Origin of the sequence: Plantactinospora sp. CA-294935 (assembly GCF_050936445.1) — a bacterium.
In the GTDB taxonomy this organism is placed as follows: Bacteria; Actinomycetota; Actinomycetes; order Mycobacteriales; family Micromonosporaceae; genus Plantactinospora.
Window position 1 is genome coordinate 8840659 of the sequence record NZ_JBNJMU010000001.1, and the last position, 57671, is coordinate 8898329.

The window sequence follows — 57671 nt, forward strand, 5'->3', positions numbered from 1 at the left end:
CAGCCCGGCGCCGTCCTCGGCCACCTCGGTCACCGCCTGGCCGCGCCAGAGCGGTATCCGGTGCCGGCGCAGCGCGGTAAAGTGCCGGGCCGCCTCGGCGAGCTTGCCCGGTGCCCCGGCGACCGCCAGCGGGTGCCGGGACCAGCGGCGCAGCGGCGCCGCCTCGACCACCCCGGCGACCTCGGCACCGGCCGAGGCCAGCCCGGTGGCGGCGACGAGCAGGAACGGGCCGGTACCGGCGACCAGCACCCGCCGCCCCACCAGCACGCCCTGCCCCTTGGCGAGCGCCTGTGCCGCCCCGGCGGTCACCACGCCCGGCAGGTCCCAGCCGGGAAACGGCACCACCCGGTCGTACCCGCCGGGGGCCAGCACCACGACGGGGGCCGCCACGGTGGTCGGGCCGGCCGGGCCGGACAGCCGCAGCGTCGCCCCACCGTCGGCACCGTCGGCGGGTTCGGCCGACCAGACCTGCTGTCCGGAGTGGACGGTGATCCGCGGATGTGTGTCCGCCTGTCGCAGCAGGTCGGCGAAGCGGGCGGGGTGCGGCGCCGGCCGGACGCCGGCCACGGCGGGTTGGCGCAGGTACTGCCCGCCGGGCCGCTGGCCCAGGTCGAGCACGGTGACCTCGGCACCGGCCTCCGCCGCCGCGAGCGCGGCCGCGAGTCCGGCCGGCCCGGCGCCGACCACGGCCAGCCGCACGATGTCGCGGTCGGTCATCGGACTTCCTCCCCGGCGAGCTGCCCGGGCTGGCGACCGGTCTCGACGGTGTCGCCAGGCGCGGCCGGGCGCAGGCAGGCCCGCACACCCGGCTCGCCGTTGCAGACGACCAGGCAGTCGAAGCAGATCCCGATGCCGCAGAAGACGCCGCGCGGCCGGCCGGCGAACCGGGTCCGCCGGGTCGTCCGGCGGCCGGCGGCCAGCAGCGCCGCCGCCAGCGTCTGGCCGGCGCGCACCGGTACGGGTTCGCCGTCGACGACGATGGTGAACCCGGCCGGTACGCCGGCTCGGCCGTCGACGGGCTCAGGCGGTCGCACCGGCGGTCTCCACTTCGGACGAGAACCGGGCCGGGGCGAACGGGTCCAGCGCCAGGTCGGGCCGTTCACCGGTCACCACCTGGGCGACCAGGTGCGCGGTGGCCGGCGCCAGGCCGATGCCGGCACCCTCGTGCCCGTGCGCGTGCACCAGGCCGGGGACGCGCGGATCGGCGCCGATCACCGGCAGATGGTCCGGGGAGAACGGTCGGAAACCGTGGTAGACCCGCATCGCCCGGACCGCCGCCAGCGGCGGGAACAGCCGTACGGCACCCTGTGCCAGCCGGCGTACCGCCTCGGCGTTGTGGCGGCGGTCGAAGTCGACCAGTTCCCGGCTGGCGCCGATCAGGATGGTGCCGGCCGGGGTGCCCTCGACGACCGTCGAGGTCTGCAACGCGGCGTCGCCGCTGGCCACGTTCGCCAGGTAGTCGGCCGAGTAGACCTTGTGCCGCACCAGCGGCGGGACCGGCTCGGTGACCAGGATGAAGCCCCGGCGCGGCGCGACCGGGGTGTCGGCGCCGGCCAGCCCGGCGAGCCGCCCGGCCCAGGCCCCGGCCGCGTTGACCACGTGTCCGGCGGCCACCGGACCGGCGCCGGTCCGCACTCCGACCACCCGGCCGGCGTCCCGGAGCATCGCGACGACCTCGGTACGCAGCCGTACCTCGGCGCCGTGGTCCCGGGCGGCGGCCAGCAGCGCGGCGGCGGCCTTCGCCGGCATGAGCTGCATGTCCTGCGGGTAGAACAGGCCACCGGCCAGTTCCGGGGTGATCGCCGGCTCGCGCTCGCGCACCCCGGCCCGATCCAGCAACTCGACCAGCACCCCCGCCGCCGACTGCGCCCGGGCCGTCTCCCGCAGTCCGGCAAGCCCGGCCGCGCCGTCGGCGCCCGGGCCGACCCCGGTGACCACCAGGCCACCCTTGACCTCCAGCTCGATGTCGCCGTACCGGTCGCCGAGTTCGGCCGCCCAGCGCCGCCAGAGGCCGTTGCTGAACAGCGCCAACTCCAGCTCGGGACCGGGCAGCTTGTCCGAGACCAGCAGGTTGCCCTCGCCGGAACCGGTAGCTCCGGCGACCAGGCCGGCCCGCTCCAGTACGGCGACCGTCAGCCCTCGCCGGGCACAGGCGTACGCGCAGGCCGCGCCGACGATACCGGCGCCGACCACCACCACGTCGAAGCTGCCCGCCATGCCCTTCCCTCCGTAGCCGGCCGGACCACCTCCGCGCACCGGGCGCAGGAGGTGGTCCGGCGGTCCGTTCCGCTACCGGTTCACCCGACAGGTGGCCGTCGCCGTCCGGCTCGGATCGCTCTCCGAACGGGCGGTCAGGGTGACCCGGCCGACCTGGGTCGCGCCGGCGGTCGCGGTGGCCACCGCCTTGACGTTCACGGTCCGGCCGAACCCGGCCGTGGTCAAGGCGTTGGGCAGGGTGACCGTCCAACCCGCGCCGTTGACCGTGGCGGAGAGCCGGTAGACGTCGGCGCGCAGGTACGCCGAGGCGTCCTCCGGGTGCGCCTGCCCACCGGCGACGTACCGGCCGGTGTTGGTGACGGCGAAGGTGCAGGTCGCACCGCCTCCGGTCGGGCTGCCGGTGGGGCTGCCCGCGGAGGCGACCCCGACACCGCGCACCGAGTTGCCAGCCCCGTCCAGGTGCCGGACCCCCAGGGTGTACGACAGCACCCCGTCCGCACCGACCGACCGGTCGAGGACATAGAAGTGCAGGCGGTTGGCGGTGTCGACGTACTCGTACTCGCTGCCGGAGCGGGTGCCGGCGTGGAACAGCGCATCGTTGAGCTGCCGGTAGTCGGCGACCGTCCGCTTCACCGGGGTGCCGTCCGGCTTGTAGTAGTCGACCATGTCGATGTCCTGCGGGTTGGCGTCGACGACCCAGGTGAAGCAGGTGTAGCCGCAGGTGTTGGTCTCGGCGTCCTTGTTCTTGGCCAGCAGTACCCCGTTGTCCGGGGTGAACGAGTCCGCGCCGATCCGCTGCACCGTCTCCAGGCTGTACCAGTTGTAGACCGGGCTGCCCGGACAGAGCGGGTCGGCGAGGATGTCACAGGCCGGGGTGAGGTCCCGGTCCATGCCGATCCGGACACCCTGGATGTCCCGGGCCGCCGGCACCGCCGTGCGCGCCTTCACGGTGACCACCGCGACGCCGCTGGTGCGCAGCGCCTCCCGGGAGAGCCGCAGCACCTGCGCCTCGTCGATGTGCCCGAGCTTGAGCTTGCTGCGCAGCGTCTGCCCGGCCGGCATCGCCGCGCCCTGGGCCGCCGGCACCACCCACCGGTTGTGCGGGCCGCCGGGCCCGTTGAACGAGCCGCGGTCCATCACGTCCCAGGTCCCCGACCCGACCCGCCGGTACGGCGACACGTACGGATTGTTGTTGTTGTCGGCGATCCCGAAGGTGTGCACGATCTCGTGCGTGATGGTGCCGGAACTCTCGCCCTGCCGCATGCTGGACGAGCCCCAGAGCTGGGAGCCGGCCTTCCAGGAGGTCCAGTCGACGTAGCGGGACCGCACCCAGTTCGGCAGGTTCGGGTCCGGCGGACCCCAGGCGTCCGGCACGTCCTCCCTGGTCTGGAACATCATCTCGCCGAACTCCTGCCAGACCGACGTCTCGTCGTAGCCGGCGTAGACCCGCAGCACCAGGTCGAACCGGTCGCGCACGTCGGCGCCCTCGGCCGCCCGCCAGGCCGCGTCCACGTCCGCGTCCAGGTTGCCGTTGCAGGTGGAGCCGGCCGGGCAGCCGGCACCGTTCTGCCCGATGTCGTTGAGCCCGTACTCGAACTGCTTGCGGGGCAGCCGGTACGGGCCGAACGGAGTGAACTCCACCCCGATCCGCCCGTTGGTCTGCTCCATCCAGTACTCGTGCACGGTGTGCCCGTGGTTGAGGGTGCTCGGGGTACCCCAGAAGTCGGCGTAGAACCGGGCCACGTCGGCCCGGGCGACCGGGGCGACCTGCGGGTTGCGGAACGGGTCCGAACCGCGGTTCTGGGTGATCACGAACGACTGGTCGGGATAGTCGGCGGCGACCAGGGCGATCCGGAGCTTGCGCTGGCTCGGCTGCCGGCTCGGGTCGGCCCAGGTGGCACCGGGCACCGCCCGGTAGTCGTCCCAGGTCATCGTCTCCTGGTCCTGCCAGGTCTGCGGGTCGACCGGATCCAGTGCGGCCCTGGTGCCCGGCCCGGCCTGGGCCGGGCCGATCCCGGGTCCGGGCAGCAGGGCGGCCGCGGCGACGACCGCGACGACGGCGGTGAACGCCCTGCGGAGCTGGTCTGTGCGGGTAGCGCGGCGCAACGCATCTCCTTCGGGTCGGGGTGCTCGGCTCGGTGCTCCGGCTGGTCGGTCGGGTCGGGGCGCGGGAGTCGCGCGACGGCACCGGGATGTCGCAAGCCCGGGATGTCGCAAGCACGGTAAGGACATCGACGTTTCCGGGTCTTCGGACAGATGCAGGAAGCCCGCTGGGCGGATCAGGACTTCTGTCGGGACTTGTGCCGTACGCCCCGAACCACTTGCGTACCGGGCCGGTGCCGTCGGAGGGTGAGGACCGGCGGTCCACGTCGGTGCACCGGCGGGGCGGGCCGCCCGCCGGCCACAAGGAGGATCAGCGAAGGCATGCACACGGAGCTGCAACGCATCGTCGACGCGGTGGCGGCCCGGGTGGGCCGGCCGGCGCTGATCGAGGACCGCCGGCAGCGGGTGGTCGTGTACAGCGAGCACACCGGACTGATGGACGACGTACGCCGGACCTCCATCCTGCGCCGGCACACCACGCCCGAGGTCATCTCCTGGTTCCACGACGTCGGCATCATGAAGGCCCGTACCCCGGTCCGCACCCCGGCCTGCCCGGAGCTGGACCTGCTGCCCCGGCTCTGCGTGCCGATCACCCACCACGACCTGCTGCTCGGCTTCGTCTGGTTCATCGACGCCGACGGCGGCATGACCGATGACGACATCGAGACCGTGACCCGGGCGATGTCCGACCTCTCCCTCGCGCTCTACCGGGAGAACCTGCTCGGCGAGCTGGCCTCGCAGCGGGAGGCGGAGGCGGCCCGGGCGCTGCTGGTGGACAGTCCGGAGATCCGCACCGAGGCGGTCCGTTCACTGCTCGCCGAGGGGGTGGTCGCCGCCGACGGGCCGGCCAACGCGATGGTGGCGCAGCTCGTCCCGGCCCGGGGGCAGGTGCTCGACGAGGTGGCCCGGATCGCCCTGGAGCAGGTGCTGGTGGCGACCCGCCGCTGGGTCGGGGTACGCGAGGCACTGCACCTGATCCGGCACGACCAGGGCGTACTGCTGATCTGCGGCGGTCAGGGCGCCGGCCGCCCGACCGCCGAGGCGACCGCCAAGCACCTGAGCGAGGCGCTGCACAAGGCGACCCGGAGCCTGCCCACGGTGGCCCGGGTGGTGGTCGGGATCGGCGAGCCCCGCCCCCGGCTCGCCGACGTGGTGCACGCGTACGACGAGGCGCTCCAGTCGGCCCGGGTGGGTGGGCAGCTCTCCGCGCTCGGCCCGATCATCGCCTGGTCGAACCTGGGCATCTACCGGATGCTCTCCCGGATGAACGGCCAGCACCTCGACGTCGCGGGGGTGCACCCGGGGCTGGAACGGCTGCTGCGCGACGACTCCAACCAGGTGTTGCTGGAAACGCTGGAGGCGTACCTCGACCTGGCCGGGAACGCGCACGCCACGGCCGAGCAGCTACGGCTGCACCGGACCACGCTCTACTACCGACTGCACCGGGTGGAGCAGCTCGCCGAGACCGACCTGAAGGACGGCAACGAACGGCTCTGCCTGCACCTGGCCTTGAAACTCGGCCGGCTCACCGGACACTACCGACCGGCGAACTGAACCCCCGTCCCGCGTCCAGCTCTTGACCCGAGGCGACCTGTGAGCGCTAACATGCTCTGCACCGCCGGATCTTCCGGCCTTCCGCTACGGCAGTTCGATCCGACGCGCCGCCGCTCGACGCAGGGCGGCGCCCGCCCGCCCCCTGACCAGGCGTACCCGATCGCTCGGATCGCGGCGGAGTCCGCTCCGGCCCACCGTCCACAAGGGATCAGAAGTGTCCGGCACCCGGCCCCGGGCGGGACCGTGACGATCGGCAGCACAGAGGAGGCCACCGTGAGCAACCACCTCTCCCGACGGGACGCCCTGCGCCTCGGCGCGCTGGCGGCGACCGCACCTGCCGCTACGGCGGTCGTCCCGGCCGGAGCCGCGGCGGCGTCGCCGGCCGGCGACGGTACCGGTCGCCCCGGTCCGGTCCCCCGGCCCGGCTGGGTCGCGGACAACTGGCTGGTCAGGCCGTTCGCGCTCAACCAGGTGGCGCTGCGCGACGGGATCTTCCAGCAGAAGCGGGACCGGATGCTCAACTACGCGCGGAACTATCCGGGCACCGGAGGCGTCCTGGACGGGCCCGACCGGATGCTCCACCTGTTCCGGGCCAACGCCGGGCTGCCCGCCCCCGGCACCTGGCCCGGCGGCTGGGACACCCCGAACCACCTGCTCCGGGGCCACTTCACCGGGCACTACCTGACGATGCTGGCGCAGTGCTACGCCGACACCGGCGAGGAGATCTTCCGGCAGAAGCTCGACTACCTGGTGACCGAGCTGGGCACGTGCCAGCGCGAGCTGGACCGGCGCAATCCCGGCCGGGTCACCGGCCGGTCCGGGCGGGCCGTCCGGCTCGGCGACCCGCACCCCAACCAGTACGTGCTGATGCCGGCCGGAATCCTCGACGGCGTCACAGACCTCACGGTCGCCACCTGGGTAAACCTGGCGGCCGCCCAGACCGGCGCCCGGATCGTCAGTTTCGGCGCCGGACCGCAGGCCTACCTGTCGCTGACCGCCCGGATCGCGGCCGGCGCCGGTCCGAGGTTCACGATCACGACCGGCGGCAGCGGCGGCGAGCAGCGGGTCGACGCCGGTGTGCCCGTCCCGGTCGGCGAGTGGGCGCACCTGGCGGTCACCCTCGGCACCGGTGATGCCACCGCCCGGATCTACCTCGACGGCACCGAGGTCGGGGCCGGCACCGTGACGCTCGGCCCGGCCAGTCTCGGCCGGACCACCGCCAACTGGATCGGCCGCTCCCCCGCCAACAACGACCCGCTGCTGGCCGCCACCGTGGACGACCTGCGGATCTACGACCGGGTGCTGAGCCCGGAGCAGGTCCGCGCGCTGGCCGCCCCGGACGGGTCGCCGGCCACCTCGGCCGTACCCACCCCGCTGGCCTGGTACCGGTTCGAGGAGGAGGGTGAGACCGCCGTCGACCACTCCGGCAACGGGTACGCCGCCACCATCGTCGGCACCGCCCACCCCGGGTATCTGGCCGCGTTTCCGGAGGGCCAGTTCAGCCGCCTCGAACCGCCGACCTTCCAGCCGAACAGCGGGCCGAACGCCGTCTGGGCGGTCTGGTACACCTGTCACAAGATCATGCGCGGCCTGCTCAACGCGTACCACCTGGCCGGCAACGAGGAGGCGCTGGAGATCGTCCTCCGGATGGGCGACTGGGCGCACAGCCGACTCAGCCGACTCAGCCGGGCCGACCTGGACCGGATGTGGGACATCTACAGCGCCGGTGAGGCCGGCTCGATGAACGAGGTGATGGCCGAACTCTCCGCCCTCGCCCCCGACCGGGAGCGGCGGAAGCGGTACCTCGACACGGCGAAGGCGTTCACCTTCAGCACCCTCTTCGCCGCGTCACTGGCCGAACGGGACGAACTCGGCGGCCGGCACGCCAACCAGTACATGGCGCCGAACATCGGATATCTGCGGATCTTCGAACGGACCGGCGAGCGGGACTACCACCGGGCGGCCCGGAACTTCTGGGCCATGGTGGTGCCGCACCGGATCTTCAGCAACGGCGGCGCCGGGCAGAGCGAGCACTTCCGGGCCCGCGGCATCATCACCTCCGGGTTCACCTCCGCCAACGACCCCCGGCACGCCGAGACCTGCTGCGCGTACAACATGCTCCGGCTGACCCGGAACCTCTTCTTCCACGACCCCGACCCGGCCTACATGGACTACTACGAGAAGGCGCTGCACAACCAGATCCTCAGCTCCCGGCGGGACGTGGACAGCGTCACCAGCACCGAGGTGACGTACCACCAGAACATGTGGCCCGGCCGGTCCCGCCGGATCGGCAACGTCGTGGAATACAGCCGCTACGGCGGCAACGGGAGCTGCTGCAACGGCACCGGCCTGGAGAGCCACACCAAATACCAGGAGTCGATCTACTTCCGTTCGGCCGACGACTCGGCCCTCTACGTCAACCTCTTCATCGCCTCCGTGTTGACCTGGCCGGAGCGGGGCTTCGTGATCAGCCAGGAGACGGCCTATCCGGCCGAGGGCACCAGCACGCTCCGGTTCGACCGTGGACACGGCCGGCTGCGGGTCAAGCTGCGGGTGCCGTCCTGGGCCGGTCCCGACCACACGGTACGGGTCAACGGCGTCCGGCAGCAGGTCAGGGCCGTACCCGGCAGCTACCTGACCCTGGACCGGCGGTGGCGGGAGGGCGACCGGATCGACATCTCGATGCCGCTGCGCTTCCGGGTGGAGAAGGCCCTCGACGACAGGTCGGTGCAGTCGATCATGTATGGCCCGACCCTGATGGTCGTCCGGGACGCCACCCCCAGCTACCGCGAGTTCACGTTCTTCCCCGCCGTCAAGCTGGACGGCGACCTCGGCAGGGCCATCCAGCCCACCGGGACGCCGATGCACTTCACCAGCCACGGCTACCTGCTGGCCCCGTACTACATCTCCGACCCGGTACCCGGGGAGTTCAACGCCTATCACCCGTACGTCCGGCGGGTCGAGCCGGAGGTGGTGTTCGGGTCGGTCCGGACCGGCGTACCCAACGACGCGCTGCGCGACGCCGACGGCGAGACCTTCCTCGACCGGGTCTGGGCGTCGGCGCCGTTCCCCCGGCACGGCGACTTCCTCCGTACCGTCAGGGCCGTCTCGGACGAGTGGCTGGCGGCCGGTCGGCACACCGCCGAGCAACGCCGGGCCATCCTGGTCGCGGCGGCCCGGGCCCGCCCGGCGTTGGCTCCCTGACCCGGCGCTGGTGTCGCAGGTCGGTCACCGCCGGCCGCCGTCGTGGCAGGTCGCCACCTGACGCCGTCACCCGGCGGCGTCGGTCGCCCCGGCTGCGTCGGTCGCCCGGCCGGACGCCTCGGTCTCCGGCGCCGCCAGCCGGCTGGCGTACGAGTCGACCAGCGCCTGACCGGCCGGGTCGTCGGCGCCCAGCGACTCCACCGTCGCCTCGGTCATCCGGTGTAGCAGTTCCGTCCGGGCCGCCCGGACGGTGGCCACGATCTCCACGGCCACCTGAGCGGCCGGCTGCTGCCTGGTCCGCTCGTCCAGCCAGAGGTCGACGAGCATCCCGGACGTGTCGAGCGTCGCCTCGACCAGCCCGTCGGCGCCACGCGTCGTCACCCGCATCCCGGCCAGCCGGCGGGACAGCTCGGCGACCCGCTCCGCACGGTCGGCGAACGAGGCCTGCCAGGCGTCCACCCGGCGCAGGGCCGCGTCGAGTTCCGCCTCGTTGTTCCACATGCCGAAACTCCTCCCGACCCACCGGTCAACACCGACAAGTCTGCCCCGGCACACGTCCATCGGTCCGGCTGCCCCGGTGCACCCGGCGCTCCGGCCGGGCGGACCGCGGGCGCCGGCCGGCGGTACGTCGCCGCCACCGGGACGGCCGGCGCTCGCCGCATCCCGGGGTGGAATCGGCCACCGCGAACCTGCTGCTCGGTCCGCCCGTCGCGGTCGTCGACGCGACCCGTGACTGAGCCTTCTTCAACCTGAACCGCGCGGCGCTCACGCACCGCGCCCGACCTGGCGATCCGCCGGACCGCAGGCGGAGGTGGAGAAGGTTCACTGAACGAGCGTCCGGCACCGGCCGCTCCGGCGGCAGCCGACCCTCGGCGGAGCAGCAGCTCGCGCCGTAGGGCGCGCCGCGCACATCGACCGTCCGTCAGCCGGACGGGCGGCGGCGCGTCTGCCGGGCGGGAACCGCGATGGTCACGGCAGGATGAGACGGTGGTTACCCAAAGGCAAGGTTCCGGTACGTCGGGTCGGACGGTGGCGGCCGGCGCACTGGTCGGTGTCGGGCTGATGGCGGCGGTTGACGAGATCGTCTTCCACCAACTGCTGGGTTGGCACCACTTCTACGACCGGTCCACCCCGGCGGTCGGGTTGTTCTCGGACGGGCTGCTGCACGCCGCCGAGTTGATCGCGCTGGTGGCGGGCTTCTTCCTCCTCGCCGATCTGCGGCGGCACGGCCGGCTGGTCCGAGGTGCGGCATGGTCGGGACTGTTCCTCGGGCTCGGCGGTTTCCAACTCTTCGACGGCGTCGTCGACCACAAACTGCTGCGGGTGCACCAGATCCGGTACGGCGTCGATCTGACCCCGTACGACCTGACCTGGAACGCCGGCGCGGTGGTGCTGCTCGCGGTCGGGATCGTGCTGCTGGTCCGGGCCCGTCGACGGCGCGGATCCGGATGACCGGTGGCCTGGCGCACTCGGCCGTGCCGGCGGGCGGGAGCGGCTGGCTGCCGGTCCTGGCGATGCTCGCCGTCGGGGCCGGTTACCTCGTCGGCGCCGTCCGGGCCCGGCAGACGGCCTCCGGCTGGGGAGGTCGGCGGATCGCGGCCTTCCTCACCGGCATCCTGCTGGTGGCCGTCGCGCTCTGGCCGGGGCTGACCGCCCGGGCCCACCACGACCTCCGGATCCACATGGTGCAGCATTTGCTGGTCGGGATGTACGCGCCACTGCTGCTCGTCTGCGGTAGGCCGGTCACCCTCGTCCTGCGGAGCCTGCCGGCCCGGTCCCGCAGGCCGGTGGCCTCGGTGCTCCGGAGTCGGGCCGCGCACCTGTTCGGACATCCGGCGACCGCCCTGGTCCTGAACACGGTTGGCCTCTACCTGCTCTACCTGACCCCGCTGTACGGGTTCACCCAGGCGAGCCCGGGCCGGCACCTCGCGGTGCAGGTACACCTGCTGCTCGCCGGCTACCTGTTGACCTGGTCGATCGCCGGCCCCGACCCGGCGCCCCGGCGCGCCGGGCTGGCGGTACGCACCGCCGTACTGGTCGTCGCCGCGGGCGCGCACGCGGTGCTGGCGAAACTGCTCTACGCGTACCCGGACCGCTGGCCGCCGGGTGCGGGAGCGCCTACCGACGACATCGAGGACGCCGCCCGGTTGATGTACTACGGCGGCGACGTCGCCGACATGTGTCTGGCCGTGCTCCTCTTCGCCGCCTGGTACCAGCGCCGGGGCCGGCGGGGCCGCGCTCCGGCCCCGCCGGCCACCGCCGGCCGGCGCGCCGCCGAACCGGCATGACCGACGCCGAGTGGGTGGGTTCCGGCCGCAACCGCCGAGGTCTCGCTCGGCGCCGGACCCGGAGGTTTCGGAGCGACGGGGCGGGGAAGGGACAGCGACTACGTCGCGAGATCGGCGACTGCTCCCGCGCGGGCATGCGGGTGCCGGAGGCGGAGGGAGCCGGCGATGACGATCCCACCGTCGCCCCGGGTGTCCCGGCCGGTGATGTACCACCGGTGGAACTGGATCACCTTCATCCACTGGCGGTATCCCCCGGAGGTCATCCAGCCGAAGCTTCCGGCCGGGCTCAGCGTGCAGACCCGGGACGGGGCGGCGTGGGTCGGGCTGACCCCGTTCCTCATGCAGGGTGTCCGGGCGCCCGGAGTTCCGGCGGTGCCCTGGCTCTCCGGGTTCCCCGAGACCAACGTCCGCACCTACGTCCGGGACCGGCGCGGACGCGACGGAATCTGGTTCTTCTCCCTCGACGCCGCAAGGTTGCCAGCCGTGCTGGCCGCCAGGGCCGGTTACGCGTTGCCCTACTACTGGTCCGACATGCGGGTACGGGTCGACGACGCCCTCGTCAGCTACCGGTGCCGGCGCCGCTGGCCCGGCCCGGCCGGGCTGCGCGCCGACGCGGAGGTCCGGCTGGGCCCGCCGCTGGACCGTCCCGAAGACGAGTTGGCCCAGTTCCTGACCGCCCGCTACCGGTTGTTCACGGTCGTCGCCGGTCGGCTCGTCACCGCCGAGGTCGAACATCCACCGTGGCCGCTGCACCGGGCCGAGCTGCGGCACCTGGACCAGAACCTGCTCACCGGGGCCGGCCTGCCGGCGCAGACGGGCGATCCCCTGGTGCACGCATCCCCCGGCGTCCCGGTACGGGTGAGCTGGTGGCACCGCTGAGCGTACCCCGGTCGGCTGGTTGAGCCGATACGGGCGAGCGACGGACCTCCCGGTCACGGGCGAGGCTGGGTACGCCGCCACGACCGCCGGCCGCGACAACCGCCGGTGGCCGTCGAGACAGCGCGGGCAGATGTCCCGCCGTTGTCGCCGTCGGTCAGCACGTCCGTCGAGGCGTCCTCGAAGGTGACGTGCGGAAAGCGCCGGCGCATCCGCCGCGCTGTCCAGGCCGGACGAGGTTCACGGCCGCGCCACCGGGGCCCAGCCGGCCAGGTAGGCGGTGATCTGCTCGTCGGTCCAGCCGTGGCTGGCCCGCAGACCACGGGCGATGGTGGCGAGGTACGCCGGTGCCGGCGGGTTCGGCCGGACGTCCCCGGCCCGCCACGGCGCGGTGAGGGTGAGCACCGGATGCCCGTCGAGGATTCCGGCGCAGACCACCGTCTCGTACCGGCCCGGGCCGGTGCTCGCCCGGCCGGCGGCGACCGCGGCGGCGATCAGGTCCAGCGGACCGCTCGGTAACCGGTGCATCTCCTGCGCGGCGACGTCCGCGAACTGGTCGGCGGAGAGCAGGTACGCCCGCGCCGCGACCACACCGGGCAGCCCCGGGTCGTAGAACGCCATCCCACCGGACCAGGTCCGTGATTCGAGCGCGAAGTGGAGACCGCCGGAGAGCAGCACCGGTCGATCGTCCCGGGGCGGGCTGCTGTCCCGGCACCCGGGATGGTCCCGGCGACCGCCCACCGGCCGGCCGCCACCGAGATAGCAACCGAACCGGTCGGCATCCAGGTTCGACCCGTACGCGGCGTACCAGACCGGGTCGAGGCCGGTTACCGGGTCGCCGGGGCGGCGGCTGATCGGGATCGGGTCGGGTACGGCCATGAGCCATCATCCGCCGCACCGCGTGGTGGGCCGCGAACGGCGACGGCTCGGCACCCACCCGGTGCGCCCGGGCCGACGACGGGGGCATCCCGGTTCGGCGGCCCGGTCGGCCACCCGTCAGTCCCGGGTGAGCAGGTAGGCCCGATCCGGGTCGATCCGGACGTTGACGCTGGTGCCCTCGGCGAGAGCCTCCCGGGGATCGGCGCCGGGGTCGGTCACGGTCAACGTGCCGCTGGTGGTCTCGATCTCGTAGTCCACGGCCGGTCCGTGGAACGTCGAGCGGAGCACCACGCCGATGCCGGTCCCGCCGTCGGTGACCGGTGTCAGCTTCATGGTCTCCGGCCGGGCCATCAGGTAGGTGTTGTCGTCGTTCGCCGGCACCCCCGGGTGGGCCGCCGCGGTCAACCGCTGCCCGAGGGCGTGCACCACGGCCCGGCCGTCGCTGACACTCTCCGGCACCACCTCGATGAAGTTGGCCCGCCCGATGAAGTCCGCGACGAAGACGCTCGCCGGGCGCAGGTAGATCTCACCCGGCGCGGCCACCTGCTCGACCCGTCCCCGGTTCATCACCACGATCCGGTCCGACATGCTCATCGCCTCGTCCTGGTCGTGGGTGACGTAGATGCTGGTGATCCCGAACATCCGCTGGATGCGCCGGATCTCCGCGCGCATCGAGCCCCGCAACTTGGCATCCAGATTGGACAGGGGTTCGTCGAAGAGGAGTACCTTCGGCTGCACGACCAGGGCCCTGGCCAGGGCGACCCGCTGCTGCTGGCCGCCGGAGAGTTCGTGCGGGCTCCGATCCTCCAGACCGACCAGGTTCATACTGGTCAGCGCCATCCGCATGCTGGTGGCGACCTCATCCCGGCTACGTCGCCGCAGCCTGAGCCCGTACGCGATGTTCTCGCCGACCGTGAGGTGCGGAAAGAGCGCGTAGCTCTGGAACACCATCGCCATCGGACGCCGCTGCGGTGGCATCGAGTCGATCACGTTGTCGTCGAGCCGGATCTGTCCGCTGGTGGCGTCCTCGAAGCCTGCGACCATCCGCAGCGTGGTGGTCTTGCCGCACCCGGACGGCCCGAGCAGCGTGATGAACTCGCCTGGGGCGACGTCGAGGCCGACCGCGTCGACGGCGGTGACCATGCCGGTACGGCTGGCGAACGTCTTGGTCAACGCCTCCAGGCGCAGGCGTCCGGTACCGGCACCGGCGGACGCGGCGACGGCCAGGTCGGGCACCACTACGGTCATCGTTTCGGCCTTTCGGTGTCGGTGGCGACGCGGTTCAGGTTGGCGCCCGCGCCGACGACGAGACGGATGAGCGCGAAGGCCGCCAGCACGATGGCGGTCAGCACGGTGCAGTAGGCGAATGCCACCCCGTACCGGCCGGTGCTGGCGGCGCTCAGCACCTGGGAGGTGATGATCTTCGTCTCCGGCGTGACCAGCAGGACGATCGTCGAGATCGAGGTCATGCTGCGGGCGAAGCTGTAGCTCAGGCCGGTCAGCAGCGCCGGCCGGATCAGCGGCAGGGTGACCCGCCGGAAGGTGTGCAGCGGACCCGCTCCGAGGTCCGTCGAGGCCTGCTCGATCTGCGGGTGGATCTGGCTCAGGGCCGCGACCGCGGTGCGCTGGCCGGCGGGGAGGCTCCGGACGACGTACGCGACGACGATCGCCGCCGCCCCGCCGGCGATGGCGCTGCCGCCGACCAGGCTGGGGAAGACCTCGACCGGCCCGAGCCACCGCTCCGGCCGGTACGCGAGCACGAAACCGATGCCCAGCACCGTGCCCGGTACGGCGACCCCGAGCGTGCCGGCGAAGTCCAGCAACCCGGCGGCCCGGCGCAGGTGCCGGACCACGAGCCAGGAGATGACCAGCCCGAAGACCGCCGCGACCGGGGTGGCGATCGCCGCGAACAGGACGGTGTCGAGCACGGCCTCCCGCCCCACCCCGGCGACCACCTCCCGCAGGTACTCCAGGGTCAACGTGTTGTCCACCCCGAAGACCCGGGTCACCGAACCGAGCAGCACCGTGCCGTAGACGCTGACGATGAGGGCCGCGGCCAGCAGCGCGAGACCGAAGATCGGCCACCGTACCCAGTTGTCGATCAGGTGCACGCTGCCCGAGGGCCGCCCGGTGATGGTGGTCCGGACCTTGCGGTTCAGCCAGTACCGCTGCGCGACGTACAACCCGAACGAGGGCACGAGCAGGATGACGCAGTAGACGGCGGCGCTGGTGGTGTCGTACTCGCCGGTGACCGCCAGGTAGGCCCGGCTGGCCAGCACCGTGTGGTCGCCGCCGAGGACGAGCGGGTTGGCCAGGTCGGCGATCGCCTCCACGAAGAGCAGCAGGAATGGCGCCACCAGCCCCGGTGCCAGCAGCGGCAGGATGACCGTGCGCAGGGTCCGCCACCGGCTGGCCCCGAGGTTCATCGCGGCCTCCTCCAGCGCCGGGTCCAACCCGCGGAGCATGCCGAGCAGGCCGAGGTACGCCACCGGGAAGAGCGACAGGGAGAGCACGAAGACCAGTCCGTCGAGCCCGTAGATGTCGTACTCCAGGCCGAGGAGGCCGTTGCTGATCACGCCCCGCCGGCCGTAGAGCACGACGGTCGCGGTGGCGACCGCGAACGGCGGGCTGACGATCGGCACCAGCGCCACCACGTGCAGGATCCGTTTGCCCGGCACGGCGAGGCGGGTCTGGACGAAGGCGAAGAGGAAGCCGAGCGCCGTCCCGCAGAACCCGACCAGCACGCCCAGGACCAGCGTGTTGCGCAGGATGGTCAGGTCGACCGGGGAGCTGAGGAAGCGTGCGTAGCGCGGCAACGCCTCCGGGCCGAACGCCGCCGCGAGGACGGCGACGAGCGGGACGACGCTGCCGATCGTCACCAGCCCGACGCAGGCGACGAGCAGCAGTCGGATGCCGAGGTCGAGCCGCCGCCGGCGCCGGCGGCGCGGTGGCGCCGCCGGGCCGGGGGCCAACTCCGGTTCGTGGATCATGGTGGTCATGACTTCGGCGCCTGGGCCACTTCAGCGTCGAACCGCCGGTTCAGCGCGGTCTTCGCCGCACCCGCCGCGACCGCGTCGTATTCGATCAGCTTGATCGTGCCGAGGTCCACGACCTTGTCCGAGACCTTCGCGCCCGGGTTGGTCGGGAACTGGTACGACTTCACCGTCGGCCCGATCTCCTGTGCCTCGACGGTCAGCGCCCAGTCGATGAACTTCCGGCCGCTCTCCGGGTTCTTGGCGCCGCGGACCAGCGCCACCCCGCCGGTCTCGTAGCCGGTTCCCTCGGTCGGGAAGGAGACCACCAGGTCGGGGAAGCCCGCTTCCTTGGCAGCCACGCAGTCGTGGGAGAAGATCACCCCGACCGCCACCTCGCCACGGGCCGTCATCTGGGCGGGTGCCGCACCGGACTTGGTGTACTGCAACACGTTCGGGTGCAGCCGGCGCATGTACTCCAGCGCCTTGCCCTGGTCGCCGCCGGCGAGCAGCACCTGGGTCCAGAGCGCCGTGTACGCGGTGCCCGAGGTGGACGGATGGGCGATACCGATGTCCTTGGCGAGCAACGGATCGAGCAGGTCCGCCCAGGAGTCCGGCACCTCGGCCCCGGCCTCTCGGAGCAGTTTCGGGTTGGCACAGAACCCGAGCGCCCCGACGTAGACGCCGGTCCAGAGCCCGGACGCGTCCTTGTACCTGGCCGGGATCGCGCCGGCGTTCGGCGAGACGTACGCCTCCAGCATCCCCTCCGCGGCGCCGGCGGCGTAGCCGTCGGCCGGGCCGCCGTACCAGACGTCGAACTCCGCGTTGCCCTTACCGGCCTTGATCCGGGCCAGCGCCTCGCCGCTGGAGAGCCGTACGAAGTCGGCCCTGAGCCCGGTCGCCTTGCTGAACTGGGCCGTGGTCGCCGCGCACCACTCCTCCGTCCCGCCGCACACGACGTGCACGACGCCGCCGTCGGCCGTACCACCGGAGCCGTTGCCCGGCTCCCGGGCGCAGCCGGCGGCCAGGACGAGGACCGCCGCGCACCCCAGCCAGCTCACGCCGCGCCGAAATCGACTCGTCATCGAATCCCGACCTCCCAGGTTGTCGCAATGTTGCGGCCAGGTTAGAGCCGGGTGACGGAGGCTCCGGTAACACATCCGTGAGCGCTGGTGACACCGCCGTTACCTGGATCCGCCCTCCGGGGCGTCGCCGAGGGAGTCGGGCATCAGATAGCCGACACCGCGCAGGGTGCGGATGTATCCCGCTCCGTCCGGGGTCGCCGCCAACCGGGAGCGCAGCCGGTAGACGGTGGACTTGACCACGTCCCGGCCGCCGATCAGGTCGGTCGTCCCCCACACCTCGCGGAGCAGGTCCCGCCAGGACTGCGGGGTGCCGCGTCGGGCCGCGAGGTGGGCGAGCAGCTTGAACTCGGTGTACGGCAGGTTGAGCTGACGACCGGCGAGCACGACGGTCCGGTTGGTCAGGTCGATCACCAGCTTGCCGACCCGGATCGCGGACCCGGTGTCGCGGCGTCGGCGTACCAGCGCCTGGGCCCGCAGCGCCACCTCGCGGGGGTGGAACGGCTTCGTCACGTAGTCGTCGGCCCCGTGCTCCAGACCGGCGATCACGTCGTCCTGTTGGGACAGCGCGGTGAGCAGCATGATCGGGACCTCGGACCGGGCGCGGATCCGCTGGCACAGGCTCAACCCGTCCATGGTCGGCATGAGCACGTCCAGCACGACCAGGTCGATCGGCCGGGTCCGCAGCAGGTGCAGCGCGGTCGCGCCGTCGTGCGCGACGAGCACGGAGAACCCCTGGGTCTGCAGGGCGAACTCGATGATCACCGTCATCTGCGGTTCGTCGTCGACGACCAGGGCCGTCGGACCGGAACGGTCGGCCCGGGCCTCGACCGGACCGGTCACGACCCGGTACCGGCCGGCGCGGTCCGGGGCAGGGTGAAGAGGAACGTGGTTCCCCGCTGCGACGCGGTGTGCACCATGATCTCGCCTCCGTGTAGCTCCACTATCGTCTTGGTGATGACCAGGCCGAGCCCGGTCCCGTCGGCCAGCGGTCGGCCGGTGGCGAACCGGTGGAACAGCCGGTGCCGCTCCTCCCGGCTCATGCCGGCCCCGTCGTCGGTCACGTAGACGGCGATCCCGGTGTCGATCGGCGTCACCCTGACGTCGATGCTGCCACCCGTGGTGGTGAACCGGCTGGCGTTGGAGAGCAGGTTGGTCATGGCCTGGGCCAGCAGCATCGGGTCGGCCTCGATCCTCGGCGTCACCTGCGGGGCGTCCAGGCTGATCCGCTGCTGCCGCTGCGCGCAGAGTGGACGCATCGCGGTGACGACGTCCCGGGCGACCACCGACAGGTCCACCCGTTCCAGTTTCGGGACGAAGAGCCCCGCCTCGATCTTCGCCTGGATCAGCAGGCTCTCACAGAGCCCGATCACCTGGGTGGACTGGTGGTCGAGCACCTGGAGTAGCCGGCCCTGCGCCGGAGTCAGCGGACCCGGCATCCCCTCCCGGAGCAGGTCCACCGCCCCTTTGATCATGCTGAGCGGGGTCCGCAGTTCGTGGCTGAGCGAGGTCACCTGGTCGGCCCGCCGCTGCACCGACCGCTCCAGCTCGACGAGTTCGGCCCGGAGCCTGGCGCGGGTGCGGCGGCCGCGCAGCGCCATCAGACCCGCGCCGGTGAACCCACCGGCCAGCACCGCGAGCGTCACGAGCCACATCGATCCCATCCGTCGGCCGGGGTCCGGGTCACTCCGGCGGGTGTACGCCGGTGCGCCTGCCCTTCGCCGACGCCATCGGGTCGGGCGCGTGGCGGAGGACGTCCTGAAGCTTGTCGACGTCGCCGATCGTACGCGTGCCTCCACAGTGCCCCGCTACCCACGGCGGAGGAGGCGGCTGGGTCCGCGACGACATGCTGACCAACCTGCCGCTGCGCAACTGCTGAACCCGCCGGGCCCCGGACAGCGGGCTGCCCAGGCGACCCGCGAATCGCGAGCGTGCCTGGGCAGCGGAGCCGGTGCCGGCCGGGGCGGGTGGGTCAGGCGGTCGGGACGTACTTCTCCAGGTCGTCGAGGATCTTGCCGGCCGCGGTGACACCGATCCCGGTCATCCAGGTCTCGTCGGCGACCACGTACGCCTTGCCGGCCTTGACCGCGGTGAGGTTCTTCCAGAGGCTGCCGCCGGTCACCCTGGCCTGCTCGGCGGCGGCCTTCTCGCCGAACGCGGTGACGAAGATGATGTCGCCGTCGACCTCGGAGATCCGCTCCGGGCTCACCTTGTCGAACCGCTTGTCTTCCTTGTTCGCCAGCAGTTGGCGCTCCGGCCGGCCCAGCCCGACGTCACCGAGCACCAGGCCGGAGAAGGACTCCGGACCGTACACCCGGATCTCGGTGGGCCGGAAGCGGACGATCGAGATCTTCCGGGCGGCGGCGTCACCGAGCTTGGCGCCGAGGTCCTTGGCCCGCTTCTCGTACGCGGCCAGCAGGTCCTTGGCCTCCTGTTCCTTGCCGAGCGCCTGCCCGTCGAGGAGGAAGTTCTCCTTCCAGGTGATGCCGACCCGCTCGGTGAAGACGGTCGGGGCGATGGCGGTCAGCTCGTCGTAGAACTTCTCCTGGCGGAACTTGCTGCCCAGGATCAGGTCCGGCTGCAACGCCGTGATCGCCTCCAGGTCCGGCTCGGTGAGCAGGCCGACCTGCTTGATTCCGGCGACCTTGTCCGCGCCGAAGTACGACGGCCAGCCGGCCACCTCGCCGGCCTGCGCGGCGCCGATGGGCACCACGCCGAGCGAGAGAGCGGTGTCGATCTTGTCGGAGTCGAGTACGACCACCCGCTTCGGCTGCGCCGGCACCTCGGTGCTGCCCATCGCGTGGGTGATGGTCCGGGTACCTCCCCCGGCCTCCTCCCCGACCACCGGGTCGCTGCTGGTGCAGCCGGCCAGGCCGGCGCCGAGGGCGGCGACGGCGAGCAGGGTTATGACTGTGCGGCGCATGAGGAACCTTTCTGCAGGGACAGCGTGCCGAGGGCCGGGACGACCAGTGGCGCCCCGGTCACCGGGCAGGGCACGACCACGCAGTCGAGCCCGAACACGTCACGGACCAGGTCCGCGGTGAGAATCTGTCGGGGCGGCCCGGCCGCTACCACCGCGCCGTCCCGCATCGCGATCAGGTGGTCGGCGTACCGGGCGGCCTGGTTGAGGTCGTGCAGGACGGCGACGACGGTCCGGCCGCGTTCGGTACGCAGCCGGTGCAGCAGGTCGAGCACCTCCACCTGGTGGGCCAGGTCGAGGAAGGTGGTCGGCTCGTCGAGCAGCAGCGCCTCGGTGTCCTGGGCCAGCGTCATGGCGATCCAGACCCGCTGCCGCTGCCCGCCGGAGAGGGTGTCGACGGGCCGCTCGGCCAGCGCCGCGACGTCGGCCAGCAGCATCGCCTCGCGGACCGCGGTCTCGTCCTCCGGCGACCACTGCCGCCACCACCGCTGGTACGGCTGCCGCCCCCGACCGACCAGGTCGGCCACGGTCACCCCCTCGGGCACCAGCGGGCTCTGCGGCAGTACGCCCAGCCGGCGGGCGACCGCGCGGGTCGGCAGGTCCCGGATCGCCTCCCCGTCGAGCAGCACGGTGCCCCGGCGCGGGGTGAGCAGCCGGGCCATGGTCCGCAGCAGGGTCGACTTGCCGCAGGCGTTCGGCCCGACGATGACGGTGAACGCGTCGGACGGCAGGTCCAGGTCGAGACCGTCGATGACCGTGCGGTCCTCGTACCCGACCGCGAGATCGCGGGTGGAGAGCATCTAGGAGACCTTCCGTCGGCCGCGGAGCAGCAGATAGATCAGGTACGGCCCGCCGAGGGCGGCGGTCAGTACCCCGGCCGGAAGCTGGGTGGGGGCGAACAGCCGGCGGCCGGCAAGGTCGGCGAGGACCACCAGCAGGGCCCCGACCAGGGCGGCGCAGAACAGCGGCGGCCGTTCGGCCCGGACCAGCCGCCGGGCCATCTGCGGGGCGGCGAGGGCGACGAAGTCCACCGCGCCGACCTGCGCGGTGACCATCGCGGCGGCCAGTACCCCGGTGGTGGCCAGGCCGACCCGGCGGGCGACCGGACGCAGCCCGACCCCCCGTGCGGTGTCGTCGTCCAGCGCGCTGCCGTTCAGCGCCCAGCCGGCCCAGAGCAGCACCGGCAGCAGCACCAGCAGGGTCACCCCGAGGTACGCCGTCTCCCGCCAGCCCTTGCCGGCCAGCGTGCCGACCAGCCAGAGTTGCGCCCGGATCCCGTCGATCGGGTCCGCCGACAGCATCACCACCTCGGTCAACGCCCGCAGCGCCACCGCGACGGCGACCCCGGCCAGCACGAACCGCTGTGCGGCCAGGCCGTGCCGCAGGCCGAGCAGCAGCACCGCGACCGCCGCGAGGAGGCCACCGGCGAGCGCGGCCGGGGCGATCAGCACGGCACTCGCCCCGGTGGTCAGTGCCACGGTGGCGGCGAGTCCGGCACCCTGGCTGACGCCGACCACGTCGGGACTGGCCAGCGGGTTGCGGGCGACGCTCTGGATCAGCGTGCCGGCGATGCCGAAGACCGCCCCGACCGCCACCGCCAGGACCACCCGGGGCAGCCGCAGTTCGAGTACGACGAGGTCGTACCGGGTGCCGGCGCCGGTGAGCGAGGCGAGCACGTCCTGCGGGGCGACGTACGGGGTGCCGAGGGACAGCGCCAGCACCACGGCGGCGGCGAGCAGGACGACCAGTACCCCGCCGACCAGCAGCGGCCGGTGCCGCACCACCAGCCGGGTGGGGCCGATCCGGACCAGGGTGCGGCCCACCGGCACCGCCGTGATCGCCTCGCTCCGGCCGGTCACGCGGTCACCACCCGGGCACGACGGATCAGCAGGACCAGCAGCGGCGCCCCGAGCAGCGCGGTGACGATGCCGGCCGGCACCTCGCCGGGCGGCGCCACCAGCCGGCCGATGATGTCGGCGGCGAGCAGCAGCGCCGGGCCGAGCAGTGCCGCCACCGCGAGGGTCCAGCGGTGGTCGGCGCCGACCAGGGCACGGGCCAGGTGCGGCACGGCGAGCCCGATGAACGCGATCGGCCCGGCCGCCGCGACCGCCGCCCCGATCAGCAGCACCGCGCCCGCTCCGCCGGCGAGCCGGACCAGCCCGATCCGGTGACCCAGCCCGCGCGCGACGTCGTCGCCGAGGGCGAGCGCGTCCAGGCCCCGGGCGGCGAAGCCGGCCAGCAGCAGCCCGGCCAGCACGAAGGGCGCGACCTGGGCGGCGACCGCGGCGTCCCGGCCGGTCAGGCCGCCGACCACCCAGAACCGGTACTCCTCGAAGGTGCGGGTGTCGATGGTGAGCAGGGCGATGACCGTCGCGCCGAGGCTCGCGTCCAGGGCGACGCCGACCAGGGCCAGAGTCACCGGGCTGGCGCCCTCGCGGGCCCGGTTGGCGATGCCGAAGACGAGCAGGCCGGCGAGGAGGGCGCCGACGACGCCGAACCAGACGTACCCGGCCAGCGTGCCGATCCCGAAGACCGCGATCGCGAGGACCACGCCCAGCGAGGCACCGGCGCTGACCCCGAGGATCCGGGGCTCGGCCAGCGGGTTGCGGGTCAGCGCCTGCAGCAGTACCCCGGCCAGCGCCAGCGCCGGCCCGACGACGAGCCCGAGCAGGGTACGCGGCACCCGCAGTTCCCGGACGATGGTGCTCGCCTCGGCGCCGTCCGGCGCGACCAGTGCGTGCCAGACCTGGGTGGGCGCGAGCGGCTTGCTGCCGAGTGCGAGACTGGCCAACACCGTCAGCACCAGCAGTACCGCCACCGCGGCGGTCACCGCGACGCGCCGGCCGACCCGGCGGCTCGGCCGGGTGCCGGGCCCGGTCACCCCGGCCGCTACCGTCGTCACGATCTTTCCCGTACTCCTCGGATTAGGTTCGGCTAACCTTACGATCCGTCATTCGCCGCACCTAACCGGGATGACGGATCTCACCGCCGCCACCTGCGCCGGAACGCGGAAGCGGGGCAATCCGCCCAGCACAGCGATCCCGCCGCTACCATCACCTCACCGCGAGTGACGAACGGGAAACGGCGACAGGTCCCGCCCCGGGTCGAACCGCCAGTTCCCTGGAAGCGGCCGCCCGCCGGGGCCCGCGCGGCACGGCGGACGGGGAACGTGACGTACTCGCGAGGATCGCCGAGATGTCGGAAACCGGATCCACCCGGATGACCGAGCGGCTCCACGCCGTCGTCAAGGCCAACGCGCCGACCCGGTCACCGGAACTCCGGTACGACGGGGCCAGCGCCCACGCCCGGCTCAGTCGTCCGGGCCGAGGATCGACGGTGGCGCGTCGGCCTCACCGCTCCAGTCCAGCTTCCCGTCGGCGGACCACGCAGTGCCCTCACCGGCCAACCGCGGATCGGTGATCGGGTAGCCCTCGGCGGGCCGCCCGGCGAGACCGGCGGCACCCGCCGCACCCATCATCGGCACCGCTCCCGTCCCCGCCGCCGCGCCCGTGGTCGTGCCCGGGCTCGCGCCACCGGAGCCGGGTCGCCCCTCGGCACCGGCCGTCCGGGTGATCAGGTGGTTGCCGAGCCCGGCCAGGGCCGGCCCGGCCCCGCTCAGCGAACTGGTGGGCTGGGCGGCGGACGGCGACGACGACGGGGCGGCGGCCAGCGTGCCGGCTCCCGGCGCGTCGCCGAACCCCCCGGCACCGGCGAGCGCGGTGGTGGCGGCCGGCAGCTCCGGCGCGATCGGCGACGGGTCGGGAAGCGTCACCGCCGCAGGCAGGTCGAGGTCGACGAGTCCGCCGACCACCGGCAGGTCGCTCGGTTCGACCGGGATCGTCGCCGGCCAGCTCCGGTGATCGGTGACCGCGTATTCGGCGGCGAGCCGGGCCACCTGGGCCGAGACCCGTTCCCGGGCCTTGGCGCGCTCCTCCTCGGAGAGCGTGTGGCCGAGCACCGGGGAGAACTCGTCGTAGCGCGCCTGGGCCAGCTCGGGCCGGTCCGCCTCCGCCTGGCGCTGCGCCTCGGCGAGCGAGCCGGACATCACGGTGAGCCCGCTGCGCATCGCCGCCGCCTCCTCGGCCAGTGTCCCGGCGAAACTGGTGATCAGGTCCAACCGGTACTGGAACTCCCGGCTGCCCGGCCCCGTCCAGGTGGGCAGCATCCGGGTGAGGTCCTCGTGCAGCCCGGTCGCGATCGACCCGACCGTCCCCTCGACGGTGTGCCAGGTGTCGGCGATGCTGTCCACCTGCGCCGGCCGTCCGGCCATCAGCAGCCGGTAGAGCTCCTCGTGGGTCTGCTGCCGGTAACGCTCGTGGTACTCGTCAACCATCGCGTCGGCCACCATGCAGTGCCTCACTCACCGCGCCGAGGGCGCCTGCGATCTGTCGGGCGTTCGTGCCGCTGAGTTCGTCGACGGTCCGGTAGCTCTCGATGATCCGGGTGGTGGCCGCCTGCGCCACCGTCAACGCGGTGACGAGGCGGCGCAGCCGGGCGACGTACTCGTCGTGCAGGTCCTGGTGCCGGTCGGCGGTCTTCTGCGCGTCGTGGAACCCGCCCAGCGCCGGCCGGTCACTGCCCGGCGCGGTGGTGAGTGCGGTCAGCGCGGCGAACGCCGCCTCAAGCCGAGGCTGGAGACTGCGCTGGAAGTCTTGCAGCGACAGGAGATTGACGGCGAACTCATCGGCGGCCATCGCAACCTTCCAAGCGCCGAGACGGGGTGACGGCAAGTGTAGTCAACGATGCGTAGGGTGTCGGGCTGCTCTGACGGATAGTATCCCGGTTCGTGGAGGTCACCGAGGCCCAGTCTCGCCTTCCGGGCGCCCGCGAGGGCGCGGCAGGCACCGTCCTGTTCCGCCGACCGCCCCGCCAGCCGTCGCCGCCGCTACCCCGGGGGGAACTCGCCCTGGAGTCGCCTCCGGAGCTGTCGGAGCCGATGCCCCGCAGCCTCCTCCAGGTGATGATGCTGGTCCCCATGGTGGCCGGGGTCGCCGCGATGGCCATCCTCTACTCCGGACGGGGCGGCGGCGTGCTCACGTACGTCGTCGGCGGCCTGTTCGGACTCTCCATGTTGGGCATGGCGGCCACCTCGATGGGTGGCGGCCACGGCAACAGCCGGGCCGAGGTGGACGCGCAGCGCCGCGACTACCTGCGGTACCTGACCCAGGCCCGGCGCAAGGCGCGCAACGCGGCCGCGCAGCAGCGGACCGCGCTGCTGTGGCGGCATCCGGCCCCGAGCGCGCTCTGGTCGGTCTGCGCCTCCCGACGGATGTGGGAGCGGCGCAGCACCGACGACGACTTCGCCGAGATACGGGTGGCGACCGGGACCCAGAAGCTGTCGGTGACGATCAAACCGCCCGACACCAGGCCGGTCGAGGACCTCGAACCGCTCACCGCGATCGCACTGCGCCGCTTCGTCCGGGCCCAGTCCGTGGTCCCGGACCTGCCGCTGGCGATCCAGCTCCGCTCGTTCAGTCGACTGGTGCTGCGCGGCGACCGCGATCCGGTGCTCGGCCTGGCCCGGGCGCTGCTCTGCCAGCTCGCCACCTTCCACTCGCCGGACGACGTCCGGATCGCGGTGGTGATCGCGCCGGAGCGGCGGCCGGACTGGGACTGGGTCAAGTGGCTGCCGCACGCCCAGGACGACCGGGTCACCGACGGCGCCGGTGCGACCAGGCTGGTCTTCGAGTCGGCGACCGCGCTCGAGGAGGCGTTCCGCGACGAGTTCACCGTCCGGCCGCGACACTCGCCGGACGCCCGGCCGCTGACCACGGCCGCGCACCTGCTGGTCGTACTCGACGGCGGCGAGGTGCCGGCGACCTCGCAGTTGCACGGTGCGGGCGTACTCGGCAGCACCGTGCTGGACCTGTCCGGGATGGTGCCCCGAGACGCCGGCCGCTGGCTGCTCTGCCTCGACGTCACCCCCGACACGCTCTCGACCGACCGGGGCGACCGGAGCATGACACTGGGCGTGCCGGACCGGCTCGGCGTCGAGCAGGCCACCGGGCTGGCCCGGCAGCTCGCCCCGCACCGGCTCTCCCGGCACGTCGAGACCGAGGAGGCGACGGCCCGGGTCACCGAGCTGCCCGAGCTGCTCGGCTTCGGCGACGCCGGCGCGGTCGACCCGGCCCGGAGCTGGCGGCCCCGCCCGGACCGGGACCGGCTGCGGATCCCGCTCGGCATCGGCGCGGACGGCTCGGTGGTGGAGCTGGACTTCAAGGAGGCCGCCCAGGACGGCATGGGTCCGCACGGGCTGATCATCGGTGCCACCGGCTCCGGCAAGAGCGAGCTGCTGCGCACCATCGTGGTCTCACTCGCCGTCACGCACTCCTCCGAGGAGCTCAACCTCGTCCTGGTGGACTTCAAGGGCGGCGCCACCTTCGCCTCGCTGGACGTGCTGCCGCACACCAGTGCGGTGATCACCAACCTCGCCGAGGAACTGGCCATGGTGGACCGGATGGAGGACGCCGTCGCGGGCGAGCTGGTCCGCCGGCAGGAGCTGCTGCGGGCCGCCGGCAACTACGTCTCCCGGTACGAGTACGAGAAGGCGCGCCGGGCCGGTGAACCGCTCGCCCCGCTGCCCAGCCTCCTGATCATCTGCGACGAGTTCAGCGAGCTGCTGGCGGCCAAGCCGGACTTCATCGACCTCTTCGTGACGATCGGCCGGCTCGGCCGCTCGCTCGGCGTACACCTGCTGCTGGCCAGCCAGCGGTTGGAGGAGGGGCGGCTGCGCGGGCTGGACACCCACCTGTCGTACCGGATCGGGCTGCGCACCTTCTCGGCGATGGAAAGCCGGGTGGTGCTCGGCGTGCCCGACGCGTACGAGCTGCCGAACGCGCCCGGGCACGGCTACCTGAAGACCGGCACCCTGACCATGCTGCGCTTCCGGGCCGCGTACGTCTCCGGACCGTACCGGGCGGCCACCGCGACCGGCCCGGTGCCCCAGTCCCTGGTACGCCGCCGCATCATGCCGTACGGCACCGTGCACGTGCCCGTCCCGCCCGAGCTGCCGGCGGCGCCGGACGATCCGGCCGAGCCGATCGGGAGCCCGACCGACGCGGGCCGGCAGACCACCATGCTCGACGTGATCGTGGACCGGCTGCGCCAGGGCCCACCGGCGCACCAGGTGTGGCTGCCCCCGCTGGACGTGGCGCCGAGCCTCGACGCGCTGCTCGGCGAGCCGGTCGTCGACGAGCACCGTGGCCTGGTCACCGCCACCTGGCCCGGCGTCGGGCGGCTGGTCGTGCCGGTCGGCGTCGAGGACCGCCCGTACGAGCAGCGCCGGGACCCGTTCCTGGTGGACCTGGCCGGGGCCGGCGGCAACGTGGTGATCGTCGGCGGGCCACGGACCGGCAAGAGCACCCTGTTGCGCTCGATGCTCTGCGCGCTGGCGCTCACCCACAGCCCGCGCGAGGTGCAGTTCCTCTGCCTCGACTTCGGCGGCGGCACGCTGCGCTCCCTGGAGGGGCTACCGCACCTGTCCGGGGTGGCGGTGCGCCGCAACCACGAGGCGATCCGCCGCACCGTGGCCGAGGTGAGCGTCCTGCTGGACGAGCGGGAGGCGCGCTTCGCCGAACTCGGCGTCGAGTCGATCGACGCGTACCGGGCGCTGCGGGCCAGCGGTGAGATCACCGACGACCCGTTCGGGGACGTCTTCCTGGTCGTCGACGGCTGGGGCACCGTACGGGAGGAGTTCGAGCAGCAGGAGGAGATCATCACCCGGCTCGCCGCCCGGTGTCTCGGGTTCGGCATCCACGTGGTGCTCACCGCCACCCGCTGGTCGGAGATCCGCTACAACGTCCGGGAACTCTTCGGCACCCGGCTCGAACTGCGGCTGGGTGACCCGAGCGACTCCGAGATCGACCGGCGCGCCGCGGCGAACGTACCCGAGAACACCCCCGGTCGGGGTGTCACCCGCGACAAGCTCCAGTTCCTGGCCGCGGTACCCCGGATCGACGGGCGCGCCGGCGCCGACGAGCTGCCGGCCGGCGCCGCCGACCTGGTGGCGCGGGTCCGGGCCGGCTGGCGGCACGAGCCGGCGCCGAAGGTACGGCTGCTGCCCCGGATGCTGCCTGCGGCGCAGCTACGCGACGTCGCGGGGCCGGGCATCCCGATCGGCCTGAACGAGACCTACCTGGCCCCGGTGCACCTGGCGTTCGACACCGAGCCGCACCTGATCGTCTTCGGTGACGCGCAGTGCGGCAAGACGAACCTGCTCCGGCTGATCGCCCAGACCATCGTGGCGCGGCACCCGCCGGGCGAGGCGAAGCTGGTCATCGTCGACTACCGGCGTACCCTGCTCGGCGCGGTCGAGGGCGAGCACCTGCTCGACTACACGCCGTCGGCGCAGACCGCGACGGCGATGGTCGGCGGGATCGCGCAGGCGATGACCGCCCGGTTGCCCGGCCCGGACGTGACCACCGAACAGCTCCGCAACCGTTCCTGGTGGCAGGGGCCGGAGATCTACCTGCTGGTCGACGACTACGACATGGTCGCCACCAGCAGCGGAAACCCGCTGGACGGGCTGGTGGACCTGCTGTCGCCGGCCCGGGACATCGGGCTGCACCTGGTCCTGGCCCGCCGGTGCGGCGGCGTCGGGCGGGCGCTGTACGAGCCGGTGCTGCAACAGCTCACCGACCTGAACACGCCGGGGCTGCTGATGTCCGGCAACCCCGACGAGGGCGCCGTGCTCGGGCACGTCCGACCCAGTCCACAGCCGCCCGGCCGGGGCACCCTGATCCGGCGCAGCGACGGGGTCAACCTGGTGCAGACGGCGTGGCTCGATCCACAGTGAACGTGGGCCGGTCCGGGCGGCGTGGCCGGGCGGAGGCCCGAAGTGCCACCGGTCCGGCAGCCGACCCGCGAGCGGTGTGGTCGGAGGCGACCATCGGCTACCCTGGCCGGATAGAGACGCCGATGAGTCTGGCGTCCCGCCTCTGCCTAGTCTCCGGAGGGTAGCGTGGCACAGACATTCACCCACGAAGAGGGTAACGCCCAGCGCGCTGCGCAGCTCGTCGATCATGCCCGTGGCGTCATCAACTTCCAGATCAAGAACATCGAACTCGCGGTGCACCAGCTCAGGTCACGGGGCTGGGAGGGTGAGGCGGCGACCAAGTTCTACGCCGTGGCCACCGAAATGGTCGACGGGGCCCGCCGGCTGCAGGCCAAGATGGACGAGATGCGGGTCGGCCTGGAGGACGTGGACCGGACCTACACCGACGTGAACGAGACGATGTCCTCCTCGGTGAACACGATCAACGTCTACAACATCACGCGCTAGCCCTGACCGACCGGTCCACGCGGAGGAACCCATGAGCAACCAGATCCGGATGGTCCACGGCGAGGCAGAGGCCGCGGCCGCGAAGCTCAAGAAGCACGGCATCAACATCGAGGTCACCACCAAGAACTTTGTCGCCGACATCGCGAAGATTCCGTGGGACAGCGACGCCCGGGCCGAGTTCGAGGTCTGGAAGGGCCAGATGGAGCAGTTGTGGAACGAGTTCCACCAGGTGGTGCTGAAGGCGGGCACGGTCGTCACGGACGCGAGCGAGTCCCTCAAGGAGGCCGACCGCCGGGCGGCGACGGTGATGGGCCAGAGCGGCCGCTGAGAGCCTGACTGACGACCGGTTCGGCGATCCGGCCGACCGTTCGACGAAGTAGCCGGGAGCACGTCACCTCCCGGCTACTTTCCTGTGGACGGCGATCCTGCCGCTGACGCGTCGCCGGGTCGAAACCGGGTCGCCGGGTCGGGTCGCCGGGTCGAGGTCGGGTCGCCGGGTCGGCCACCCTCAGCCGATCACCCCGTCCGGCACGTCGCCGGAGGTCCACGCCTCGCCGTCCTCGACCAGCCAGCTCGCCGCCTCGTGCTCGCCGGAGTCGCCCGCCGCACCGCCATGGCCGGCGAAGCCACCGACGCCCAGCATGGACGTGCCGGCTACCGCCCGGCCGGCTCCGGACGCCGAACCCGCGCCGCCGGCAGTACCGATCCCGGCCATGCCGACACCGGCCACGCCGCCCTGGAGGGTGGTCGGGGCGTTGCCGGCCGGCGCTCCGCTCAGGCCCAGCCCAGCGCCGCCGACTCCGAGGGCGCCCGCACCGCCGAGCGGACCTCCGGCACCGCCCGCGCCGGCCAGCGCGGTCCCGCCCGGCAGGTCGTCGAGCCCGGCACCGAGATCCGGCCCGCTGCCCACGGGCAACGGTGTCGGAGCCGGGCCGATCGGGGCGCCGTCGACCGGGGTCGGGATGCTCGGTGTCGGCAGCGGCGGTGGCGGCGGCACGTCCGGGAGGCTGGGCAGCGAGGTGGTGTTCGCGTCGGACTGCTTGCTGAACAGGCTGGTGAGGTAGTCGGTCGCCAGTTTCACCAGTGCCGCGGTGAGCTGGGCGTCCAGCGTCGACGCCTGGGTGGTGGTGGCGGCGATCTGCGCCGTGTACTGCGCCGCCCGCATCTCGTACATCGCCCACCTGGCCGCGCCGCCGTGTGACCAGGTCGCCTTGCAGTACGCCCGCTGCGCGGCGCTCGGCGTCACCTGCCCGGTCGGCAGCACCTGGTAGCCACCGGCGGTGGCGCTGGCGACGATCGCGTCGAGCTGGGTCTTGGTGGCCTGCAACTGGGCGCTTCCGGTGCTGGTGGTCGACATCGCCTGCGTGACCGTGCCGGTCACCTGTTGCAGCGCGTTCAGCGCAATGCTCCGGCGATCCTGCTGGGCGGTGCCGGTCGCACCGACCAGGTTCGGCAGAGTGGCGGCGGTACCGAAGTTGGTCCCGGTGTTCGTCATGTTGTTGACGAGAGCCTGGACGACCGGGCCGAGCAGTGCCTGCACCGCCCCCGGGTCGGACAGTTTCAGGCCCATGAAGCTGACCGCGCCCATCACGCCACCCCTGTCCCCGGCGGCATCCGGTCGTCGAAGTGCAGCGTGGCGGCCCGCTGCCGCTGTTGCAGGTCGACCTCCTCGAAGTGTTGCGCCGCCTGCCGGACCTGCACCGCCTGGGTGTCGAGTTCGTCGGCGACGGCCTTCATCGCGGCCGAGACGGCGACGGTGAAGAACTGCGCCATCGTGGCGAAGCTGGGCAGACCCGCGTTACCCGCCACCGTGCTGGTGACCGCGCCGGTGACCGGACTGAAAAAACGGAGGTACTCCTCGGCCAGGCTCGCGATCTGGTTGGCTGCCGCCCGCATCTCCGGCAGTTGCGCCTGGAACTCCGGTGCGCCGGCGGACGTGGAACCGTTCGGAATGCTCAACGCCATCCTCCCAGTTTGTCGCTTCTGCCTGGCACGGAGGAACATCGAGTCGGTCTTCGTAAAATATAGTGCCTGCCGGGCCAAGTCCCAATGCTGCGGAGGTGGCGATGCCGACGGACGATCCGCCCGACCAGCCCACCGCCGCGCCGGCCGGACTGGCCGCGCTGGAGGCGTCGATCGCCCGGACGGAGGCGCGCTGGCAGCGGCTACTCGCCGACACCTACCAGGGCACCGACCCGGCCCGGCTCGTCACCTCGGTGGTCGACGGCCAGGGCGTCGTGGTCAGGGTGACGTTCGCGAAGACCATCGCCCGGCACGACCCGTCAGTGGTCGAGGAGGCGGTCCTGGCCTCGGTCGCCGCCGCCCAGCAGCGACTCGGCGACGCGCTCGCCGAGGTCGCGGCAGAGGTGGTACCGCCGGTCCCGGGGCCGGCCGGCGGGCCCACCGGCGCGGACGGCTGGCGTGGCACGGGACCCGCCGACGGGCCGGAACCGATCGGCGGAGTACTGGGAAGGGATGACGGGTGACCGGACGCGACGACCCGGACGACGTCGAGCCGCTGGTGTACTCCCCGCACGACGAGGCGGGCTACGAGGAGCTGGCCCGGCGGGCACTCGCCGCGCTGGACAACATGGACGGTGAACTGGGCCGGCTGGCCGCGGCGCAGGTCGAGGGGCAGAGCCGGGACGGCCGGGTCAGCGTCCGGGTGACCGGCGCCGGCACGGTCACCGAGGTCCGGCTGCGCGGCGGGGCGTTGCAGCAGTACCACCACGCCAAGCTCGGCGAGGTGGTCACCCGGGTACTCCAGGCCACCCAGCAGCGGGCCCGCGCGGCGTACGAGCAGGCGGCCGGGGAACTCACCCCGCCCGTGGTGGCCGAGTGCGATCGGCTGCTCCGGCGTACCCCGGGACCCCGGCGACCAGGGTCGTAGCCGGCCCCTTCCGACCTGGTCCCGGACGGGTCAGCTCGGGCCGGGGGTCGGCTCCCGCCGTTGGCCGCCGGAGCCGGCGGCGGGGCCGACCGGGGCGACCGTCGGCAGTGGCGAGAGCCGCAGCGCGGCCGCCGGATCGAGCGCCACCCCGGTCGGCACCAGCGCCAGGATGCTCGCCGGCACCTGCACCGGCCGGAGGCCCGCATAGCCGAGCGAACTCTGCGCCTTCTCCAGCTCCGGGCGGGACAGCGGAAACTTCAGCCCCTGGTCGGTGACGAGATAGACGTTGCCGGCGGCGTTCGCGCCGATCGGGTTGGCGGCGCGGACCAGGGCGGCGTGCCCGCCCGGCAGCGCGACCCGGTCCGCCGGCCGTACCCCGTCCGCCCCGGCCTGGGTGGCGGCCGGCGCCCCGTCGATCGGCGGGACCTCGCCCGGCACGACGCCGAAGGTCTCGATGGTGACCGGATGCTCCGCCGCGCCGCCGTCGTCGCGGTAGCTCGCGCAGACCATCGGAGCGGGGGTCTGCGCGCCCCGCACCTCGGGCACCGCGTCGGGAAAACCGGGCGGCTCGGCAACCCTGTCCACGATGAGCCGGCCGGCCTGCTGGGCGGAGATCTCGTTGACCGCACGCCCGGCCGCCTCGAGCAACCGGGCGGTGACCGCGCCGACCGGGGCGAGGCCGTCGGGAAGCATCACGTACGACTTGCCCGCCGCCCGGAACAACTGCCCGATCCGGGTCTGCTGACCGGCGATCGTCGGCTCGGCGGGTGAGCCGGCGCCGGGCAGGGCCAGCGGCTCCAGGTCCGGACCCGGGGGCACGGAGTTGAGGAACGCCTCGCCGACCGCGACCGGCGGAATCCCGGCCCAGCCGAGGGCGGCGAGCACGGCGTTGCTCCGGATCCGCAGCCGGTGCTCGCTCCACAGCAGATAGCGGTCGCCACTGTCCACACTGACCAGCAGGCCCTGCCGGCCAACCGCCGTACCGCCGGACGGGGCCCAGCCGACCAGCAGGTGGGTGGCCCGGGCGACCGAGGTCAGCGAGCGGGGCGCGCTGCACACACTGATCGGCAGGCCGAGCAGCGCCGACCGGGACGGCAGCGAGTCGGGCGCCCCGGGGATCCCGATCGGCAGCCCGCGCGGCACGGCCCGCAGCGAACTCTCCGACATGGTCCGCACCACCGGCTCCGGCTGGCCGAGGATGAGCAGCGCCGACGTCCAGTTGAGTACCGGATGCAGCCGGCCCTGCGTGTAGATGAACTTCGCGCCGGTGTCCCGCTCCACGATGATCGCGTTCTCCACCGGCTGGCGCCCGCCCGGCCGCAGCAGTCCGTAGACGCCGAACCCGGCGAAGAGCAGCACGGCGGCCAGCAGGCCGCCGAGCATCGCGAGGGCGAACCTCCGCATCGGCAGCTCGTTGGTCTCGGGCTCGCCGGCCAGCAGTGCGGAGACGGTCCGCCGGATGAGGAACCGGTATGCCTGCACCTGTTCCCGACGGCTGCGCATTCCCACCCCGCCTTCGACCGATGCGACATCATACAGTCGGCACGTAGGGTGTGGGCCATGCCGGAGTTGATGGCTGTCGGTCGACCCACCGGGCGGTTCGGCACGGTGCAACTCGTCGCCGTCGAGCTGGCGCTGTTCGCGACCGGTGCCGCCGTCTACGCACTCTCCCCCGTGCCGGGCGCGCTGGCCGGAGCCGCCGCCGGCGTGCTGCTGGTCGCCACGTTCGGCCGCTCGGGCGGCCGCTGGTGGTACGAGGTCCTCGGTGCCCGGCTGCGGCTGGCCCGCCGGCATCGGGACAGTCGGCGCGCGCTGCGCCACTCCGGCGGGTACGACCCGCTGCTGGCGGTGGTCTCGCCCGGTCCGAGTACGACCACCGTCACCGACCGCTCCGGCACGATCGGGATCGGTCAGGACGCGCTGGGCTGGTTCGCGGCGATCTCGGTGCGGCATCCCGACAGGCTCTCCGGCGGCTCCCGCACGGCGCTGCGGCTGGACTGGCTCGCCGACCTGGCGGCCGATCCGGCACTGCCGGCCAGCACGGTGCAGATCGTGCTGCGGCACTCGTCGCTGCCGATCGCCGCGGTCGACCCGCGCACCGCGGCCGCCCAGTCGTACCTGGAGCTGTGCCGGGTGCTGGCGGTGCCGGTGCACCACGATGTCTGGATCGCCGCCCGGCTCTCGGCCCGGGAGGCGGCGACGGTGGCGGCGGACCGGGGCGGCGGGCTGGCCGGCGTACACCGGGCGCTCAGCGCGGCGATCACCCGGGTCGGCACCGGGTTGGCCAACCTCGACGTCGAACACACCGTGCTGGACGGGGACGGCCTGCGCCAGGCGCTGGCGTACTCGTGCGGCGTCGACGGGGTCGCGGCGCCCGGCTCCGGCCCGGAGCGGTGGTCACGCTGGCAGGGGCAGTGGCGGGTGCAGGTCTGTTTCGCGGTGCGGTCCTGGCCGGCGACGCCCACCGTGGACCCGCTCCGGGCGCTCACGCAGGTCCCGTCCGCGCTCGACGTGAGCGTCGCGGTGGTGTTCGGCCGGCGGGACGGCACCGGTGCCCCGGGGGGCAGGACCAGCGCCCGGACCCTGGTCCGGGTCGCCACCACCCCGGACGCGGTCGAGGCCTGCGTACGTCAACTACTGGCCAGCGCGGCCGGTGCCGGGGTGCGACTGGTCCGGCTCAACGGCGAGCACGCCACCGGGGTGTACGCGACCGCGCCGACCGGCGCCACCCTGGGACTGGTCGCCCGGTGAACGCGACCCGCGGACCGGCCCGGCCCGGCGGTGCGGCCGGCCGCGGTCACCGTCGCGACGCCATCCGACCCGGTGATCTCGGCCTGGTCCAGACGGGAGCGAGCGATGCCGACCGGTGACCCGAAGACCGCCGCGCCGGAACGCCGGCTCGCCGGCGACCTGCTCGGCCGGCTCACCCTCGACGTCGACGCCATCGGCGTGGTGCTGGGCCGGGACACCGCCAACCAGCCGGTGCTGCTGCGCCTGTTCCGCCCCGAACCGCTCACCGTGGCGTTCGTCGGCGACTGGTGGACCGCCCAGGTGCTGGTGTTCCGCTGTCTCGGCCACGGCGCGCGGGTCGCGGTCGACGCCGTGGACGCGGTCGTTCCGGCGGCGGCCGGCACCATCGCCACGATGGCGCACTGGCTCGCCCTGGACCGGGCCGCCGGGGGTGCCGGTGACCGGGTGTGGCGCTCGGCATACCCCGGCGGCGACGAGCCGGCCGACCCGACCCGACCCCTGTTGCGGCTGCGCGACGTCGGCGTGCACGGGCCGGAACGGCGGCCACCGACCCGGGCCTGGGAGACGCAGTTGACCGTGCTGCCCCGGCTGACCCCGGCCGGCCTACCCGTGCTGACCGACGCCGACGTGGTGCTGGTGCAGCGGCTGACGCAGCCGGAGGCGGCGCTGGTCGGCGCGGCGCTCGCCCTGCCCCGGCCGGTCTGGTCGGCGGTCACCACGATGGGCAACGAGATGGTCGCCGCCTTCGGCGGCGGCTCCGCCCGGTACGTCTGGCTCACCCCGACCCGGGTCGAGCGCCAACTCTTCGGCTGACACTCGTGCAGCGGCGGAGCCGGCGGGCGACGGTGCGGCCGGGTCAGCCGCGGATGGCCCGGATCCAGCCGAGCAGGCCGCTGACCCAGACCGCCAGCGGGAAGATGGCGAGGATCAGGACCACCTCGAGGATGTCCAGGGTGCGTCCCCAGACCGGTGAACTCGGCCGGTGCCCGGCGGCCAGCGCGAAGCCGACGCTGATCGCGGCGACCACCAGCAGCGACCCGAGCAGCAGCGTCAGCCGCCACGCCAGCCCGAGATCGTCGTAGGCGGCGACCACGGCGGCGGCCAGGGCCACGGCGCCGGCGCCCAGCAGCGGCAGCCGCTGCGCCCGACCGAGGAACCAGCGGGCCCGGGTCATCATCGTCAACCCGAGCACCACGCAGAGAGCCAGCCCGGGGATCCCGTCGGCGGCCAGCGCGACGGCGGCAGCCGCACCGATCACGGCCAACGCGCCGAGCATGCCGGCCAGGAAGGCGTCGGCCCGGTCGGAACGGGCGAACGTCTCGAGGCCGTCGACCGAGTGGGAGTCCTGCTTGAGCTGCTCCGGGTCGGTCGGCACCGACGGGTCCGGCAGCCGACCGAGCCGGTAGGCGAGCATCGGCAGCAGCGGAAGCGTGCCGAACGCCAGGGTCACGGTGATCGCGGCCGCCGCCGGGGTACCCACCCCGAAGAGCACCCGGACAGCGGCGGCGACGAGTAGCGCCACCGCGCAGGCGGCACCGCACAGGAAGACCGGCCCGGCATCGCCGACGCCGATCGCGGCGGCCGCCGCCACCAGCAGCACCGCGGTCGCGGCGACGAGCACGTGCGGCGGGGCGAGCTGGCCGACGGTCCGGTCGCCGGCGAGCACCAGCAGCCCGCCGACGGCCGCGTAGCAGAGCGCCACCAGCGCGAAGACGGTGGCGCTCCGGGCGTCTCCCACGGCCCGGGCCAGCACCACCGCGACGAGCAGCAGTGCGGCGGCGAGGCCGAGCCCGACCAGACCGCCGGGCAACTGCGGCGGGCCGGCGAGCAGCACCGCCACCGCGCCACCGAGCAGGGCCACCACCCCGAGCGTGAGGCCGAGCACCCGGGTGGCGGCCGGGCTCCACCGGCCGGTGCGTTCCCGGGCGGCGGTGGCGACGGCGTCCACCACGTCGTCGAAGACCGGCAGCGGCGCCTCCTCGCCCCGGGGTCGCAGGTAGAGCAGCTCGCCGTCGCGTACCTCGAGCTGGGCGGGGCTGCGCGAGCTGTCCAGCGCCGCACCGCCCATCCGGGACAGCGTCCAGCCGTTGCGCGCCGCCGGATCGTCGGCCAGGGCGTCGCCCGCGTAGCTGAGCACCGTGGGCAGCAGATCCGCCAGGGGTACGTCGGCGGGTAGGGCGAGATCGACACGACTGCGTGGAGCTACCACCGTGACCCGGCTGAACCCACTGGCCACGCCTCAACCTCCGTGTCAACGATGCCGGGACATTATCACCGCGACGACTCCTCGGGGAGGTGTGCAGGTGAGGCCGGTCGGTCGGGTGTGGACGGTCGTCGCGCGTGCGGTCGTCACCTGCGTGCCGTACGCCAGCCGCGCCGGCGGCCCCGCCGGATGACCGGTACCGAGGCGAGCAGGAGCAGCGCCAGGGCGACGCCGACCACGGCGATCACCCCCGAGGCGGCGCTCACGGCGCGCAGCGGGGACGGGTGGGCGGCCGGGCGTGGCACGCTGACGGCGGCCCCGGGTTCCGGTACGCCGGCCGGGCGGAGGGCGCCGACCGCCCGTACCGGGTTGATCACCCCGTGGCCGACCTGGGAGTTCCACAGCCCGTCGGGGTGGTCGGCGGTCTGGGCGATCCGGTCCGCCACCTGGTCGGGCGAGAGCGTCGGATCGTACGACCGGACCAGCGCGGCCAGCCCCGAGACGTACCCGGTGGCGAAGCTGGTGCCGCCCTCGGCCGTGAACAGGTAGCCTCCGCCGGCCGCCGCCGGCCCGGCGATCCGCTCGCCCGGTGCGGCCACGTCCACGAAGTCGCCGCTGGTCGACGTCTGCACATGCGCGTCCGCGGCGTCGACCCCGGCGACCGCGATCACCCCCGGATAGGCCGCCGGAAAGGTCGGCTGCCCCGCCTGGACACCCGACTCACCGGTGTTGCCGGCGGCGGCGACCACCACGACCCGCTGCGCGACGGCGTGCGCGACGGCCGACCGCAACTGCCTGGTCGGCGGGGTGGTCAGCGACAGGTTGACCACGTCGGCGTCGGCCTCGTCGACCGCCCACCGGATCGCCTCGGCGATCCGCCCGGACAGGTCGGCCTCCTCCGACCTGCGCTGGTCGCGGAGCACGCGTACCGGCACGATCTCGGCTCCGGGCGCGACGCCGTAGAACCGGAAGCCGGCGCTGACCGCCTCCCGGCCGGCGATGATCCCGGCGATCAGGGTGCCGTGCCCGTTCTCGTCGCACCGGCCGTCGCCGCCGTCTGAGGAGGACAGCAGGTCCCGGCCGGGGAGGACCTTGCCGGCCAGGGTGGGGTGGTCGGCGGAGACGCCGGAGTCGACGACCGCGACCCTGACTCCCACACCGGTACTCAACGGCCAGGCCAGGTCGGGGCGGAGCCGGGTCAGCGGCCAGGGGGCGGCGGAGAGCGGATCGGTGACGGTCGGGCCGCAGCGCGCGGCCGCGTACCGGATCGACGGGGTGGCCGCTGCCGGGCTGCCGGCCGCGGCGACCAGGCCGGCCACCAGCGCGGCCGCCGCCGTACGCCGCACCGGGAACCGCCGCGGCGTCCCGACGCCCGCCGGACGCCGGATCCGTCGCGCGTCCAGGTCAGCTCGCACCCTTCGCATTATGCCGCCACGCCGGGCCGGATCGGCTCGGCCGTCCGGCGAAACTGGACAGATGTCCTATACAACAGATAGGACTAGTCCGGCCAGCGTCCGCCGGAGTTCTCCGATGCCGAGACTGTCGCGCTTCAGTCGGCTGGCCGGCCCGGTCGTCGACACGTACCCGGAGGAGCACCGCGACGAGATCGAGGAACGCGCCCGGGGCCGCAGCCGCGCAGGCTCTGCTCCACCTCCCGGACGATCCACCGCCGGGAGTTGCCCCGGTGGTGCGGGCTGGCGCCGATCTGGCCGTGTAGTCGACCATGTCACTCCTAGGAGGCGGACGTCGCGAGGGCGTCGGCGCGGAACTGGTTGGCCGGACGGGGCAGGCCGTAGTTGTCCCGCAGGGTACGACCGGTGTACTCGGTGCGGAACAGCCCGCGCCGTCGCAGGATCGGCACCACCTCCCCGACGAAGGCGGCCAGCCCGGAGGGGAGCACCGGCGGCATCACGTTGAAGCCGTCGGCGGCCCCGTTGTCCCACCAGTCCTCGATCGCCTCGGCGACCTGCTCCGGCGTACCGGCGAAAGTGCGGTGCCCGCGACCGCCGCCGAGCCGGCCGATGAGCTGGCGTACGGTCAGCCGCTCCCGGCGGGCCAGCGCGACGATCAGGGTACGCCGGCTCTTCGCCCCCTCGATCTGCTCCTCGTCGGGCAGGTCGGCCGGCAGCTCCCGGTCCAGGTGCAGGTCGTCCGGGGAGATGCCGAGCGTGATGCCGAGCTGCCGCTTGGCGTACTCCGGGACGATCAGCCGGTCCAGCTCGTCGGCGAGGGCGTGCGCCTCCGCCTCGGTGCCGCCGAGCACCGGCACGATGCCGGGCAGGATCCTGATCCCGTCCGGGTCCCGGCCCAGCGCCCGGGTCCGGGCCTTCAGGTCGGTGTAGAACGCCTGCGCCTCGGCCAGGGTCTGCTGGGCGGTGAAGACCGCCTCCGCGTACCGGGCGGCCAGCTCCTTGCCGTCGGTGGAGGACCCGGCCTGCACCAGCAGCGGGTAGCCCTGCGGCGGGCGCGGCACGTTGAGCGCCCCGGCCACCTTGAAGAACCGCCCGGCGTGCCGGGGCGGGAAGATCCGGTCCTGGTCGCCCCAGACCCCGGCCGCCTTGTCGCCGAGCGCCGCGTCGTCGGCCCAGCTGTCCCAGAGCTTGCGCGACACCTCGATGAACTCGGCGGCGCGCTCGTACCGCTCGCGGTGGGCGGGTAGTTCGTCGAGGTTGAAGTTGCGGGCCGCGTCCGCGCCGGCGGTGGTGACGATGTTCCAGCCGGCCCGGCCGCCGCTGACGTGGTCCACCGAGGCGAACCGCCGGGCCAGGTTGAACGGCTCGTTGTAGGTCGTGGACGCGGTGGCGATCAGTCCGATGTGCTCGGTCACCCCGGCCAGCGCGGTGAGCAGCACGGTCGGCTCCAGCGCCCCGGACGGCCGACGGCCGACGTTGTTCCAGAGCACCGGGCTGTCGGCCAGGAAGAGCGAGTCGAGCGTGCCGCGCTCGGCGATCCGGGCCAGTTCCTGGAAGTGCCGGACGTCGGTGTGCGCGAACGGATCACTCTCCGGCAGCCGCCAGGCCGCCTCGTGGTGCCCGACCCCCATCAGGAACGCGTTCAGGTGCAGGGTGCCCGGTCGCCGGCTCATCGTGGGGCCTCCTCGGTCTGCCTGACGCCGAGCGCGGCGAGCAGCCGCTCGCGGTGTTCCAGGAAGCCCGGATGCCGGTGCTGGCGCGGCGCCGGCAGTTCGATCGGGGTGTCCACGGTGATCCGGCCCTCCTCCAACACCAGCACCCGGTCGGCGAGCGCGACCGCCTCGTCCACGTCGTGGGTGACCAGCAGTACCGCCGGCCGGTGCCGCTCGCACAGCTCGCGGAGCAGGCCGTGCATCCGGATCCGGGTCAGCGCGTCCAGCGCGCCGAACGGCTCGTCGGCAAGCAGCAGTCTCGGCTCGCCCACCAGTGCCCGGGCCAGCGCGACCCGCTGCTGCTCGCCGCCGGAGAGCTGGTTGGGCCAGGCCCGCTCCCGACCGGCCAGCCCGACCTCGGCGAGCCGCTCCTGGCCGCGCCGGTACGCCGCCGCACCGGTCGACCCGAGTACGACGTTGGCCAGTACCCGCTGCCAGGGCAGCAGCCGGGCGTCCTGGAAGATCACCGAGGAGTTCCCCGGTACGTCGACCAGCCCCTCCCCGGCCACGTCCGGGTCGAGCCCGGCCAGCGCCCGCAGCAGGGTGCTCTTGCCCGAGCCGCTGCGGCCCAGCAGGGCGACGAACTCGTTCTCGCCGATCTCCAGGTCGAGCCCGTCGAGCACGGTACGCCCGCCGAAGCGCCGGGTCAGGCCCCGCACCCGGACCACCGGCCCGGTGCCGGCCTCGGCGGCGGCGTCGACGGTCAGTCCGCCAGGGTGCGTCGCCATGACAGTGCCCTCCTCTGTACGAGCCGGACGGCGCCGTCGGAGAGCAGTCCGAGGATGCCGTAGAGCACCAGGCCGACGATGATGACGTCGGTCTGGCCGTACTGTCGGGCCAGCTCCATCAGGTAGCCGATCCCGCTGGTCGAGTTGATCTGCTCGACCACCACCAGGGCGAGCCAGGCGGAGACCACCGCGAACCGCAGGCCGAGCAGGAAGCCGGGCAGCGCGCCCGGCAGCACCACCCGGCGGACGAACCGGGCGGGACTCAGCCGCAGCGACTCGGCCAGTTCCACGTAACGTTGGTCGATGCTGCGCAGCCCGTTGTGGGTGTGGATGTAGACCGGCACGAAGACGCCGAGCACGATGGTGACGACCTTCATCCGCTCGTCGATGCCGAGCCAGAGGATCAGCAGCGGCAGCAGCGCCAGCGCGGGGATCGCCCGCTTGATCTGCACCGGCCCGTCGATGACCGCCTCGCCCCACCGGCTCAGCCCGGCGGCCAGGGCCAGCACGGTACCGATCAGCACCCCGAAGGCCAGGCCGAACCCGGCCCGCTGCGTGGAGATCAGCAGGCTCTCCTGGAGCCGCCCGCTGGCGATCAGGTCGCCGGTGGTGGTCACCACCGTCCACGGCGCCGACAGGGTCCGTTCGTCGAGCAGGCCGGTCAGCGAGCCGAGCGTCCAGGCCCCGAGCAGCAGCAGCGGCCCGATCGCCGCGCCGAACGGGATCGGCCGGCCCGGGCCGAGCCGGCGTCGTCGGCGGGCGTCCCGATGCCGTACGGCGGGGGTCACCGGCTCCCGGGCCGGCGCCGGGGTCGGCCGGGCGGTCAGCGGATCAACCTGGGTCGTCACTTCACTCCCTCCCGGAACGCGGCCGCACCGAGCGGCTCGTACCGCCGGTCGTAGAGGTCGGCCGCGTCCAGCGGCTTGTTGCCGGTCTCCTTGGCGAGCAGGTCGATGGTCTGCTGGTGCCGGGCGATCACCTCGGACCAGTCGGCCGGGATGTCCGGCACTCCGGCGTTGTCGACCAACCACCGGCCGTCCTCACGGGACAGACCCTGGTCCTTGACGTAGTACCGCTCGATCCACTCGTCCGGGTTCTGCTCGATCCACACCCAGGCCCGCGCCCAGCGCTGCACGTACTCGCGGATCGCCGCCGCCTTCGCGGGATCCTGGAGGACCCGGTCGGGCGCGTAGAGGTGGCCGGGGTCGTCGCGCAGACCGTGCGAGATGGTGGTGCCGCCGTCCCTGCCGTACTTGGCCAGGTAGCGCTTGATGTTGATGCCGCCGATCGGCGCCACGTCGACCTGGCGGCTGGCCAGCGCGGTCGGGTACACGTCACCGGTGCTGGCCAGCTCCACCAGCTTGACGTCGTCCTTGGCCAGTCCGGCCCGGTGCAGCACCCGCAGCACCAGCGCACCCTGCGCCTGCCCCGGGCTGTAGGCGATCCGCTTGCCGCGCAGGTCGGCGAGGCCGCCGACGCCGGCACCGGGGGCGATGCCGAGCTGGTAGATCGGGTGGTTGACCGGGTCCTGCCGGAACCTGGCCGCGACGATCCGGGTGGGCAGACCGGTCCAGGCGGCGTGGATCGGTGGGATGTCGGCGACCGAGCCGAGGTCGAGCGCGCCGGCGCGGAACGCCTCCAGCGTCTCCGGACCGCCGCTGATGTTCGCCCAGGAGACCTCGAAGCTGAACCGCTCCGCCTCGCCGGAGAACTCGATCGCCTTCTGGATCTCCTTGTCGCCGACCCGCAGCACCGTGCCGCCCGGTACCTCGGCCGGCAGTGGCGCGTCGAAGGCCAGCCGGACCGTGGGTGCGTCGTCGCCGGCACAGCCGGCGAGTCCGGCCGCCGCCACCCCGAGGGCGGCGCCGAGGAGGGTACGCCGACGGAGCACCGGCGGCCCGGAGCGGGCAGAGGCGGGATGGGGCGGAGGTGACATGGCGGACTCCTGCGCGACGGGCCCCTGCGGGGGCCGGCGGACTGGATCGGAGGGAAACGACGGAGTGTTCAGGCGGCGAGCGAGGCGTACCGCCCCATGTGGTAGAGCAGCGGCGCCTCGCCGTCCTCGGTGTGTTCACCGGCGAGCGGCTCGGCCAGCACGATCGCGTGGTCACCGGCGACGACGCGTTCGACGACCCGGCACACCAGCCAGGCCACCGGCCCGTCCAGCAGCGGCACCCCGTACGGGCCGGGGCGCCACCCGGGGTGCTGGGCAAACCGGTCGATGCCGCTGGTCGCGAACGTACGGGCCACCTCGTGCTGCCCCTGCGCGAGCAGGTGTACGGCGACGTGCCCGGTACTGGCCACGGTCGGCCAACTCGACGACGTCCGGGCCAGGCAGAAGGAGACCAGCGGCGGGTGCAGCGAGACCGAGGTGAACGAGGTCGCGGTGAAGCCGACCGGCGGTTCCCCGGCAGCGGTCACCACGGTCACCGAAGCGGCCTGCCGGCGCAGCAGCGCCCGGAACCGCGGCGCGTCGATCGGGGTGTCGAGCGAGGTGACATCGGTGACGGTCATGACGTCTCTCCTAACCGGCCGGGAACTGCCGCCGTTCGACGACAGGTGGGCAGCGACCATCGCCGGCGCGGTCCGTCACGGAGGAGGGAGCGCCGGTCTCGGTGGAATGGATCAGGAAGGCGAGGTCGCCCGCACGACGGTGTGCGGCGGGATGACGTGTGGCGGGTTCAGCGGGCGGCGACCGCCCGCCCCCGCGGGGCGAACGTGGCGGCGTAGCCGGGCGCGAACCGACGCGGCCGGCGGAGGGCCGGGACGGTCGAGGTCAGCGGGGACAGCCTGCGCTGGCGTGACGCGCCAGGTCGATGTGCAGGCGGCTGACGAGGAGGAGTACGTATCGCCGCTGCATGTGATCCATCCTGCGGGGCCGGTCGGACCCGGTCAACGCCGTTCCAGACTATGAGAAGCAGCCGGTACAGAGCCCCCGACGGGACGCACGGCGGGCAGCACACATCGGTTGTCGTCGTTCATCTTCCCGCGTAGCAGCAGCTAAATGGCTAGTTCACATCCGCGATGCCGACGGCAATGGGGTCTCGACAACAACCTACTAAGCCGATGGGGTTTCAGATATATAAAGTCAGCGGACGACGGCGGTCCGGCCGGCCGGAGAGGCCGGGCGACCGTTGGTGACCTCCGACTTCTCCACCGCCGGAGTGGCCGCCCACTACGACGGTGACCACCTCGCCGAACTCCCCGGCGCGGCGCCGGTGCACCGTACCGGCGCGCACCCTTGGCAGGATGCGAACGACCGTGCTATCAATGGCGGGTGAGCAAGGGTGCGGCCACCCGACAGGCGGTGCTGGCGGAGGCGACCGAGGTCGCCAGCCGGCTCGGTCTCGGCGGCCTCACGATCGGCTCGCTCGCCGCCCGGCTGGACATGTCCAAGAGCGGCCTGTTCGCGCACTTCCGCTCCAAGGAGGCACTGCACCTCCAGGTGCTCGGTTACGCCCGGGACGCCTTCACCGCCGAGGTGGTCCGTCCGGCGCTGCGCGCCCCCCGGGGCGAGGCCCGGATGCGGGCGCTCTTCGACAATTGGATGCGCAGCGTCAACGTCGCCGCCGCCTGCCTCTTCGTCTCGGCCTCCACCGAGTTCGACGACCAGCCCGGTCCGGTCCGGGACCAACTGGTCGCCGACCATCGGGACCTCTCCGACGTCATCGCGCAGATCTTCCGGACCGGGATCGCCGAGGGCCAGTTCGACGAGGCCGCCGACCCCGAGCGGTTCGCCCACGACCTGCACAGCGTCATGCTCGGCGCCTTCCACGCGCGGCGCCTGTTGAACGATCCGCGCACCGAGACCTGGGCCCGGCAGGCCTTCGAGGCCCTGCTCGACGCCGCCCGGCCGAAGCCCGACTGACCGCACCACAACCCGAGGAGCCGTCATGACCAGTCCACCCGTCCGGCACGAGAAAAGCACGATCGTTCGTACCATTCGCCGCGCCGCCGTGGCCGGTGGGTTGCGGGTCGTCTTCGGTACCCTCGAACACCTGGCGCCGGCGGCCGGCGGCCGGCTCGCGCTGCGGCTCTGGTGCACCCCGCCCCGCCGACGCACCGCCGCCCCCACCGTGCCGGCCGGGCCGGGTGCCACCACCTTCACCGGCCCGTACGACGGCGCCCCGTTCACCGTCGAGGTCAACGGCGGTACGGTCACCGGCCGGGCCTGGGGCAGCGGCCCCCTCGTCTACCTGGCACACGGCTGGGGCGGCTCCGCCAGCCAACTGCACGGTTTCGTCCCCACGCTGGTGGCGGCCGGCTACCGGGTGGTCACCTGGGACGCGCTCAGTCACGGCCGGTCCGGACCGGGCGTACTCGGCCCGCACCGCGCCACGCTCAGCGAGTTCGCCGACGCGCTGACGGCGGTCGTCCGGGCCCACGGCCCGGCGCACGCCGTGATCGCCCACTCGCTCGGCGCCAGCGCGACCGGGCTCGCCGTCCTCGACGGGCTGCCGGTGCGCCGGCTGGTGATGATCGCCCCGATGGCCGACCCCCTCCCCTACATCCAGGCGTTCCGGCGGACCCTCGGCATCGGCCCGGTGATCGCTGACCGGCTCATCGCGGCGATGGAGTCGCTGGTCGGCCGGCCGATCACCGACTACGACCTGGGAACACGAGCCGACCGGGCCGGCGAACTGCCGCCGCTGCTGGTCGTGCAGGACCGCAACGACCGGGAGGTGTACCCGACCGACGGCGTCACCATGGCCACCGCCTGGCCGGGCCGGCTGCACCGCACCGACGGGCTCGGGCACGGGCGCGTCCTGGCCGACCCCGAGGTCGTACGCCGGGCGGCCGACTTCGTCCGCGAGTCTGGAAACGCTGCCCACGCCGGGCCCCACCGCAGCACCGCCACCGCCACCGCCACCAGCACTGGCCCGATACCAGGCGCCGCCCCGAACGGCTCGACCGTCACCGGTTCTGCCGGCGGGCGACCACTACCCGGCACGGTCACCGGCCCTGCCGTGCGGCGCCCGCTGCGCGGCACCGGCGAGATGCGTCCGGCACCGCAGGAAGACCCGCGTCCGGCACCGCAGGAAGACCCGCTTCCGGTACCGCCGGAGAAGGCACCTCCGATACCGCAGGAGGCGACATGACGGACGACGGTACCGCGACGGGCTGACCCTGCCGGGTACCCGGCTCGAAACGTGAAACCCCGTGCCACACTTGCCGGATGCGGCGCCTGGTGACCCTCGTGGCGGCGGCGGTGCTGGTCCTTCCGGTCGGTGGCGCGGCAGGCCGGCCCGCCGCTGCCGGGCAACCACCCGGGCAGGCAGCGGGCCTCCGCGCCGCCGGCGGCACCCCGGTCTGCACCGTCGACGACAAGCGGCTACCCGAGGTCTCCGGGCTGGCCGCCACCGAGGACGGCTACGTGGTGGTCAACGACAGCTCCGATGTGGACAACCGACGGCGGATCTTTTTCCTCGACCAGGACTGCGCGGTCACCCGCTCCGTCCGCTATCCGTCCCGGCCCCGGGACACCGAGGACCTGGCCAGGGCCCCGGACGGCACCATCTGGATCGGCGACATCGGCGACAACGACCGGGTACGCGAGACCATCGCACTCTGGAAGCTGGCTCCGGATGCGCAGTCGCCGGTGCTGCACCGGGTCAGCTATCCGGACGGCGCGCACGATGCGGAGGCGCTGCTGCTCTCCGGCGACGGCACCCCGATCATCGTCACCAAGGACTCCGGCACGCCCGGTCTCTACGCCCCGGCCCGGGCGCTGCGGGCCGGGCAGACCACTCCGCTGCGCAGGGTCGGGCAGTTCACCCTGCCGAGGAGCACCACCAGCAATCCTTTCTCGATCTTCGGACGGCAGCTCGTCACCGGCGGCGGGGTCGCCCCGGACGGCAGCCGGGTGGTCCTGCGCACCTACGCCGACGCCCTGGAGTTCGACGTACCCGACGGCGACGTGGTCCGCGCCGTCACCGAGGGGACGCCCCGGGTCGTACCGCTGCCCGACGAGCCACAGGGTGAGACGGTCACGTACGCCCCGGACGGCAGTGCGCTGCTGACACTCTCGGAGAAGGGGGACGGCGAGTCCGCCGCCGACCCGGTGCTGCTGCGCTATCCGATGGCGGATCGGGAGCCGAAGCCCTCCCCCTCGCCCAGTACCCATGCCACTCCCGGCGACAGGCCGTTCGACCGGGGCCGGGCAGCGGAATCGAGCCAGGACGTCACCGGCGCCTTCGTCGGTGCGGTGGCGGTGACGCTGCTGGTCCTGGTGGCGGTCGGCGGATTCGCCATCTGGCGGGCCCGCCGCCGGCCATCCGCCCGAGGCCGCTAGACCGCCCCTTCCTGACATTGCACGGTAGGAACGAATCGGCACCCCCCGGCACCTACAACGCCAACCAATTCACCAGCTTCGCCCGCCCAGCAAAAACCACCCCCACACCGACCGCAGGACCTTCACCTGGACATCAGAGGCGTTACCCGGGAGGTGTAACGCCTCTGATGTCCAGGTGAGTGAGACAGCGCGGGCGGTGAGGCGTCGAACTGCGCCCGGGGTCAGTGCCGGGCTGCGGTGGCGTCGCCTGAGCCGCCTTCGTCGCCGGGGTGGGAGCCGTCGACCCCACCCGCTGACCACAGAGGCTCAGCCTCCGTCGGCGCCGTCGAAGAGTCGGCGGTACTCGCCGTAGCCCTCGCGTTCGAGGTCGGCCAGCGGGACGAAGCGCAACGCGGCGGAGTTCATGCAGTACCGCATCCCGCCCCGCTCCCGCGGGCCGTCGTCGAAGAGGTGCCCGAGGTGGCTGTCCCCGTGTGCCGACCGCACCTCGGTACGGACCATCCCGAGGGTCGTGTCGTCGATCGCCACCACGTTCGCCGGTTCGATCGGCGCGGTGAAACTCGGCCACCCGGTACCGCTGTCGTACTTGTCGACCGAGGCGAACAGCGGCTCGCCGGAGACGACGTCAACGTAGATGCCGGGCTCCTTGGTGTCCCAGTAGGCGTTCCGGAACGGCGGTTCCGTCCCGCTCTCCTGGGTGACGTGGTACTGCTGCTGGGACAGCCGGGAAACGGCCTCCGGGTCCTTGCGGTACTCCTTCGACGCCACGGGTCCTCCTTGCCCGGATCCTGCCCGCCACGGGTGCGCCGGGCACTGTGCCACCGCCGGAAGGCGCTGGTCGCGCGGGCGGCAGAGCCGCAGTTCCCTACCCGGCCGGCGGCACCGGAAACCCCGCTGCCCCGCCGTGCGGGTCCGCCTCGCCCGGGGGGCAGCCGTTCGCGTGCGGTTGAGGCGCTGGTCACCGAAGCCGGGTGGTCAGGCAACGTCCGGTCGGTAGACCTCGGTCCGATCGGAGTTTCCACCCAGATTCGGAGGACCGATGACCGCACTTGATCGGCGTACCCTGCTCCGCGCCGGCCTGACCACCGGAGCCGGACTCGCCGGCGGCGCGCTGCTCGGCGGCGCCGCCGCGACCGCCGCCCGCGACGGGGCCACCCGGTCCGGCGCGCCCGGCTGGCGGCCCGGCGGACGGCCGGTGCTCACCCACGGGGTGCAGAGCGGCGACGCGACCGCGCACTCCGCCGTGGTGTGGACCCGGGCGGACCGGGCCGGGCGGCTGCACCTCGAGGTCGGCCGCCGTCCCGATCTGCGCGGCGCCCGCCGGGTCCGCGGCCCGGTGCTCGACCCGCGCGGCGACTTCACCGGCAAGGTACGCCTGACCGGGTTGCCCGCCGGAGAACGGCTCTACTACCGGGCCCGGGTGGAGAGCCTGGATCGGCCCGGCCTGTTCAGCGAGCCGCTCGACGGCAGCCTGCGCACCGCCCCCGGGGACCGGCGCGACGACATCCGGTTCGTCTGGACCGGTGACATCGCCGGCCAGGGTTGGGGCATCGCGCCCGACCTCGGCGGCATGGGCATCTTCCGCGCCATGCGGAAGGTACGCCCCGACTTCTACCTGTGCAGCGGCGACACCGTCTACGCCGACGGTCCGCTGACCGAGACGGTGGCACTGCCCGACGGACGGATCTGGCGCAACATCGTCACCCCGGAGAAGAGCAAGGTCGCCGAAACCCTGGCCGAGTACCGGGGACAGTTCGCCTACAACCTGCTCGACGAGCACTTCCGAGCGTTCGTCGCCGAAGTGCCGCAGGTCAACCAGTGGGACGACCACGAGGTGACGAACAACTGGTACCCGGGCGAGATCCTGGACGACGCCCGGTACACCGAGCGTCGGGTCGACGTGCTGGCCGCCCGGGCCCGCCAGGCGTTCCACGAGTGGGTGCCGACCCCGTCCGACGGGCGGCTCTACCGGCGGCTGCCGTACGGGCCGCTGCTGGACCTCTTCGTGCTGGACATGCGCACGCACAAGGATCCCAACGACGGCAACACGTACGCCGACCCGTTGCGCGGGCTGCTCGGCCGCGAGCAGCGGGAGTGGCTGGTCCGGGAACTGAAGCGGTCGACGGCGACCTGGAAGGTGATCGCCGCCGACCTGCCGATCGGCCTGGTGGTGCCGGACGGCGCGACCGCGCAGGAGGGCATCGCCCAGGGCGACGGCGGCGTACCGGCCGGCCGTGAACTGGAGTTCGCCGAGGTCCTGCGCGCCACGCACCGCGCCGGGGTACGCGGAATCGTCTTCCTCACCGCCGACGTGCACTACACGGCGGCACACCACTACGACCCGGCCCGGGCGGCGGTCGCCGACTTCACCCCGTTCTGGGAGTTCGTCTCCGGACCCGCGCACGCCGGCGCGTTCGGGCCGAACACCCTGGACGGCACGTTCGGCCCCCGGGCGGTCTTCGTGCACGCCCCGCCCCGGGCGAACACCTCGCCGGCCGAGGGATTCCAGCACTTCGGCGAGGTGGCGATCGACGGCCCCTCCGGCGCGCTGACCGTGCACCTGCGGGACCAGGACGGCCGTACACTGTGGACGACGACGCTGCCGGCGCCGCGCTGACCGGAGGAGTTGCGGGACCGGCCGAGGGCCGGGTCGGTCGACTGTCGGCCCGGCCCTCCGGCCTCTCGTGCTGCGGGTGCCGGACCAGCTCATCGCCGAGATCACCGCGTTCGACGCGCACCTGTCCGCGGCGTTCGGGCTGCCGGCCAGCCGCTGGCCCGACCCCCCTCACCACCGGCGGGACGCGGAGCCGTCGGCGCCGACTCCGGTCCCGACCACCTGGCCCGGGTGGTCGAGCGCGGCGAGCTTGGTACGCACCTTCCCCGCCTCGACGTGGTCGACCTCGCCGAGCAGCTCCAACGCCTCCCGCCAGACGTCCCCGGCGGCGCGCAGGTCTCCGAAGGCGTGGTGGGTGTCGCCGACGTGCGACAGCGTGATGCCCTCCAGGTGGCGGTCACCGAGCGCCCGGTAGAGCCGCAGCGCGTGGTCGTAGCAGCGCAGCGACCGGGACCGGTGGCCGAGATGGTGGTGCGCCCGCCCCAGACTCTCCCAGGTGTTGGCCTGGCCGTTGCGGTCGTCGAGTTCCTGGAGCTGGACGAGGGCCTGCTCGCAGTAGGCCAGCGCCGAGACATGGTCCTCCAGCAGGGTGTGGTACCAGCCGACCGCGTTGCGCGCCCGCGCCTCCCCGTGCCGGTTACCGGCGGCCTGGAGCAGCCCGAGCGCCCGCCGGGCGTGGTCGAGCGCCTCGGGGAGCTGCCCCCGCCGCTCCCACATCAGCGACAGGTTCAGGTGGGTGTGGCCCTGCCCTACCTGGTCACCGGAGCGGCCGTACAGTTCCAGGGCGTTGCGGAGCTGGGTGTCCGCGTCGTCGAGGCGGGCCAGCCGGGTGTAGGCGCGGGCGAGGAACCGGTGCGCGACCGCCTGGGCCGCCGGTTCGGCCAGCCGGCGGGCGGCGGCCACCGCGGCGCGCTGGGTACCGACCAGGTCGTACCAGTGGCTGCTCCGGTCCAGGTAGGTGCCGAGTGCCCAGCCGAGCTGCCACGTCTGCACGTCGCGTCCGGTGCTGGCGGCGTGTTCGAGGACGGCCAGCAGCACGACGCGTTCGGCGGCGAACCAGTCCAGCGCCCGCTGGTGGTCGGCGGGACGCTCCGGGGTGACTCCGGGGCGCGACCGGCCGAGCGGAAGAGGACTCGGCTCGGTCCGCAGCAGCCCGTCGGCGGCGTCCGCGCTGTACACGTAGTGGGCGAGCAGCCGGTCGACGGCGGCCCGACGCCGCCGCTCCGAGTCGAACCGCTCGGCCACCTCGGCCGCGTACGCCCGCAGCAGGTCGTGCGGGGCGTACCGGCCGTCGGACCGCTGCCCGACCAGGTTCGAGCGGGTCAGCTCGGCCAGCGTCTCCCGGGTCTCGGCCGGCGGCCGGCCGGCGAGACTTGCCGCGGCGGCGGCCGAGAGGTCCGGCCCGGGATGCAGGCCGAGCAGCCGGAACAGTCGCGCGGCGGCGGGACTGAGCGACCGGTACGACCAGGAGAAGACCGCCCTCAGGTCGGTGGTCGGGTCGCCGGTGCTCAACGCGTCGAGCCGGTCGGCGCCCCGGCGTAGCTGGCCGGCCAGGTCGGTCAGGGAGAGGTCACGGCTGGTGGCGACCCGGGCGGCCACGATCGCCAGCGCCAGCGGCAGCCCGGCACACCGGGCCAGGATGTCGGCCACCGCCTGCGGCTCGTCGCCGGCCCGGTGCCCGCCGATCCGCCGCAGCAGCAGTTCCCGGGCCTCCCGGGCCGGCAGCGGGTCCACCGGCACCGGCCCGGCACCCTCGATCGCCACCAGGTCCGCCAACCGGGCCCGGCTGGTGATCACGACCAGGCAGCCGGGCCCGCCGGGCAGCAGCGGGCGAAGCTGGGCGGCGTCCCGGGCGTTGTCCAGCAGCACCAGCATCCGCCGGTGGAACATCTGGCTTCGGTAGAGCGCGGCCTGCGCGTCGAGGTCGGTCGGGATCCGCTCGGCGGGCACTCCGAGCGCGTCGAGGAACTGCCGCACCGCCTCGGCCGGGTGCACCGCCGGACCGGCCGGGTCGAAGCCGCGCAGGTTGACGTAGAGCTGGCCGTCGGGAAACCGGTGCGCCACCTGGTGCGCCCAGTGCACCGCCAGGCTGGTCTTGCCGACGCCGGCCGTGCCGGAGACCACGGCGATCACGGTCGCCGCCGGTCCGGGCGGCCGGGTCGCCCGGTCCAGCAGCCCGTCGAGCCGGGACAGCTCGACCGTCCGGCCGGTGAACTCCGCCAGGTCCGCCGGAAGCTGCGCCGGCTTGGGCGCGCCCCGGGCCGCCCCGACGGTCACGGTCTCCGGTCCGGTCGGGTGGGCGGTCGGCTCCTCGTCGTGCAACAGCGCGGTGTGTGCGGCCGCCAGCGCCGGCCCGGGGGCCACACCGAGGTCGTCGGCGAGCCGCCGGCGCACCTCGTGGTACGCGGCGAACGCCTGCCCCCGCCGCCCGGCCGCGTGGTACGCCCGGATCAGCCGGGCGTGCGCCGCCTCGTCAAGTGGCGCGGCGACCGCCGCCTCCGCCAGGATCGGCAACCCCTCGGCGGCCCGACCGCCGGCGATCATCACCTCGCCGTACCGGCCGAGTGCCGCCTGCCGCTCGCTGGCCAGCGCGACCACCTTCGGATGGCTCGCCAGGGTGGGGATGTCGGCCAGCGGCGGGCCGTGCCACAGCGCCAGTGCCTCGCCGAGCAGTTCCGCCGCCGCGTCGAGCTGCCCGCGCCGCTGCGCGGTCGCCGCCGCGTCGATCCGATGCCGGAACCGCGTGACGTCCAGCCCGGCGTCGGGCAGGTGCAGCGCGTAGCCGTCGCCGACCAGCCGCAACACGGTGCCCTGGTCCCGGGGGCGCCGCTCCGGCTCCAGCAGCCGGCGCAGGTGCTTGACGTGGGTCTGGATGACGTTCGCGGCGCTGGTCGGCGGCTCCCGGTCGTACCAGAGCCCGCTCATGAGTTCGGCGCGCAGCAGCGGCTTGCCGCCGGCCAGCGCCAGCAGGCCCAGCACCACCCGGCGGGCGGCGGGCCCCAGGTCGAGCGATTCACCGTCGCGCCAGGCCCGCACCGGACCGAGCAGCTGAATCCGCACGAGCGCCCCCCGCCGTCCGTCCACCGCCGCCGCGCGCAGGATGATCCGGATGCGGCGGCCAACTGCGTCGAACTTAGATCAGCGCCGGTTGATGTGCCTATCGGACCAACGGCGGTTTCCGGACGTACGCCCGACCACCGGCCCGGCTGAGCTCGCGTCAGTTCCGCAGCCAGGCCCTGGTCGCCGTCGCGGGCTTCCACATGACCCTGTCGTACCAACCGGGCAGGGCGCCCGAGGTCCATCTCCGGCGGTTCATCCGGAGCCGGCCCGGGATGCCGGGACGGACGAGGTGCTGCGGCGGCGATTACCGATACCGCTCCTGGGTAGCCGATCGCCGTGGGTGGGCCAACCGACGACATCGTGGCACGGACGGACACCGTCCGTGCCGAGGGCTTCAGCGATGCCGTCCTCGCGATCGTCATCACCCTGCTGGTGCTGGACCTGCGGGTGCCGGAGGTCGAGCCGGGCCAACTGCTGTCCGGGCTGCTGGACCAGTGGCCCAGCTATGCGGCGTACGTGGCGTCGTACCTGTACATCGCCGTCGTCTGGCTGAACCACAAGGCCACCTTCAGCCGGATCCGGCAGGCTGACCGGGGGCTGCACTGGATGAACCTGCTCGTCCTGTTCAGCACCGCACTGCTGCCGTTTCCGACCGCCGTGTTCTCCCGGGCGCTACAGGAACACGACGTCGCCGACCAGCGCGTCGCCACCGCCCTTTACGCGCTGGTCGGCGCGCTGCTCTGCGCGAGTTGGCTGGCGTTCTTCCACTACCTGGCCAGGCACCGGGACCTGCTGGTCGACGGGGTCGACGAGCGGTTCTTCCCCGGCGAACGACTTCGGGCGCTGATCGGGGTGCTGCTGTACGCCGTGGGCGGTCTCCTCGGTGTTCTGGTCACACCGCTGGCCGGGCTGGTGATCTTCATCGTCCTGCCTCCGTTCTACGGCGTCACCAGTGCCGGCCTGTACAGCTCGCGTCTCGTCCCCGCCGGCCGCAGCCGAGGCGGAGCCGGAAGCTGACCGTCGATCCGACGGGTGGGCCGCCGAGGACGCGGTGGCCCGCCGACAGGTGCCGGCGGGCCACGGCCGGGCGGCTCGGGTCTACTGGCCGGGTCCGTTCCAGTCGACCAACTGGACGATGACGCCGTTGGGGTCGCGCACCTGGAAGGCCCGCTCGCCCCACTCCTCGACGGTGAGCGGCATGGTGATGGTCACGCCCTCGGCCTGGAGGCGGGCGAGTTCGCCCTCCAGGTCGTCGACGACGAAGGCCAGGATCAGACCACGCGCGTGGTCGTCGCGCTGGTCGGCCGGCAGCGACGGCAGGCCCTGGCGCAGGAAGACGACGTTCATCCCGGCGTCGTCCCTGGTCAGCGACGCGAAACCGTCGGCGGCCATCGCCTCGGTGAACCCGAAGTGCGTGACGAGGAAACTGCTGGAGGCGGCGACGTCCGCCACGTTCAGCGAGACGGCGGAGGAGGTGATTTTCACGAGCGGCTCCCTGGGCGGTCGAACTAACTCCTTACATTGTACACCGTACGGGGTACGGATATTCCTGCCAGGCCGGGTGCCGCCGACGACGAACCGCCCGCACCGGCCTTGGCAGGCGGCGCGGGAGGTGGTGGTGTCGGTTGCGACGGGAGGAGATTCAAGAACAATCACCAGGAGGTCAACGCAATCGGCGAAGATCGCCCGAGCCGGGCGGTGGCACCGGGACACACCCCGGCCCCCACCGGGCGGTTCGCACACCTGTCGGGTAATTTCTGTTGCTGGCCGTCGCCCGCCGAGGAGCTGGCGTCAGGCGACCCCGCCCCGGACAGGAGATAGCGCAGGCATGGGTAAGCGGACGGTTCACGTCTCCGACTTCAGTGGCAAGGTGGTCCAGTCCGCCGACGAGGTGGTCCGGATCGTGGTGCTGGACCACCCCGACCTGGTCGCCGGGCCGGTGCAGTTGGAGGCCGAGCCGACCGAGGTCGAGAGCATCGACGACGCGGCGCTCGACGTCGCGGTGGTGGAGATCCACGACGGCCGGCCGGGCGAGGCTCCCCGCCGGGTCGTGCTCACCGCCAGCGAGTTCGACTCGCTCGCCACCGACGTGCCAATGGCCCAACTGCTGCGCACCGCCGAACGGGTACGCCCGGCCAAGGCGAGCCGGGAACGGGTCGACTACGCCACCCTGGAGCACGCCGGCAAGCCGCACCGGGGCCGGGTCACCGAGGAGGAGGCGCGGTTGGTACGCGACCACCTCGACGAGGTCAACAAGCGACTCGCCGACGAGGGGATCCGGCAGATCGACCCCGCCGACCCCGAGCACGCCGCCCGGTACGGCTTCCCGACCGCCTGACCTGGGGTCGTGATCGTTACGCCTGGATCCGGACAATCGCTGACCGGCCGCCGGGCGGTCCGGCCGCCCCGACCCGGCCACGGGTGACCGGGTCCGGGTCCGGCTGTCCGGGCACCACCGACCCGGTCACGCTGACCAGTTCGGGAGTGGCTCGCTATCCGGCCGCGCCCGCCCCGGCGGTCGCCGCGCTCGACTCCGGGCGCAGCGGGAAGTGGCACGCCACCTGGTGAACGCCGCCGGTCAACGGCGGTTCCGTCCGGCAGATCTCGGCCGCGATCGGGCAGCGGGTGCGGAACCGGCACCCGGTGGGCGGGTTGACCGCGCTCGGCAGCTCGCCCCGGATCGTCATGCTCCCCCGGTCCACGGCGGCGTCGGGGCTGGCGGACGGGACCGCGTCGATCAGCGCCTGGGTGTACGGGTGCCGGGCGGACCGGACCACCTCGTGCGCCGGACCGACCTCGACCAGCTTGCCGAGGTACATCACCCCGATCCGGTCCGACATGTAGTCGACGACGGAGAGGTCATGGCTGATGAAGACGTACGCCAGGCCGAGTTCGCGTTGCAGGTCCCGCATCAGGTTGAGCACCTGCGCCTGGATCGACACGTCGAGCGCGCTGACCGGCTCGTCCCCGACGATCAGCCGGGGTTGCAGGGCCAGCGACCGGGCCAGCCCGATCCGCTGCAACTGGCCGCCGGAGAACTCGTGCGGATAGCGCTCCAGCACCCGTCGTGACAACCCCACCTGGTCGAGCAGGGTGGCGATCCGGGCCCGCCGGGCCGCCCCGTCACCCACCTGCTGGATCTCCAGTGGCTCGGCGAGGATCGCGTCGACCCGCATCCGCGGGTTCATCGCCGCGTAGCTGTCCTGGAACATCAACTGGACCTGCCGGTGCATCCGGCGGCGTTCCCGCCGGTCCAGGCTCGCGATGTCGGTACCGTCCAGCACGACCTGCCCGGCGGTCGGCCGCTCCAGCCCGACCACCAGGCGGCCCACGGTCGACTTGCCGCACCCGGACTCGCCGACCAGCCCGAACGTCTCGCCCGGCTGGACGTCCAGCGACACCCCGGCGACCGCGCTCACCCGCCCGGCGGCGCGGCGGAACAAGCCACCACCGTTCGCCGGGTAGTCCTTGACCAGCTCGCGGATCGACAGGATCGGTGCCGGTGCTGCCGGCCGGGACTCCGTTGTCCCGACCGGCCCGGCCGGACGCGGCGCCGGTGCCGGTGCACCCGTCCGGAGCTGGGCCGCCACGACCGACGTACCCGCCTCGCCAGCGCCGGCGTCCGGCGGCGTCGCGGCGGTCGGCGTCGCGGCGGTCGGCGTCGCGGCGGTCGGCGTCGCGGCGGTCGGCGTCGCGGCGGTCGGCGTCGCGGCGGTGACGGCAGCGGGCGACCCGGGCGCCGGGGACGACGACGCGGTCACCGGGTGCAGGCAGGCGTACTGGTGCGGCCCGGCGGTCAGCGCGACCTCGGTGCTCCGGCAGTCGTCGGTCGCGTGCCGGCAGCGGGGCGCGAACCGGCAGCCCGTGAGCGGCCGGGACAGGTCCGGCGGCAGGCCGGGAATGCTGTAGAGCCGGGCGTCCGGCTCCCGGGTCGCCGACTCCGGCAGCGCCTCCATCAGCGCCTCGGTGTAGCGGTGCCGGGGCGACCGGAACAGTTCGCCGGTGCTGGCGGTCTCGACCACCCGGCCGGCGTACATCACCGCGACCCGGTCGGCCCGACCGGCGATCACGCCCAGGTCGTGGGTTACCAGCACGACCGCCATCCCGAACTCTTCCCGCAGGTCGTCGATGAGTTCGAGGATCTGCCGCTGGGTGGTCACGTCGAGCGCGGTCGTCGGCTCGTCCGCGATCAGCAGCCGGGGCGAGCAGACCAGCGCCATCGCGATGGCGACCCGCTGCCGCATCCCGCCGGAGAGTTCGTGTGGATAGTTGTCGACCACCTTGTCCGGGCGGGGCATCCCGACCCGGCGGAGGATGTCGATCGCCTGCTCCCGGGCCTGCGCCTTGCCGACCCCCTGGTGCACCCGCAGCGGTTCGGCGACCTGGGTGCCGATCCGCATCGTGGGGTTCAGCGAGGTCAACGGGTCCTGGAAGACCATGCCCATCCGGACGCCACGGATCCGGCGTACCTCCTCCGGTGACAGCGACCGCAGGTCGCGGCCCTCGAAGAGGATCTCTCCGCCGACCACCTCGCCGCCCGACGGCAGCAGGCCCATCACCGACAGTGCGGTCATCGTCTTGCCGCTGCCCGACTCGCCCACGATGCCGAGGGTCTCCCCCGGCCGGACCTCCAG

49 protein-coding genes (2 of these 49 only partly in view) are annotated in these 57671 nt (G+C 73.3%); 18 read left to right on the plus strand and 31 right to left on the minus strand.

Features of this window, described 5'->3' with window-relative positions; genetic code table 11:
- From ACQEVC_RS38540 to ACQEVC_RS38555, 4 genes are all read right to left on the minus strand, one after another.
- Positions 1 to 717: the 5' portion of an NAD(P)/FAD-dependent oxidoreductase gene (locus tag ACQEVC_RS38540; protein ID WP_432888301.1), read on the minus strand. The gene continues 699 nt to the left of window position 1, outside the view; the window shows 717 of its 1416 coding nt (coding positions 1-717); it begins with the start codon at positions 715 to 717; its stop codon lies beyond the left edge, outside the window.
- Positions 714 to 1034, minus strand: a complete 321-nt coding sequence (locus tag ACQEVC_RS38545; protein ID WP_432888303.1) for a 2Fe-2S iron-sulfur cluster-binding protein — start codon at positions 1032 to 1034, stop codon at positions 714 to 716. Before ACQEVC_RS38545 ends, ACQEVC_RS38540 begins: the two co-directional genes overlap by 4 nt.
- Complete coding sequence (locus tag ACQEVC_RS38550) at positions 1021 to 2217, minus strand: NAD(P)/FAD-dependent oxidoreductase (protein ID WP_432888305.1); 1197 nt, start codon at positions 2215 to 2217, stop codon at positions 1021 to 1023. Before ACQEVC_RS38550 ends, ACQEVC_RS38545 begins: the two co-directional genes overlap by 14 nt.
- 72 nt (positions 2218 to 2289) lie before the next feature.
- Entirely contained in the window at positions 2290 to 4323 is a 2034-nt protein-coding gene (locus ACQEVC_RS38555) for a M6 family metalloprotease domain-containing protein (RefSeq protein ID WP_432888307.1), read from the minus strand.
- A gap of 318 nt (positions 4324 to 4641) precedes the next feature.
- Here ACQEVC_RS38555 and ACQEVC_RS38560 point away from each other — a divergent pair, with 318 nt between their 5' ends.
- Both ACQEVC_RS38560 and ACQEVC_RS38565 read left to right on the plus strand, forming a co-directional pair.
- Complete coding sequence (locus tag ACQEVC_RS38560; protein ID WP_432888309.1) at positions 4642 to 5874, plus strand: PucR family transcriptional regulator; 1233 nt, start codon at positions 4642 to 4644, stop codon at positions 5872 to 5874.
- A gap of 273 nt (positions 5875 to 6147) precedes the next feature.
- The gene (locus ACQEVC_RS38565) at positions 6148 to 9078 is read left to right on the plus strand and encodes a beta-L-arabinofuranosidase domain-containing protein (RefSeq protein ID WP_432888311.1); all 2931 of its coding nucleotides are present in this window, start codon (positions 6148 to 6150) and stop codon (positions 9076 to 9078) included.
- A 66-nt stretch (positions 9079 to 9144) separates the two neighbouring features.
- On the opposite strand, the gene ACQEVC_RS38570 is transcribed toward ACQEVC_RS38565, so the two are convergent.
- Positions 9145 to 9579: a YbaB/EbfC family nucleoid-associated protein gene (locus tag ACQEVC_RS38570; protein ID WP_432888314.1), complete on the minus strand. Its 435-nt coding sequence runs from the start codon at positions 9577 to 9579 to the stop codon at positions 9145 to 9147.
- A 528-nt stretch (positions 9580 to 10107) separates the two neighbouring features.
- On the opposite strand from ACQEVC_RS38570, the gene ACQEVC_RS38575 reads away from it, so the two are divergent.
- From ACQEVC_RS38575 to ACQEVC_RS38585, 3 genes are all read left to right on the plus strand, one after another.
- Positions 10108 to 10530: a DUF2243 domain-containing protein gene (locus tag ACQEVC_RS38575; RefSeq protein WP_432888316.1), complete on the plus strand. Its 423-nt coding sequence runs from the start codon at positions 10108 to 10110 to the stop codon at positions 10528 to 10530.
- Positions 10527 to 11366, plus strand: coding sequence for a cytochrome c oxidase assembly protein (locus ACQEVC_RS38580; RefSeq protein ID WP_432888318.1), 840 nt, complete (start codon positions 10527 to 10529; stop codon positions 11364 to 11366). The genes ACQEVC_RS38575 and ACQEVC_RS38580 overlap by 4 nt, the downstream gene beginning before the upstream one ends.
- Before the next feature lie 165 nt (positions 11367 to 11531).
- Entirely contained in the window at positions 11532 to 12245 is a 714-nt protein-coding gene (locus ACQEVC_RS38585; protein ID WP_432888320.1) for a YqjF family protein, read from the plus strand.
- Positions 12246 to 12482: 237 nt separating this feature from the next.
- Here the strand turns inward: ACQEVC_RS38585 and ACQEVC_RS38590 are convergent, their stop codons facing one another.
- The 12 genes from ACQEVC_RS38590 to ACQEVC_RS38645 form a co-directional block, all read right to left on the minus strand.
- Positions 12483 to 13121 (minus strand): histone deacetylase, encoded by a 639-nt coding sequence (locus ACQEVC_RS38590; RefSeq protein WP_432888322.1) that lies wholly within the window; start codon positions 13119 to 13121, stop codon positions 12483 to 12485.
- Positions 13122 to 13238: 117 nt separating this feature from the next.
- Positions 13239 to 14369 carry an ABC transporter ATP-binding protein gene (locus ACQEVC_RS38595; protein WP_432888324.1) on the minus strand — a complete coding sequence of 377 codons (1131 nt, stop codon included), beginning with the start codon at positions 14367 to 14369 and terminating at the stop codon, positions 13239 to 13241.
- A complete protein-coding gene (locus tag ACQEVC_RS38600) occupies positions 14366 to 16120 on the minus strand; it encodes an ABC transporter permease (RefSeq protein ID WP_432888326.1) in 1755 nt (584 codons plus the stop codon). The genes ACQEVC_RS38595 and ACQEVC_RS38600 overlap by 4 nt, the downstream gene beginning before the upstream one ends.
- The gene (locus tag ACQEVC_RS38605) at positions 16117 to 17178 is read right to left on the minus strand and encodes an ABC transporter substrate-binding protein (RefSeq protein WP_432888329.1); all 1062 of its coding nucleotides are present in this window, start codon (positions 17176 to 17178) and stop codon (positions 16117 to 16119) included. Before ACQEVC_RS38605 ends, ACQEVC_RS38600 begins: the two co-directional genes overlap by 4 nt.
- A gap of 99 nt (positions 17179 to 17277) precedes the next feature.
- On the minus strand, positions 17278 to 18018 hold the full coding sequence (locus ACQEVC_RS38610; RefSeq protein WP_432888331.1) for a response regulator transcription factor: 741 nt from the start codon (positions 18016 to 18018) through the stop codon (positions 17278 to 17280).
- A complete protein-coding gene (locus ACQEVC_RS38615) occupies positions 18015 to 18830 on the minus strand; it encodes a sensor histidine kinase (RefSeq protein ID WP_432888333.1) in 816 nt (271 codons plus the stop codon). The genes ACQEVC_RS38610 and ACQEVC_RS38615 overlap by 4 nt, the downstream gene beginning before the upstream one ends.
- A 317-nt stretch (positions 18831 to 19147) precedes the next feature.
- The gene (locus tag ACQEVC_RS38620; RefSeq protein WP_432888335.1) at positions 19148 to 20098 is read right to left on the minus strand and encodes an ABC transporter substrate-binding protein; all 951 of its coding nucleotides are present in this window, start codon (positions 20096 to 20098) and stop codon (positions 19148 to 19150) included.
- The gene (locus ACQEVC_RS38625) at positions 20080 to 20895 is read right to left on the minus strand and encodes an ABC transporter ATP-binding protein (RefSeq protein WP_432888337.1); all 816 of its coding nucleotides are present in this window, start codon (positions 20893 to 20895) and stop codon (positions 20080 to 20082) included. The genes ACQEVC_RS38620 and ACQEVC_RS38625 overlap by 19 nt, the downstream gene beginning before the upstream one ends.
- Entirely contained in the window at positions 20896 to 21954 is a 1059-nt protein-coding gene (locus ACQEVC_RS38630; protein ID WP_432888339.1) for a FecCD family ABC transporter permease, read from the minus strand.
- Positions 21951 to 22997 carry a FecCD family ABC transporter permease gene (locus tag ACQEVC_RS38635; RefSeq protein ID WP_432888341.1) on the minus strand — a complete coding sequence of 349 codons (1047 nt, stop codon included), beginning with the start codon at positions 22995 to 22997 and terminating at the stop codon, positions 21951 to 21953. Before ACQEVC_RS38635 ends, ACQEVC_RS38630 begins: the two co-directional genes overlap by 4 nt.
- A gap of 408 nt (positions 22998 to 23405) precedes the next feature.
- The gene (locus tag ACQEVC_RS38640; RefSeq protein ID WP_432888343.1) at positions 23406 to 24443 is read right to left on the minus strand and encodes a WXG100 family type VII secretion target; all 1038 of its coding nucleotides are present in this window, start codon (positions 24441 to 24443) and stop codon (positions 23406 to 23408) included.
- A complete protein-coding gene (locus tag ACQEVC_RS38645; RefSeq protein ID WP_432888345.1) occupies positions 24421 to 24789 on the minus strand; it encodes a hypothetical protein in 369 nt (122 codons plus the stop codon). Before ACQEVC_RS38645 ends, ACQEVC_RS38640 begins: the two co-directional genes overlap by 23 nt.
- A 92-nt stretch (positions 24790 to 24881) precedes the next feature.
- Between ACQEVC_RS38645 and eccCa the strand changes: the two genes are divergently transcribed.
- The 3 genes from eccCa (at position 24882) to ACQEVC_RS38660 (ending at position 29703) form a co-directional block, all read left to right on the plus strand.
- Positions 24882 to 28889: a type VII secretion protein EccCa gene (eccCa, locus tag ACQEVC_RS38650; protein ID WP_432888347.1), complete on the plus strand. Its 4008-nt coding sequence runs from the start codon at positions 24882 to 24884 to the stop codon at positions 28887 to 28889.
- 165 nt (positions 28890 to 29054) lie between these two features.
- Positions 29055 to 29375, plus strand: a complete 321-nt coding sequence (locus tag ACQEVC_RS38655) for a WXG100 family type VII secretion target (protein WP_346256677.1) — start codon at positions 29055 to 29057, stop codon at positions 29373 to 29375.
- 31 nt (positions 29376 to 29406) lie between these two features.
- Complete coding sequence (locus ACQEVC_RS38660; RefSeq protein WP_432888350.1) at positions 29407 to 29703, plus strand: hypothetical protein; 297 nt, start codon at positions 29407 to 29409, stop codon at positions 29701 to 29703.
- Positions 29704 to 29883: 180 nt separating this feature from the next.
- Here the strand turns inward: ACQEVC_RS38660 and ACQEVC_RS38665 are convergent, their stop codons facing one another.
- Positions 29884 to 30963, minus strand: coding sequence for a hypothetical protein (locus ACQEVC_RS38665; protein WP_432888352.1), 1080 nt, complete (start codon positions 30961 to 30963; stop codon positions 29884 to 29886).
- Complete coding sequence (locus ACQEVC_RS38670; protein ID WP_432888354.1) at positions 30963 to 31340, minus strand: hypothetical protein; 378 nt, start codon at positions 31338 to 31340, stop codon at positions 30963 to 30965. The genes ACQEVC_RS38665 and ACQEVC_RS38670 overlap by 1 nt, the downstream gene beginning before the upstream one ends.
- 101 nt (positions 31341 to 31441) lie before the next feature.
- Between ACQEVC_RS38670 and ACQEVC_RS38675 the strand changes: the two genes are divergently transcribed.
- Together ACQEVC_RS38675 and ACQEVC_RS38680 are read left to right on the plus strand one after the other, a co-directional pair.
- Positions 31442 to 31861, plus strand: coding sequence for a YbaB/EbfC family nucleoid-associated protein (locus ACQEVC_RS38675; protein ID WP_432891936.1), 420 nt, complete (start codon positions 31442 to 31444; stop codon positions 31859 to 31861).
- Entirely contained in the window at positions 31858 to 32265 is a 408-nt protein-coding gene (locus ACQEVC_RS38680; RefSeq protein WP_432888356.1) for a YbaB/EbfC family nucleoid-associated protein, read from the plus strand. Before ACQEVC_RS38675 ends, ACQEVC_RS38680 begins: the two co-directional genes overlap by 4 nt.
- 30 nt (positions 32266 to 32295) lie before the next feature.
- Here ACQEVC_RS38680 and eccB read toward each other — a convergent pair whose 3' ends face one another.
- Positions 32296 to 33768, minus strand: a complete 1473-nt coding sequence (eccB, locus tag ACQEVC_RS38685) for a type VII secretion protein EccB (RefSeq protein ID WP_432888358.1) — start codon at positions 33766 to 33768, stop codon at positions 32296 to 32298.
- Between the two features lie 57 nt (positions 33769 to 33825).
- On the opposite strand from eccB, the gene ACQEVC_RS38690 reads away from it, so the two are divergent.
- Together ACQEVC_RS38690 and ACQEVC_RS38695 are read left to right on the plus strand one after the other, a co-directional pair.
- Complete coding sequence (locus ACQEVC_RS38690; protein WP_432888360.1) at positions 33826 to 35016, plus strand: type VII secretion protein EccE; 1191 nt, start codon at positions 33826 to 33828, stop codon at positions 35014 to 35016.
- Between the two features lie 105 nt (positions 35017 to 35121).
- The gene (locus ACQEVC_RS38695) at positions 35122 to 35829 is read left to right on the plus strand and encodes a hypothetical protein (protein ID WP_432888362.1); all 708 of its coding nucleotides are present in this window, start codon (positions 35122 to 35124) and stop codon (positions 35827 to 35829) included.
- A 43-nt stretch (positions 35830 to 35872) separates the two neighbouring features.
- Here ACQEVC_RS38695 and eccD read toward each other — a convergent pair whose 3' ends face one another.
- The 7 genes from eccD to ACQEVC_RS38730 form a co-directional block, all read right to left on the minus strand.
- Complete coding sequence (eccD, locus tag ACQEVC_RS38700; protein ID WP_432888364.1) at positions 35873 to 37252, minus strand: type VII secretion integral membrane protein EccD; 1380 nt, start codon at positions 37250 to 37252, stop codon at positions 35873 to 35875.
- A gap of 113 nt (positions 37253 to 37365) precedes the next feature.
- Positions 37366 to 38634: a type VII secretion-associated serine protease mycosin gene (gene mycP, locus ACQEVC_RS38705; RefSeq protein ID WP_432888366.1), complete on the minus strand. Its 1269-nt coding sequence runs from the start codon at positions 38632 to 38634 to the stop codon at positions 37366 to 37368.
- A 317-nt stretch (positions 38635 to 38951) separates the two neighbouring features.
- On the minus strand, positions 38952 to 40304 hold the full coding sequence (locus tag ACQEVC_RS38710) for an LLM class flavin-dependent oxidoreductase (protein WP_432888368.1): 1353 nt from the start codon (positions 40302 to 40304) through the stop codon (positions 38952 to 38954).
- Positions 40301 to 41071 carry an ABC transporter ATP-binding protein gene (locus ACQEVC_RS38715; protein ID WP_432888370.1) on the minus strand — a complete coding sequence of 257 codons (771 nt, stop codon included), beginning with the start codon at positions 41069 to 41071 and terminating at the stop codon, positions 40301 to 40303. Before ACQEVC_RS38715 ends, ACQEVC_RS38710 begins: the two co-directional genes overlap by 4 nt.
- The gene (locus ACQEVC_RS38720) at positions 41047 to 41919 is read right to left on the minus strand and encodes an ABC transporter permease (RefSeq protein ID WP_432888372.1); all 873 of its coding nucleotides are present in this window, start codon (positions 41917 to 41919) and stop codon (positions 41047 to 41049) included. The genes ACQEVC_RS38715 and ACQEVC_RS38720 overlap by 25 nt, the downstream gene beginning before the upstream one ends.
- Positions 41916 to 43007: an ABC transporter substrate-binding protein gene (locus ACQEVC_RS38725; RefSeq protein WP_432888374.1), complete on the minus strand. Its 1092-nt coding sequence runs from the start codon at positions 43005 to 43007 to the stop codon at positions 41916 to 41918. Before ACQEVC_RS38725 ends, ACQEVC_RS38720 begins: the two co-directional genes overlap by 4 nt.
- A 68-nt stretch (positions 43008 to 43075) precedes the next feature.
- Positions 43076 to 43585: a flavin reductase family protein gene (locus ACQEVC_RS38730; RefSeq protein ID WP_432888376.1), complete on the minus strand. Its 510-nt coding sequence runs from the start codon at positions 43583 to 43585 to the stop codon at positions 43076 to 43078.
- A gap of 763 nt (positions 43586 to 44348) precedes the next feature.
- On the opposite strand from ACQEVC_RS38730, the gene ACQEVC_RS38735 reads away from it, so the two are divergent.
- The 3 genes from ACQEVC_RS38735 to ACQEVC_RS38745 all read left to right on the plus strand — a co-directional run bounded on the left by ACQEVC_RS38735 (position 44349) and on the right by ACQEVC_RS38745 (position 47363).
- The gene (locus ACQEVC_RS38735; RefSeq protein WP_432888378.1) at positions 44349 to 44939 is read left to right on the plus strand and encodes a TetR/AcrR family transcriptional regulator; all 591 of its coding nucleotides are present in this window, start codon (positions 44349 to 44351) and stop codon (positions 44937 to 44939) included.
- A gap of 25 nt (positions 44940 to 44964) precedes the next feature.
- Positions 44965 to 46170, plus strand: coding sequence for an alpha/beta fold hydrolase (locus ACQEVC_RS38740; RefSeq protein ID WP_432888380.1), 1206 nt, complete (start codon positions 44965 to 44967; stop codon positions 46168 to 46170).
- Between the two features lie 77 nt (positions 46171 to 46247).
- Positions 46248 to 47363, plus strand: coding sequence for a hypothetical protein (locus tag ACQEVC_RS38745; protein WP_432888382.1), 1116 nt, complete (start codon positions 46248 to 46250; stop codon positions 47361 to 47363).
- 306 nt (positions 47364 to 47669) lie between these two features.
- Here ACQEVC_RS38745 and msrB read toward each other — a convergent pair whose 3' ends face one another.
- Positions 47670 to 48131, minus strand: a complete 462-nt coding sequence (gene msrB / locus ACQEVC_RS38750; RefSeq protein ID WP_432888384.1) for a peptide-methionine (R)-S-oxide reductase MsrB — start codon at positions 48129 to 48131, stop codon at positions 47670 to 47672.
- Between the two features lie 271 nt (positions 48132 to 48402).
- On the opposite strand from msrB, the gene ACQEVC_RS38755 reads away from it, so the two are divergent.
- On the plus strand, positions 48403 to 49980 hold the full coding sequence (locus ACQEVC_RS38755) for an alkaline phosphatase D family protein (RefSeq protein ID WP_432888386.1): 1578 nt from the start codon (positions 48403 to 48405) through the stop codon (positions 49978 to 49980).
- A 168-nt stretch (positions 49981 to 50148) separates the two neighbouring features.
- Here the strand turns inward: ACQEVC_RS38755 and ACQEVC_RS38760 are convergent, their stop codons facing one another.
- The gene (locus ACQEVC_RS38760) at positions 50149 to 53037 is read right to left on the minus strand and encodes an AfsR/SARP family transcriptional regulator (protein WP_432888389.1); all 2889 of its coding nucleotides are present in this window, start codon (positions 53035 to 53037) and stop codon (positions 50149 to 50151) included.
- Between the two features lie 336 nt (positions 53038 to 53373).
- Here ACQEVC_RS38760 and ACQEVC_RS38765 point away from each other — a divergent pair, with 336 nt between their 5' ends.
- On the plus strand, positions 53374 to 54054 hold the full coding sequence (locus tag ACQEVC_RS38765; RefSeq protein ID WP_432888391.1) for a TMEM175 family protein: 681 nt from the start codon (positions 53374 to 53376) through the stop codon (positions 54052 to 54054).
- A gap of 81 nt (positions 54055 to 54135) precedes the next feature.
- On the opposite strand, the gene ACQEVC_RS38770 is transcribed toward ACQEVC_RS38765, so the two are convergent.
- Positions 54136 to 54522, minus strand: coding sequence for a VOC family protein (locus tag ACQEVC_RS38770; RefSeq protein WP_432888393.1), 387 nt, complete (start codon positions 54520 to 54522; stop codon positions 54136 to 54138).
- Positions 54523 to 54865: 343 nt separating this feature from the next.
- Between ACQEVC_RS38770 and ACQEVC_RS38775 the strand changes: the two genes are divergently transcribed.
- On the plus strand, positions 54866 to 55375 hold the full coding sequence (locus ACQEVC_RS38775; RefSeq protein ID WP_432888395.1) for a hypothetical protein: 510 nt from the start codon (positions 54866 to 54868) through the stop codon (positions 55373 to 55375).
- Positions 55376 to 55529: 154 nt separating this feature from the next.
- Here ACQEVC_RS38775 and ACQEVC_RS38780 read toward each other — a convergent pair whose 3' ends face one another.
- Positions 55530 to 57671 carry the 3' portion of a dipeptide ABC transporter ATP-binding protein gene (locus tag ACQEVC_RS38780; protein WP_432888397.1) on the minus strand. Its footprint extends 135 nt past the window's final position, so only the last 2142 of its 2277 coding nucleotides appear in the window; its start codon lies off the right edge, out of view; it ends in the stop codon at positions 55530 to 55532.

Coding starts and splice junctions, on each gene's coding strand:
- ACQEVC_RS38615 (WP_432888333.1), bottom strand. CDS start 18,830: ATGTGGCTCGTGACGCTCGCGGTGCTGGCCGGTGGGTTCACCGGCGCG.
- ACQEVC_RS38645 (WP_432888345.1), bottom strand. CDS start 24,789: ATGGCCGCCGATGAGTTCGCCGTCAATCTCCTGTCGCTGCAAGACTTC.
- ACQEVC_RS38665 (WP_432888352.1), bottom strand. CDS start 30,963: ATGGGCGCGGTCAGCTTCATGGGCCTGAAACTGTCCGACCCGGGGGCG.
- ACQEVC_RS38775 (WP_432888395.1), top strand. CDS start 54,866: ATGGGTAAGCGGACGGTTCACGTCTCCGACTTCAGTGGCAAGGTGGTC.
- ACQEVC_RS38710 (WP_432888368.1), bottom strand. CDS start 40,304: ATGAGCCGGCGACCGGGCACCCTGCACCTGAACGCGTTCCTGATGGGG.
- ACQEVC_RS38690 (WP_432888360.1), top strand. CDS start 33,826: ATGCCGGAGTTGATGGCTGTCGGTCGACCCACCGGGCGGTTCGGCACG.
- ACQEVC_RS38745 (WP_432888382.1), top strand. CDS start 46,248: ATGCGGCGCCTGGTGACCCTCGTGGCGGCGGCGGTGCTGGTCCTTCCG.
- ACQEVC_RS38625 (WP_432888337.1), bottom strand. CDS start 20,895: ATGCTCTCCACCCGCGATCTCGCGGTCGGGTACGAGGACCGCACGGTC.
- ACQEVC_RS38600 (WP_432888326.1), bottom strand. CDS start 16,120: ATGACCACCATGATCCACGAACCGGAGTTGGCCCCCGGCCCGGCGGCG.
- ACQEVC_RS38590 (WP_432888322.1), bottom strand. CDS start 13,121: ATGGCCGTACCCGACCCGATCCCGATCAGCCGCCGCCCCGGCGACCCG.
- ACQEVC_RS38660 (WP_432888350.1), top strand. CDS start 29,407: ATGAGCAACCAGATCCGGATGGTCCACGGCGAGGCAGAGGCCGCGGCC.
- ACQEVC_RS38730 (WP_432888376.1), bottom strand. CDS start 43,585: ATGACCGTCACCGATGTCACCTCGCTCGACACCCCGATCGACGCGCCG.
- ACQEVC_RS38715 (WP_432888370.1), bottom strand. CDS start 41,071: ATGGCGACGCACCCTGGCGGACTGACCGTCGACGCCGCCGCCGAGGCC.
- ACQEVC_RS38585 (WP_432888320.1), top strand. CDS start 11,532: ATGACGATCCCACCGTCGCCCCGGGTGTCCCGGCCGGTGATGTACCAC.
- ACQEVC_RS38595 (WP_432888324.1), bottom strand. CDS start 14,369: ATGACCGTAGTGGTGCCCGACCTGGCCGTCGCCGCGTCCGCCGGTGCC.
- ACQEVC_RS38740 (WP_432888380.1), top strand. CDS start 44,965: ATGACCAGTCCACCCGTCCGGCACGAGAAAAGCACGATCGTTCGTACC.
- ACQEVC_RS38725 (WP_432888374.1), bottom strand. CDS start 43,007: ATGTCACCTCCGCCCCATCCCGCCTCTGCCCGCTCCGGGCCGCCGGTG.
- ACQEVC_RS38670 (WP_432888354.1), bottom strand. CDS start 31,340: ATGGCGTTGAGCATTCCGAACGGTTCCACGTCCGCCGGCGCACCGGAG.
- ACQEVC_RS38620 (WP_432888335.1), bottom strand. CDS start 20,098: ATGCGCCGCACAGTCATAACCCTGCTCGCCGTCGCCGCCCTCGGCGCC.
- ACQEVC_RS38640 (WP_432888343.1), bottom strand. CDS start 24,443: ATGGTGGCCGACGCGATGGTTGACGAGTACCACGAGCGTTACCGGCAG.
- ACQEVC_RS38605 (WP_432888329.1), bottom strand. CDS start 17,178: ATGACGAGTCGATTTCGGCGCGGCGTGAGCTGGCTGGGGTGCGCGGCG.
- ACQEVC_RS38560 (WP_432888309.1), top strand. CDS start 4,642: ATGCACACGGAGCTGCAACGCATCGTCGACGCGGTGGCGGCCCGGGTG.
- ACQEVC_RS38675 (WP_432891936.1), top strand. CDS start 31,442: ATGCCGACGGACGATCCGCCCGACCAGCCCACCGCCGCGCCGGCCGGA.
- ACQEVC_RS38570 (WP_432888314.1), bottom strand. CDS start 9,579: ATGTGGAACAACGAGGCGGAACTCGACGCGGCCCTGCGCCGGGTGGAC.
- ACQEVC_RS38755 (WP_432888386.1), top strand. CDS start 48,403: ATGACCGCACTTGATCGGCGTACCCTGCTCCGCGCCGGCCTGACCACC.
- ACQEVC_RS38550 (WP_432888305.1), bottom strand. CDS start 2,217: ATGGCGGGCAGCTTCGACGTGGTGGTGGTCGGCGCCGGTATCGTCGGC.
- ACQEVC_RS38695 (WP_432888362.1), top strand. CDS start 35,122: ATGCCGACCGGTGACCCGAAGACCGCCGCGCCGGAACGCCGGCTCGCC.
- eccB (WP_432888358.1), bottom strand. CDS start 33,768: ATGCGCAGCCGTCGGGAACAGGTGCAGGCATACCGGTTCCTCATCCGG.
- ACQEVC_RS38580 (WP_432888318.1), top strand. CDS start 10,527: ATGACCGGTGGCCTGGCGCACTCGGCCGTGCCGGCGGGCGGGAGCGGC.